The sequence below is a fragment of the Staphylococcus sp. HMSC057A08 genome (assembly GCF_001812925.1).
Lineage (GTDB): Bacteria > Bacillota > Bacilli > Staphylococcales > Staphylococcaceae > Staphylococcus > Staphylococcus hominis.
Genome location: NZ_KV810857.1, coordinates 1 through 57671, shown reverse-complemented (window position 1 = coordinate 57671; position 57671 = coordinate 1). Strand labels below are relative to the sequence as shown.

60 protein-coding genes and 2 pseudogenes (1 of these 62 running past the window's edge) are annotated in these 57671 nt (G+C 30.4%); 14 read left to right on the top strand and 48 right to left on the bottom strand.

What is annotated here, in order from left to right:
- The 5 genes from HMPREF2881_RS07510 to HMPREF2881_RS07490 form a co-directional block, all read right to left on the bottom strand.
- Positions 1 to 242, bottom strand: the beginning of a protein-coding gene (locus HMPREF2881_RS07510; protein WP_002488578.1) for an FtsX-like permease family protein. 1648 nt of this gene lie to the left of the window's left edge; the window shows 242 of its 1890 coding nt (coding positions 1-242); its start codon is at positions 240 to 242; its stop codon lies beyond the left edge, outside the window.
- On the bottom strand, positions 232 to 993 hold the full coding sequence (locus tag HMPREF2881_RS07505; RefSeq protein ID WP_037556016.1) for an ABC transporter ATP-binding protein: 762 nt from the start codon (positions 991 to 993) through the stop codon (positions 232 to 234). The genes HMPREF2881_RS07510 and HMPREF2881_RS07505 overlap by 11 nt, the downstream gene beginning before the upstream one ends.
- A gap of 253 nt (positions 994 to 1246) precedes the next feature.
- Positions 1247 to 2287 carry a sensor histidine kinase gene (locus HMPREF2881_RS07500; RefSeq protein ID WP_002449136.1) on the bottom strand — a complete coding sequence of 347 codons (1041 nt, stop codon included), beginning with the start codon at positions 2285 to 2287 and terminating at the stop codon, positions 1247 to 1249.
- On the bottom strand, positions 2280 to 2954 hold the full coding sequence (gene graR, locus HMPREF2881_RS07495; RefSeq protein WP_002455663.1) for a response regulator transcription factor GraR/ApsR: 675 nt from the start codon (positions 2952 to 2954) through the stop codon (positions 2280 to 2282). The genes HMPREF2881_RS07500 and graR overlap by 8 nt, the downstream gene beginning before the upstream one ends.
- A gap of 14 nt (positions 2955 to 2968) precedes the next feature.
- Positions 2969 to 3892, bottom strand: coding sequence for an NAD(P)H-binding protein (locus HMPREF2881_RS07490; protein WP_002449152.1), 924 nt, complete (start codon positions 3890 to 3892; stop codon positions 2969 to 2971).
- A 93-nt stretch (positions 3893 to 3985) separates the two neighbouring features.
- Between HMPREF2881_RS07490 and HMPREF2881_RS07485 the strand changes: the two genes are divergently transcribed.
- Positions 3986 to 4492: a GNAT family N-acetyltransferase gene (locus tag HMPREF2881_RS07485; RefSeq protein ID WP_002449127.1), complete on the top strand. Its 507-nt coding sequence runs from the start codon at positions 3986 to 3988 to the stop codon at positions 4490 to 4492.
- Positions 4493 to 4626: 134 nt separating this feature from the next.
- On the opposite strand, the gene HMPREF2881_RS07480 is transcribed toward HMPREF2881_RS07485, so the two are convergent.
- The 12 genes from HMPREF2881_RS07480 to HMPREF2881_RS07425 all read right to left on the bottom strand — a co-directional run bounded on the left by HMPREF2881_RS07480 (position 4627) and on the right by HMPREF2881_RS07425 (position 19067).
- On the bottom strand, positions 4627 to 5694 hold the full coding sequence (locus HMPREF2881_RS07480; protein WP_002449130.1) for a YkvI family membrane protein: 1068 nt from the start codon (positions 5692 to 5694) through the stop codon (positions 4627 to 4629).
- 271 nt (positions 5695 to 5965) lie between these two features.
- Positions 5966 to 6478, bottom strand: a complete 513-nt coding sequence (locus HMPREF2881_RS07475; protein ID WP_002449151.1) for a hypothetical protein — start codon at positions 6476 to 6478, stop codon at positions 5966 to 5968.
- A gap of 107 nt (positions 6479 to 6585) precedes the next feature.
- Positions 6586 to 6966, bottom strand: coding sequence for a dihydroxyacetone kinase phosphoryl donor subunit DhaM (gene dhaM, locus HMPREF2881_RS07470; RefSeq protein WP_037554496.1), 381 nt, complete (start codon positions 6964 to 6966; stop codon positions 6586 to 6588).
- A 219-nt stretch (positions 6967 to 7185) separates the two neighbouring features.
- On the bottom strand, positions 7186 to 7977 hold the full coding sequence (locus HMPREF2881_RS07465; protein ID WP_002449150.1) for an ABC transporter ATP-binding protein: 792 nt from the start codon (positions 7975 to 7977) through the stop codon (positions 7186 to 7188).
- 186 nt (positions 7978 to 8163) lie between these two features.
- Positions 8164 to 8997 carry a YitT family protein gene (locus tag HMPREF2881_RS07460; RefSeq protein ID WP_002449141.1) on the bottom strand — a complete coding sequence of 278 codons (834 nt, stop codon included), beginning with the start codon at positions 8995 to 8997 and terminating at the stop codon, positions 8164 to 8166.
- A gap of 513 nt (positions 8998 to 9510) precedes the next feature.
- Positions 9511 to 10743 carry a NupC/NupG family nucleoside CNT transporter gene (locus HMPREF2881_RS07455; RefSeq protein WP_002488576.1) on the bottom strand — a complete coding sequence of 411 codons (1233 nt, stop codon included), beginning with the start codon at positions 10741 to 10743 and terminating at the stop codon, positions 9511 to 9513.
- 282 nt (positions 10744 to 11025) lie between these two features.
- Positions 11026 to 13197, bottom strand: coding sequence for a bifunctional glycosyltransferase/CDP-glycerol:glycerophosphate glycerophosphotransferase (locus tag HMPREF2881_RS07450; RefSeq protein ID WP_002449137.1), 2172 nt, complete (start codon positions 13195 to 13197; stop codon positions 11026 to 11028).
- Between the two features lie 154 nt (positions 13198 to 13351).
- Positions 13352 to 15079, bottom strand: coding sequence for an ABC transporter ATP-binding protein (locus HMPREF2881_RS07445; RefSeq protein ID WP_002449126.1), 1728 nt, complete (start codon positions 15077 to 15079; stop codon positions 13352 to 13354).
- Between the two features lie 293 nt (positions 15080 to 15372).
- The gene (gene tagD, locus HMPREF2881_RS07440; RefSeq protein ID WP_002449131.1) at positions 15373 to 15771 is read right to left on the bottom strand and encodes a glycerol-3-phosphate cytidylyltransferase; all 399 of its coding nucleotides are present in this window, start codon (positions 15769 to 15771) and stop codon (positions 15373 to 15375) included.
- A 105-nt stretch (positions 15772 to 15876) separates the two neighbouring features.
- On the bottom strand, positions 15877 to 16941 hold the full coding sequence (locus HMPREF2881_RS07435; protein WP_002449133.1) for a glycosyltransferase family 2 protein: 1065 nt from the start codon (positions 16939 to 16941) through the stop codon (positions 15877 to 15879).
- Positions 16938 to 18032, bottom strand: a complete 1095-nt coding sequence (tarB, locus tag HMPREF2881_RS07430; RefSeq protein ID WP_002449153.1) for a teichoic acid glycerol-phosphate primase TarB — start codon at positions 18030 to 18032, stop codon at positions 16938 to 16940. The genes HMPREF2881_RS07435 and tarB overlap by 4 nt, the downstream gene beginning before the upstream one ends.
- A 222-nt stretch (positions 18033 to 18254) precedes the next feature.
- Positions 18255 to 19067 carry an ABC transporter permease gene (locus HMPREF2881_RS07425; RefSeq protein ID WP_002449143.1) on the bottom strand — a complete coding sequence of 271 codons (813 nt, stop codon included), beginning with the start codon at positions 19065 to 19067 and terminating at the stop codon, positions 18255 to 18257.
- Between the two features lie 314 nt (positions 19068 to 19381).
- Here HMPREF2881_RS07425 and tagH point away from each other — a divergent pair, with 314 nt between their 5' ends.
- The gene (tagH, locus tag HMPREF2881_RS07420; protein ID WP_002449138.1) at positions 19382 to 20176 is read left to right on the top strand and encodes a teichoic acids export ABC transporter ATP-binding subunit TagH; all 795 of its coding nucleotides are present in this window, start codon (positions 19382 to 19384) and stop codon (positions 20174 to 20176) included.
- A 47-nt stretch (positions 20177 to 20223) separates the two neighbouring features.
- On the opposite strand, the gene tarA is transcribed toward tagH, so the two are convergent.
- Positions 20224 to 20982 (bottom strand): N-acetylglucosaminyldiphosphoundecaprenol N-acetyl-beta-D-mannosaminyltransferase TarA, encoded by a 759-nt coding sequence (gene tarA / locus HMPREF2881_RS07415; protein WP_070653681.1) that lies wholly within the window; start codon positions 20980 to 20982, stop codon positions 20224 to 20226.
- Positions 20983 to 21160: 178 nt separating this feature from the next.
- Between tarA and HMPREF2881_RS07410 the strand changes: the two genes are divergently transcribed.
- Positions 21161 to 21904 (top strand): M50 family metallopeptidase, encoded by a 744-nt coding sequence (locus HMPREF2881_RS07410; RefSeq protein ID WP_002488574.1) that lies wholly within the window; start codon positions 21161 to 21163, stop codon positions 21902 to 21904.
- 41 nt (positions 21905 to 21945) lie between these two features.
- Here HMPREF2881_RS07410 and HMPREF2881_RS07405 read toward each other — a convergent pair whose 3' ends face one another.
- The 10 genes from HMPREF2881_RS07405 to HMPREF2881_RS07360 all read right to left on the bottom strand — a co-directional run bounded on the left by HMPREF2881_RS07405 (position 21946) and on the right by HMPREF2881_RS07360 (position 31488).
- Positions 21946 to 22593, bottom strand: a complete 648-nt coding sequence (locus HMPREF2881_RS07405; protein ID WP_002449140.1) for a metal-dependent transcriptional regulator — start codon at positions 22591 to 22593, stop codon at positions 21946 to 21948.
- A gap of 190 nt (positions 22594 to 22783) precedes the next feature.
- Positions 22784 to 24823 (bottom strand): cation:proton antiporter, encoded by a 2040-nt coding sequence (locus HMPREF2881_RS07400; RefSeq protein ID WP_002449154.1) that lies wholly within the window; start codon positions 24821 to 24823, stop codon positions 22784 to 22786.
- Positions 24824 to 25015: 192 nt separating this feature from the next.
- Positions 25016 to 25516 (bottom strand): Na+/H+ antiporter subunit G, encoded by a 501-nt coding sequence (locus HMPREF2881_RS07395; RefSeq protein ID WP_002488566.1) that lies wholly within the window; start codon positions 25514 to 25516, stop codon positions 25016 to 25018.
- Complete coding sequence (gene mnhF2, locus HMPREF2881_RS07390) at positions 25491 to 25793, bottom strand: Na+/H+ antiporter Mnh2 subunit F (RefSeq protein WP_002449139.1); 303 nt, start codon at positions 25791 to 25793, stop codon at positions 25491 to 25493. The genes HMPREF2881_RS07395 and mnhF2 overlap by 26 nt, the downstream gene beginning before the upstream one ends.
- Positions 25790 to 26272 (bottom strand): Na+/H+ antiporter Mnh2 subunit E, encoded by a 483-nt coding sequence (gene mnhE2 / locus HMPREF2881_RS07385; RefSeq protein WP_002449146.1) that lies wholly within the window; start codon positions 26270 to 26272, stop codon positions 25790 to 25792. The genes mnhF2 and mnhE2 overlap by 4 nt, the downstream gene beginning before the upstream one ends.
- On the bottom strand, positions 26269 to 27768 hold the full coding sequence (gene mnhD2, locus HMPREF2881_RS07380; protein WP_002488594.1) for a Na+/H+ antiporter Mnh2 subunit D: 1500 nt from the start codon (positions 27766 to 27768) through the stop codon (positions 26269 to 26271). Before mnhD2 ends, mnhE2 begins: the two co-directional genes overlap by 4 nt.
- Positions 27758 to 28105: a Na+/H+ antiporter Mnh2 subunit C gene (mnhC2, locus tag HMPREF2881_RS07375; protein ID WP_002448875.1), complete on the bottom strand. Its 348-nt coding sequence runs from the start codon at positions 28103 to 28105 to the stop codon at positions 27758 to 27760. Before mnhC2 ends, mnhD2 begins: the two co-directional genes overlap by 11 nt.
- Entirely contained in the window at positions 28102 to 28527 is a 426-nt protein-coding gene (mnhB2, locus tag HMPREF2881_RS07370) for a Na+/H+ antiporter Mnh2 subunit B (protein ID WP_002455676.1), read from the bottom strand. The genes mnhC2 and mnhB2 overlap by 4 nt, the downstream gene beginning before the upstream one ends.
- Positions 28514 to 30916: a DUF4040 family protein gene (locus HMPREF2881_RS07365; RefSeq protein WP_002488586.1), complete on the bottom strand. Its 2403-nt coding sequence runs from the start codon at positions 30914 to 30916 to the stop codon at positions 28514 to 28516. The genes mnhB2 and HMPREF2881_RS07365 overlap by 14 nt, the downstream gene beginning before the upstream one ends.
- A gap of 14 nt (positions 30917 to 30930) precedes the next feature.
- Positions 30931 to 31488, bottom strand: coding sequence for a tyrosine-type recombinase/integrase (locus HMPREF2881_RS07360; RefSeq protein WP_002488575.1), 558 nt, complete (start codon positions 31486 to 31488; stop codon positions 30931 to 30933).
- Positions 31489 to 31630: 142 nt separating this feature from the next.
- Between HMPREF2881_RS07360 and HMPREF2881_RS07355 the strand changes: the two genes are divergently transcribed.
- The 5 genes from HMPREF2881_RS07355 (at position 31631) to sarA (ending at position 34975) form a co-directional block, all read left to right on the top strand.
- Positions 31631 to 31837: a sigS mRNA-stabilizing protein SroA gene (locus tag HMPREF2881_RS07355; RefSeq protein ID WP_002448893.1), complete on the top strand. Its 207-nt coding sequence runs from the start codon at positions 31631 to 31633 to the stop codon at positions 31835 to 31837.
- A 32-nt stretch (positions 31838 to 31869) separates the two neighbouring features.
- Positions 31870 to 32091 carry a DUF2922 domain-containing protein gene (locus tag HMPREF2881_RS07350; protein ID WP_002448911.1) on the top strand — a complete coding sequence of 74 codons (222 nt, stop codon included), beginning with the start codon at positions 31870 to 31872 and terminating at the stop codon, positions 32089 to 32091.
- Positions 32092 to 32272: 181 nt separating this feature from the next.
- Positions 32273 to 33199 carry a DMT family transporter gene (locus HMPREF2881_RS07345; protein WP_002488568.1) on the top strand — a complete coding sequence of 309 codons (927 nt, stop codon included), beginning with the start codon at positions 32273 to 32275 and terminating at the stop codon, positions 33197 to 33199.
- A gap of 270 nt (positions 33200 to 33469) precedes the next feature.
- Positions 33470 to 34285, top strand: coding sequence for an efflux RND transporter periplasmic adaptor subunit (locus HMPREF2881_RS07340; protein WP_227944874.1), 816 nt, complete (start codon positions 33470 to 33472; stop codon positions 34283 to 34285).
- A gap of 315 nt (positions 34286 to 34600) precedes the next feature.
- Positions 34601 to 34975 carry a global transcriptional regulator SarA gene (sarA, locus tag HMPREF2881_RS07335; protein WP_002448898.1) on the top strand — a complete coding sequence of 125 codons (375 nt, stop codon included), beginning with the start codon at positions 34601 to 34603 and terminating at the stop codon, positions 34973 to 34975.
- 244 nt (positions 34976 to 35219) lie between these two features.
- On the opposite strand, the gene HMPREF2881_RS07330 is transcribed toward sarA, so the two are convergent.
- From HMPREF2881_RS07330 to adhP, 14 genes are all read right to left on the bottom strand, one after another.
- The gene (locus tag HMPREF2881_RS07330) at positions 35220 to 36035 is read right to left on the bottom strand and encodes an alpha/beta fold hydrolase (protein ID WP_002448923.1); all 816 of its coding nucleotides are present in this window, start codon (positions 36033 to 36035) and stop codon (positions 35220 to 35222) included.
- Between the two features lie 157 nt (positions 36036 to 36192).
- Entirely contained in the window at positions 36193 to 36909 is a 717-nt protein-coding gene (locus tag HMPREF2881_RS07325; RefSeq protein WP_002448876.1) for a hypothetical protein, read from the bottom strand.
- A 206-nt stretch (positions 36910 to 37115) separates the two neighbouring features.
- The gene (locus tag HMPREF2881_RS07320) at positions 37116 to 37622 is read right to left on the bottom strand and encodes an SA0570 family protein (RefSeq protein ID WP_002448912.1); all 507 of its coding nucleotides are present in this window, start codon (positions 37620 to 37622) and stop codon (positions 37116 to 37118) included.
- Between the two features lie 132 nt (positions 37623 to 37754).
- A complete protein-coding gene (locus HMPREF2881_RS07315) occupies positions 37755 to 38549 on the bottom strand; it encodes an alpha/beta fold hydrolase (protein ID WP_002488592.1) in 795 nt (264 codons plus the stop codon).
- Complete coding sequence (locus HMPREF2881_RS07310) at positions 38550 to 39254, bottom strand: HAD family hydrolase (RefSeq protein WP_049334986.1); 705 nt, start codon at positions 39252 to 39254, stop codon at positions 38550 to 38552.
- A 58-nt stretch (positions 39255 to 39312) separates the two neighbouring features.
- A complete protein-coding gene (locus tag HMPREF2881_RS07305; RefSeq protein ID WP_002488559.1) occupies positions 39313 to 40269 on the bottom strand; it encodes a FecCD family ABC transporter permease in 957 nt (318 codons plus the stop codon).
- A 190-nt stretch (positions 40270 to 40459) separates the two neighbouring features.
- Entirely contained in the window at positions 40460 to 41380 is a 921-nt protein-coding gene (locus HMPREF2881_RS07300; RefSeq protein WP_002455682.1) for an ABC transporter substrate-binding protein, read from the bottom strand.
- Positions 41381 to 41583: 203 nt separating this feature from the next.
- The gene (locus HMPREF2881_RS07295) at positions 41584 to 42087 is read right to left on the bottom strand and encodes a DUF805 domain-containing protein (RefSeq protein ID WP_002448905.1); all 504 of its coding nucleotides are present in this window, start codon (positions 42085 to 42087) and stop codon (positions 41584 to 41586) included.
- Positions 42088 to 42162: 75 nt separating this feature from the next.
- Positions 42163 to 42924, bottom strand: coding sequence for a MerR family transcriptional regulator (locus tag HMPREF2881_RS07290; RefSeq protein WP_002448891.1), 762 nt, complete (start codon positions 42922 to 42924; stop codon positions 42163 to 42165).
- Positions 42925 to 43014: 90 nt separating this feature from the next.
- Positions 43015 to 43662 carry an endonuclease III domain-containing protein gene (locus HMPREF2881_RS07285; protein WP_002448894.1) on the bottom strand — a complete coding sequence of 216 codons (648 nt, stop codon included), beginning with the start codon at positions 43660 to 43662 and terminating at the stop codon, positions 43015 to 43017.
- 79 nt (positions 43663 to 43741) lie between these two features.
- Complete coding sequence (argS, locus tag HMPREF2881_RS07280; protein ID WP_002448884.1) at positions 43742 to 45403, bottom strand: arginine--tRNA ligase; 1662 nt, start codon at positions 45401 to 45403, stop codon at positions 43742 to 43744.
- Positions 45400 to 45816 carry a YwiB family protein gene (locus HMPREF2881_RS07275; protein WP_002488582.1) on the bottom strand — a complete coding sequence of 139 codons (417 nt, stop codon included), beginning with the start codon at positions 45814 to 45816 and terminating at the stop codon, positions 45400 to 45402. Before HMPREF2881_RS07275 ends, argS begins: the two co-directional genes overlap by 4 nt.
- Before the next feature lie 369 nt (positions 45817 to 46185).
- On the bottom strand, positions 46186 to 46326 hold the full coding sequence (locus tag HMPREF2881_RS11835; RefSeq protein WP_002448878.1) for a hypothetical protein: 141 nt from the start codon (positions 46324 to 46326) through the stop codon (positions 46186 to 46188).
- 180 nt (positions 46327 to 46506) lie between these two features.
- Positions 46507 to 47517 carry an alcohol dehydrogenase AdhP gene (gene adhP / locus HMPREF2881_RS07270; RefSeq protein WP_002488591.1) on the bottom strand — a complete coding sequence of 337 codons (1011 nt, stop codon included), beginning with the start codon at positions 47515 to 47517 and terminating at the stop codon, positions 46507 to 46509.
- Positions 47518 to 47738: 221 nt separating this feature from the next.
- Between adhP and larA the strand changes: the two genes are divergently transcribed.
- From larA to larC, 4 genes are read left to right on the top strand one after another with little or no spacing between them, the layout of a single operon-like run.
- The gene (larA, locus tag HMPREF2881_RS07265) at positions 47739 to 49007 is read left to right on the top strand and encodes a nickel-dependent lactate racemase (RefSeq protein ID WP_002488564.1); all 1269 of its coding nucleotides are present in this window, start codon (positions 47739 to 47741) and stop codon (positions 49005 to 49007) included.
- A gap of 18 nt (positions 49008 to 49025) precedes the next feature.
- A complete protein-coding gene (gene larE, locus HMPREF2881_RS07260) occupies positions 49026 to 49853 on the top strand; it encodes an ATP-dependent sacrificial sulfur transferase LarE (RefSeq protein WP_002488593.1) in 828 nt (275 codons plus the stop codon).
- A gap of 12 nt (positions 49854 to 49865) precedes the next feature.
- Entirely contained in the window at positions 49866 to 50642 is a 777-nt protein-coding gene (gene larB, locus HMPREF2881_RS07255) for a nickel pincer cofactor biosynthesis protein LarB (RefSeq protein ID WP_002488579.1), read from the top strand.
- On the top strand, positions 50639 to 51829 hold the full coding sequence (gene larC / locus HMPREF2881_RS07250; protein ID WP_002488565.1) for a nickel pincer cofactor biosynthesis protein LarC: 1191 nt from the start codon (positions 50639 to 50641) through the stop codon (positions 51827 to 51829). Before larB ends, larC begins: the two co-directional genes overlap by 4 nt.
- A gap of 53 nt (positions 51830 to 51882) precedes the next feature.
- On the opposite strand, the gene HMPREF2881_RS07245 is transcribed toward larC, so the two are convergent.
- From HMPREF2881_RS07245 to HMPREF2881_RS07225, 5 genes are all read right to left on the bottom strand, one after another.
- Positions 51883 to 52389 carry a YwhD family protein gene (locus tag HMPREF2881_RS07245; protein ID WP_002488571.1) on the bottom strand — a complete coding sequence of 169 codons (507 nt, stop codon included), beginning with the start codon at positions 52387 to 52389 and terminating at the stop codon, positions 51883 to 51885.
- Between the two features lie 72 nt (positions 52390 to 52461).
- On the bottom strand, positions 52462 to 53766 hold the full coding sequence (locus HMPREF2881_RS07240; RefSeq protein ID WP_170999975.1) for an HD domain-containing protein: 1305 nt from the start codon (positions 53764 to 53766) through the stop codon (positions 52462 to 52464).
- 57 nt (positions 53767 to 53823) lie between these two features.
- Entirely contained in the window at positions 53824 to 54300 is a 477-nt protein-coding gene (locus HMPREF2881_RS07235) for a GNAT family N-acetyltransferase (protein WP_002488589.1), read from the bottom strand.
- A gap of 94 nt (positions 54301 to 54394) precedes the next feature.
- Entirely contained in the window at positions 54395 to 54931 is a 537-nt protein-coding gene (locus HMPREF2881_RS07230) for a flavodoxin family protein (RefSeq protein WP_002488563.1), read from the bottom strand.
- Positions 54932 to 55079: 148 nt separating this feature from the next.
- Positions 55080 to 56015, bottom strand: a complete 936-nt coding sequence (locus HMPREF2881_RS07225) for an aldo/keto reductase (RefSeq protein WP_002488560.1) — start codon at positions 56013 to 56015, stop codon at positions 55080 to 55082.
- 156 nt (positions 56016 to 56171) lie between these two features.
- Here HMPREF2881_RS07225 and hypR point away from each other — a divergent pair, with 156 nt between their 5' ends.
- Together hypR and HMPREF2881_RS11500 are read left to right on the top strand one after the other, a co-directional pair.
- The gene (gene hypR, locus HMPREF2881_RS07220; protein WP_002488600.1) at positions 56172 to 56612 is read left to right on the top strand and encodes a redox-sensitive transcriptional regulator HypR; all 441 of its coding nucleotides are present in this window, start codon (positions 56172 to 56174) and stop codon (positions 56610 to 56612) included.
- Positions 56599 to 56736, top strand: a pseudogene (locus tag HMPREF2881_RS11500) (dihydrolipoamide dehydrogenase); the annotation flags it as partial. The gene hypR and the pseudogene HMPREF2881_RS11500, both read left to right, overlap by 14 nt.
- A gap of 501 nt (positions 56737 to 57237) precedes the next feature.
- Here the strand turns inward: HMPREF2881_RS11500 and HMPREF2881_RS11830 are convergent.
- Positions 57238 to 57671: pseudogene (locus HMPREF2881_RS11830) on the bottom strand (N-acetylmuramoyl-L-alanine amidase); the annotation flags it as partial.

Here is a 57671-nt window from a genome sequence, read left to right as displayed (position 1 = left end):
TTAATAAAAAGAATATTGGTATACATAATAAAGACAACGATGATTATAAATAGAAAATAACTTCCTATTTTAGAACCCTCTCTAATAATAGATAAAGACTCATGTATATGGAGATGATGAACGTATTTAATCGTAATAAAACTAAAATATAAAACGGTACTAATGACTAATGAAAACATATAAATAGCATAGTGCTTAATATTTCTTAGGAAATTTCTCCAAATAATATAGCTAAAACTCATAAACCTTGCCACCTAATATACTTTGGGCTCTTAATATTTCTTCATAAAATAATTGTTTATTATCTTGTCCTTGATAAATTTCAGTAAATATTAAGCCATCTTTCAACATTACAACACGATTAGAAAAACTTGCTGCAAGTGGATCGTGTGTAACCATGATAATAGTTACATCATAGATTTTATTTATTTTTTCAAAACGTATGAGTAAATCTCTAGTGTTCTTAGAGTCTAAAGCCCCTGTTGGTTCATCCGCAAAAATAATTTTAGGATATGTAATAAATGCACGCGCTGCAGATGTTCGTTGACGTTGTCCCCCTGAGATTTCAGACGGATATTTATCACTAATATCATATATATTAAGCGCTTCAGTAATTTGTCTATAACGTTTATTCATTTCTTCCTTATTTAATTTAAGTACTGATAAAGGCAACATAATATTTTCTTTTACAGTAAGTGTGTGTAATAAATTATATTCTTGAAAAATAAATCCAATATCTTTTTTTCTAATTTCTGATAGTTCCCTATTTGATAACTTTTCCAATTGTTTTCCATTTAGTATGACAGATCCTTGTGATAAATAATCTATTGAACTTAAAACATTAAGTAATGTTGTTTTACCAGAGCCAGAAGGTCCCATAATTGAAACAAACTCTCCTGTTTCAATGTTTAAATCAATACCTCTTAACACTTCTTGTATCGTTTGTTTTGTCCCATATGTTTTAACAATTTGCTTTGCTTGTAATATTGTCAATTTAGAATGTCCCTCACTATCATATATTTTAACTATTGAATGATATAGATGAACCTGAGACGTCATTATAAAGTCTCAGGCTTCACCCAATGTTCTACTCACTTATGACACTAAAATGATATTTCCATACGCTTAATTTATGTATTTACTTTAAATATTATATAAGTTTTAGTTCAAACTTTTTATAGTAAAGTCCAATATCTTATTTCTATAAAGCGAACAATTATACTTATACTCTATTTTAACAACACTATTATGATAGACTTAATTTCTCTTGTGACATTCTTTCTATGACTTCGTTTTGAATAGGGAACGTTAAAATAAATGTTGTTCCTTCTCCCACCGTCGACTCGACCTCTACTTCAATACCTAATGGATGTCTTACACTTTCTACTAAGTATAAACCAATTCCAGAAGAAGTTGTTTCATTACGATTTGCGGTAGAAGTATAGCCTCTTTCAAAGATACGTGGTAAATCTTTAGCGCTAATCCCACGTCCATAATCAGTAATTTCTAAAGCGATATGGTCTTTTTTAGCTAACGATCGAATAACAATATCTTTTCCTTGAGAATATTTCAAAGAATTAGATAAAATCTGTCTAATCATCATGCGACACCATTTTACATCTGTAAATACTTCTGGATTCGTATCAAATTCTAATTCATAGCCAATACCTTTAACTTGACTGATATGACGAGTAAGTTGAATTTCTTCTATCACTAAACGTTTTAATGGTACTTTTTCGAAATACATATCTCTATTTTTAGATTCAAGACGTGTTAAATAAAGTTGCTTATCTAATAATTCATTCACTCTTGACCATTCATAAAGTAAGGCTTTCTTACGTTCCATATCTTCAGCTTGATCAATTAATAATTTCATTGCTGTAACAGGTGTTTTAATATCGTGAACAAATTCAGTTAACGATTGTTCCGACGCTTGTATATGAATTTGTTGTTCAGTAGCTCTTTCTTTGTGAAACAATAATTTACGATATAAATAGTCCACCATTTCCTGTTGAAATGGATTCTCAGCTAATTCTTTGTGTTTAATTTCTTCGATTTCCTTATTATTATAAAAATGTTGATATAATTTTACTTCTCTTAAAAAAGTAAAAACAAGAAATATACAAGTTAAACCTATATTTAATAGGACAATGTACGCTACACTTTCAATTGCCATATCATAGTCTATATATGCCATCCCTAAAAATACAAACTGTAAAAATATAATCCAAAATATCCAATTACTTCGTGTTTTAAGAAATAGCCAAAACCATTTCACATTACTCATGTGCCATATATCCTTTACCTACTTTTGTTTCAATTTCTGTTTCCATACCGATCTCAGATAATTTTTTTCGTAATCGATTTACATTGACTGTTAATGTGTTATCACTAACAAACGCTTCGTCATCCCATAACGCTGTAATTAATGTATCTCTAGTCACAATTTGATTTTGTTTTTGAATTAACATTTCTAAAATAATCATTTCAGTTTTAGATAAATAAATGATTTTATCGCCTTTTTGAATACTATCTTTTGAAAGATCGACTAGTGCATCTTGCCAATTTAATGTACGTCTTTCTTCTACGCCAAATTGATATACGCGTCGATAAATTGCTTGTAACTTCGCAATTAGTACGTTGGTATGAAAAGGCTTTTGCATATAATCATCTGCACCTAATTCCATACTCATCACTTGATCCATAGGATTATCACGTGACGATAAAAATAAAATAGGCACATTAGACACTTGTCTAATTTGACGACACCAATAGAATCCGTCATATTTAGGTAATTGCACATCCATTATAACGATTTCTGGCTGAACATTATGATATGTTTCCATTACGTTACTAAAATCATTGACACCATAAACAAAAAAATCCCAATTTTCTAATTCTTTCTTTAGTTGTTGAAAAAGTGTCTGATCATCTTCTACTAATAATATTTGCATATGTTTTCATCCTATCACTTTGTATATTTCATTTTTTCTCCTGATTGCACACGTCCATTGAAATGCCTAATACGACAATCAATTTCAAACCCTCTCATAATTAAACCTTGTACGGGAGCTTGAAAAAAATAATAGAGTGGCCATAACAATTTAGGAATATAATCATATAATTGAACAATTACTAAACGCGTTCCTTTAATTTGACGAAATTCCAATTTCCCTTGTTTTTTAGAACGTTTTTTTATAATTGAACCGCCTACTAAATTAAATGTAATTAAACGATTATCATTTACTTCTTTTTTCATTACTAATAGAGGCTTACACTCGTTACGAGCATATATTATATATCGATTTTCTATATATTTCGTGTGTAAAAATGTACCACGTGTATCATTCAGCCATTTAAAAAAATAAGCGACTAATTGTTCCAAAGACCATTTCCTAGGTAATATCATTCTTAATGCTGTCCGTATATCATTATATTTAGACATTTGTAACTCAACATTAATATGAGAGCGCTTGATATAGGTCTCAGTCGTTTCTACAGGAATACCATAGTTTTTTAAACACTGGATTGTCTCATTATCAAAGCGACTCCCCCTTACGTACAAAATTTTATTTATTCCTTGTTGTGCTGCTGCCCTTGCAAAATTATCGGCTGCAATGAGATTTAAATCACGTGCCGTTGCTTGAGTAAGCTTGGCAGAATTTTTATTAGGATCTAAATAAAATACTGCAATATTCATCCCTGACATTGCTGATTTAACATCTTCATAATTATAAATATCTTTTTTTAGCCATTTTATATTATGATTAAACTCTTTTTTTGTATTTGGATATTTAGATAAAGCAAACAAATTTGCATCATTTTCTATCGCACTACTAATATTCTTACCTATATATCCACTACCACCCGCTAATAATACATTAGGTTTCATTATTCTGTTACTCCTTTTTAAAATTCTAAATATGTATATTTTTTAAATAATTGGTATAATGTATGTTATATTACTATCTCAGGAGGAAGCCGAATGGCTCATATTATTCGTGAAATTAGTATAAAAGATACTGAAGCTTTGACAACATTATTAACTAAAATATATGATGAATCTGATTATACACTTTATAATCCTGGAGAATTTAACCCTAGTGTGTCTTCTATTAGTAACCTTCTAGAGCGCATCATCACTTCTCCGAGAAATACCATCTATGTAGCTGAAGAAGATGATCAACTCGTTGGATGTATATTCGTCACTACTGAAAAATATGAGCGTACACAACACGAAGCAGTTATTACATTTGGGGTTACTAAATTTTATCAAAAAAAAGGTATTGGACTTGCTTTAATTAATGCTGTTGAAGCTTGGGCTCTTAACCATAATATTAAACGTCTTCAAGCTTCAGTCGTTCCTGAAAATACACACGCAATCATGCTACTTAAAGGCGCTGGATTTAATATTGAAGGCGAACTTAAAAATAAATTACTGATCAACAATCAATATTTTAATAAATATATTATGGCTAAATTACTACTTTAATTACAATATGTATTATACGCTACGTTCAAAATGCAAAAAAGCAATTCGTGTTAATTACACGAATTGCCTTAGACTGTCTATGAGTTATTTAACTTTGTAGGCAGTTTTTTTATGGAATATTTATTTTATCAATTTTAAGCAATGTGATCTTTGTTATCACTTTTACGTAAATAGTATTTAATAAGCACTGCTACCACAATAAATAATCCAACTACGCCCATAATGTTATATAAGAAGTTGATTAAATCTGCAAAACCAACGAAACTTAAAATAAAGGCTGCAATCATCATAATAATAATAAATATATGATATTTTTTACTGTATGGCTCAGTGAAACGTGCAGCAAACGAATAAGTCAATCCTAAAATAGTATTATACATTACTGCTAACATAATCACTGTTAAAACTAATCCAAGCCATGGATGAATTTCATTCGCCAATTTTAAAGTTGGAATTTGTTCATTTTTAATTTGTGGATATTCTGATTGTAGTGCAAAGTTAATCAGTGCAAGTAAAACAGTATACACTACACCGCCAAATAAAGCACCGGCACCAGATACTTGACGTTTAGATGCATCTCCACCAATCGCTACAACCGTACTAAATCCTACAGCAAAAGCTAATCCACCGTACATTAATCCTCTAATAATACCTAAGAATAAACTTGGGTGATCTACTGTACTATTAACTTTACTGATAGAGATACTTCCAGCAAATAGATAATATATAGCAATAAGAACTACCATGACAATCAAGAATGGTGTAACGAAACCTAACGCTCTTACGATCTTATTAAAGTCTAATAATAGTGTTAAATAAATAACGACCGTCATAATTAACGCGCCAAGCCATGTAGGTATACCAAAACTTTCTTCGAACGTTGCGCCTGAACCTGCAATCATTGTTACAGCAATTCCAAATAAGAAAAAGACTAGAATATAATCAAAGATTTTACTAAATTTTTCACCAAATAAATATTGTAATGTTGATTCATGATTTGTTGCTTCAAAAGCCGTCCCAATTTTAGCGACTTGTCGCCCTATAAATCCTAAAATTAATCCTGATATTAACACGCCAATATATGACCATAGACCATAAGGCGTGAAGAATTGCATTACTTCTTGCCCTGTAGAGAATCCTGCACCTACTACAATCCCCACATAGGCAAAACCTATTTTTATAGATTCTTTATTCAACCCCATGTATTGATTAACCTCCTTATTTTTGACACATTCAAAATTATAACGTACTAATAATAATATGCAACAGTGCATAAACGTTGCGAGACAACGCTTATCCCTTCTAAGTACTAGTGTTAATACTCTTACAAACAATTTAAAAATTTTAATATTTATAATAATTTGTCACAAAAATTATATTTGAGTTACTAAGTAAAATATTATTAAAAAAAGTTAGATAAACTGAATAACCATGGCTATTCATTATCTAACTCTCTTATTTCACTATATTATTTTATTTTGAACTTCCAAATTTCTTTAATTCATCAAAATTGACTATAACATTATCCATGCGTTTAGCTGAATCTTTTAACACATTTCTTGCTACATGATTATTAGGATCTAATTTTAAAATTTGTTTAGCTACTTTAAACGCTTCAGAATCTGAAATAATTGGGTCGGGTATAGCATATAATAATAGCATTTGAAGCAAACTTTTTATTTCCTTACCATTTGTTAACTGAATAGAAGCATCTGCATGATAATATGCCGCTTCTAAAGCGCCTTCTACTTCACTCAAAGGATAGACTAATAATAAAAATGCTAAATCATGTAATTCTGCTGTTTCATTATCCTTCATCATATCTAATATACAAGTATAAAACATAATGTTTTCTTGTTCATGAGCACATGATATATACACTTCTTCGAATTCCATAAAATCAATATTGGACATTATATTTTTAATTTCTTCAAATTTGCCGTTCAGAACGTAAAATTTAATATCTTCTTGTAGCGTAATGTCCACCTACTTTCATCATCAATATCATGCTATTTATTTTATCATATTCATTTTGGATAATCATTTTATAACCTTTTTTTTTATATAAAAAAAACATCAAAATTCATCATTACTTATTTAAACGCTGTAGACTTAAATGAAGATCGATTCACTTCTTGAATCGCTTCATTAGCAGTTTTACCAACACTTAAAGACATTGCTGCTGTAAAGCTTCCTTCTACAATGGGTGCATTTACTTTGTAAATATGATACTTACCTTTATACATATCAATTGCTAAATCAATATTCATTTCTGATGATCCTAAATCATAAAAACATAATGCATCATCATCTAACTGATTAATCAATTGTTCAATATCATCATATGAAGTTCCAATTTCACCGTTTACTCCACCATAGGCAATCACATTTATGTCATTTGTCATTTTATTTAATAAATCTTTAGTTCCCTTAGCTATATCTTCACTATGACTAATAATAACTATAGTTGTCATCATTTCAACTCCAGTCAATCAATTAAATAACGAAATTAATTTTTTATTAAAGTGAATCTTAATCAGCGTATTTTCATTATAAAATAACTTATCTGAAAGCGCGAATATTTGTGTATCAGACAAAATATTAGTCATTGACTGCCTATATATTAAAAATGACTGAGATAGGTATCCAACATCATAATAATTGTAGCTATGTTGCTGAAGTTATAATGGATCTCACCTTTTTTCAAGTAAATTGTAAGTGACTAAAAGTGGTTTCCCTGTTCTAGGATCTTTTCCTAATACTGCATCTATATTAAACACACTTTCTAATATCTCTTTAGATATGACTTGGTCAGTAGGTCCATTATCTATAATTTGTCCTTCTTTCATGATTAACAAATAATCCGAAAATCGAATTGCCTGATTGATATCATGTAAGACCATAACGATCGTACACCCTAATTCTTTATTCAACTGTTGCACCAATTGTAAAATTTCTAACTGATGAGAAATGTCTAAGTACGTTGTAGGTTCATCAAGAAAAATAATATCTGTTTTTTGTGCTAAAGCCATTGCTATCCATACACGTTGTCTTTGTCCTCCACTTAAATCATTAATCGATTGATGACGAAATTCTGTAATGCCTGTTACGTTTAATGACCATTCAATTTCATCTTTATCTTTTTTAGATAATCGTCCAAATCCTTTTTGATGAGGAAAACGTCCATATGAAACAAGTTCTTCAACGGTTATACTATCAGTCACTGTTGGAGTTTGAGGTAAAATGGCAATTTTTTTGGCTACTTCTTTTGTAGATTGATGTTGAATGTTTTGATTATCAAGTAATACTTCTCCATTTTTCACTTCAATCAGTCTTGAGAGTGCTTTTAATAATGTAGATTTCCCACAACCGTTCGGTCCAATAATTGATGTGATTTTACCATCACGTATTTGAACATCTAATTCCTTTATAATTGTCGTATTTCTATATCCTATATCTACTTGAGAGGCATTTAAACGATTCATATATAGGCCCTACCTTTGTACAAAAAATATTTACGACATCTATTGATAATCGTTCTCAATTAATTATTACTAGTATACCATTTATACACAGTTTTGACTATTCTTTTTACTATGAGGCGATTATAAAAAATAACCCTAAAAATCTGAGATATACATAAAACACCTCAAATTTTTAGGGACCCTTTTTTATTCATCGATTAAAAAACCATTTCCATAAACATCACGCACGTCATGAATAACCAAGAAAGCATTCTTATCTATTTTTTTTATAATTCGTTTGGCACGAGTTACTTGAGTTTTAGCTACAACAACATACAAAACGTCTTTTTCTTCTCTACTATAATAACCATGTCCATTCAATATAGTAAGACCTCTACCAACTTGTTCATCAATGGCCTTAGCTACCTCTTCAGGTTTGCTAGAAATAATTGTCATTGCTTTTTTTGTATTAAGTCCTTCAATAACATAATCCATTACTTTCGTGCCTATATAAAGTGAAATCACAGTTACCAATGCTTTACTTAACGGTAGCACTGTTAAAGAAATGGCTACTACAATTAAATCAAAAAATAATAATGCGTATGCTGTACTAACATCTAAGTATTTATTAGCTATTCTTGCTAATATTGTTGTTCCAGCTGTAGTGCCACCTGCTAAAACGATTATTCCAATACCTAGTCCAACACTTGTGCCGCCAAATACTGCATTGATGATGACATTACCTGTTTCTACGTGCCATGATTCTGTAAGACTTAAAAAAACAGAAATAAGTACAGTAGCAATAATTGTTAATATCGTACTTTTTTTACTTAAAAATTTATACCCAATAACAATCAATATTGCATTAGCAACGAAATTAGTGAGCGCTGGTGAAATATGAAAAGCGTAATATAATACAATAGCAATACCTGTGACGCCACCTTCACCTAAATTACCTGATATAACAAATGCATTGACCCCTGCTGAAAAGATAAAAGAACCTAGTATAACTAAAAGTATATTTTTTATATTTTTGTTCAAAAACACCCACTCCTTTTACGACTATAACGATTAAAATGTTAGCACAGTCTCATCATTTCCTACAATATACTTTTAAAAATTAAATGTATTAATAAATTTTAAATATCTTAAAATATAAAGATTTAATTTAAATATGATACATAGTCATCTTTAAATCTAATGTACTAATAAAAAATACGTGGAAATTTTCTGAATTTTTCGTTTACTTATAAATATTAGTTTGCTATACTATGTATAACTTCTTAATTACAAGAAGTTATCTCCTTTGTGTTGTTTATAGTAACAAAACAAATTTTGCTCGAAGTACTGTGACAGTATCTAGTCCTTACCGTTACAAGTACATTAATATTCATTTCCCATAAAAACCAAGTATATAAAGTGTCTCCTCACTTTGCATGCTTGGTTTTTATCATGCAATAAAATGAATAATAAAAATAGGAGTGACATAGAATTCTTTTCGAATTCAATGTTCACTCCTAATGGTTACTATAAAATGATTTAATTTTTAATACTTTACCATGCAAATAAACCAACAAATGCTGCAGTAAGTAGTGAAACTAAAATACCTGATAATAACATCATCGGTACATATTTTGAAACAAAATCTGATGTTTTCTTATCAACTATACCCTTTAATGTACCAACAATCATCCCAATTGTAGAGAAGTTGGCAAATGAAACTAAGAATGTTGATATCACTGCGCGACGATGTGCACTATATGTATCAATTACTTTTGTAATTTCACCCATAACTACAAATTCGTTTGTGACGATTTTTTTGGACATCTGTTGTGCCACTATCCATGCCTCGCCCCATGGTAAGCCAAGCAATAAAGCAAATGGATACATAAAGACACCTAAGATTTGGTTTAAACCAAAGCTACCTTTCAGACCCATCCAACTGCCTACTAATCCAGTAATCAAATTAATAAAACGATCTAAAAAATCAGCCAACGCTACAAAACTAATAACAAAAGCGATAATAATTAATACTAATTTACCCGCATTTAATACTGAATCTCCTAAAAATGAGAAGAAAGGTTGACGTTCAATTTTTTCATCATTATTAATGCTATAGATAATATCTTCTTTTTCTTCAACAGTGACAGGATTTAAAATAGAAGCCACAATAATTGCATTAATAATATTTAAAGGAATCGCCGTTAACACTAATTCACCAGGAATCATTTGAACATAGGCACCTACAATAGCTCCAGAAATAGAACTCATTGACATCATTGCAACTGTTAATACACGCATTTCATTCATACGCTTAAGTTGTTCGTTAGAGACTGCAAGCGCCTCTGTATTTCCTAAAAACATCATTTCGATACCAAAGAATGATTCAAATTTAGGTTGACGTGTGATTTTCGCAAGTACAAAACCAATTCCTCCAATAATTTTAGGAAGAATATTAAAATACATAAGAATATCAAATAGTGGAACAACTAATAAAATTGGAAATAATGCACTCACTGCCATATCCATTTGTTTACCACTTGTAAAACTACTGAATGCAAAACCTGTTCCAGTATGAGCTGATTGAATAATCCAAGCAATGGCAGCTGCTAAACCTTCAACAATTGATCTTCCAATTTGGAAATATACAAAGAACCATGCTAAGAATACATTTAAAAGAGCTAAGATTAATATAGATTTCCATTGAATATGTTTGCGATTCCTAGAAAATAAAACTGCTATTCCTAAAAATACAAGTAATCCAATGATATTTATTAGTAAAAACATAAGACACCTACCCACATTTTAAAATTAATATGTATCACATTACCCTTAAATAGAACCGTACTATTTTCATAAAATGACAACTAACGTTCTGTAAAAAGTACATTTAACATTATACCATGAGAAAATGTTCGTTAAAATAACATATTTAATAAAATAGTTGTCTATTTCTTTTTTTTGTTGTTATTTATCATAAACACCATTTAAACTTAATACGGTTATATAGAAAAAGAATGGGAAAACGAATTTAAAGTAACTATTTCCCATTCTTTATATTATTTGATTTTATGATTCATTTTCATGAATATCATTATTAATATAGTCTGCTATAAATTGAGAAGATTGACCTTTTTCAATTGAACAAAAATCATTATAGAACGCTTCAATTTTATCTTTATATTTTTCTTTATGTGTATCTAAATATTTTAATTCTTCAGCAAGTTTAAATTCATCTGTAATAATTTCTCCTGGTAAATCTTCCATATAATTCATATAGAAGCCACGAAGACCTTTATCGTATTTTTCAATATCATAAGCAAAGAAAAATTGAGGACGTTTCAAAATACCATAATCAAACATCACTGACGAATAGTCAGTAATAAGCGCATCAGATATTAAATATAATTCTGAAATATCATTATAATTTGAAACATCAATAGCAAAATCATCGTATCCAGTTAGATCTAATGCATTTGCAATAAGATAATGCATTCTTAGTAAAATGACATATTCATCTCCAATTTGCTCTTTTAAATTAGCTAAATTTATTTTCAAATCAAATAAATATTGACCTTTTTTAACGAATTCATCATCTCTCCAAGTTGGCGCATACATAATAACTTTTTTATCTTTCGGTAAATTTAAATCTTTTTTAATTTGTTCTATATACTCAGTATCATTTTGTCTTGTAACTAATACATCATTTCTTGGATAGCCAATTTCCCAAATTCTTTCTTCATCCATCCAAAAAGCAGATTTAAAGATATCCGTAGAATAACGGTTTGGAGATACTAAATAATTCCAACGAGATGCTTCTGTATAAAAATTCTTTTTATAATTTGCTGTTGTTGTTCCTGGCATTCTTACCACTTTCATATCATTTGCTAAACGTTTTAACGGTGTACCATGCCAAGTTTGAATATACACTTGATTCTCTTTTTTATTTAAATACAATGGTAATCGAGCATTTGAAATCCAGTATTTCGCTTTAGCATAGGCTTCATAATATTCTTTGGATCCTTTTTTCACCTTAGTTGCATTTCCAGGAATAATATTGTTATTAGGCTTAGAAAAGACCCAAATATAATTATATTGTGGATAGTGTTGTTGCATATATTCATATATGTACTTTGGACTATCACTGTAATTTTTGCCACCAAATGACTCAAATACAATCGTATGTGGATCTACTATATTTTCATTATCTGTAAGTTGATATTTAGCACGTTCTTTCATCTTACTGTTTGTAAGAATACTTTTAAATAAACGTGTTTTTTTACGTAATTCATTCACATATCTTGCATTCTCAATGTCATTCATAGATAAAAACATGATTTCAAGATTATATAACAACTTACCATCTTTAATGATATTCCATTTTAGTGCTTTTACTACTTTAACTAGAGTGTCCTCTAAAGCAATATATCTTGCTTTAATATCTCTAAGCGAAGGATCAAACCCTTTTTTAATTTCATTTTTCATTCTTTGGACTAAAAATTTCTTAACTTCTTTATTTGTAGTTCTTTGCATAGCATCAAAGAAACTATTTGTATAGTCTTCAAATTTATCAATAAAATCTTGATCACTTAGTGTATTACCATTAAATGGATCATATACTTCACCACGATAATAAAACGGAAAATTAACAATTCTAACAAAATGTTCAGCATATTTCAGATACTCTAATACAAATGAATTATCAGTAAAAATGCTTAAATCTTCATTAAATTTAATGTCATGTGCTTTAATAATTGCATTTCTAAATAAAATATTACATACAGTTTCTTTTCTTAAAATTGAATTAGGATATGAATGGTGTGATCGATACTGCAAACGTATCTTATCCTTGTCTACATATTGAGGACGTTGCATTGTAAATTTGTGTATCGGCGCAATTAATGTATCTAAACCATTGATATGATTCAAATAATATTCAATAGCATATGAGGCTAATTGATCATCCGCATCTAAAAACATCACGTATTGACCTTCTGCTGAGTCCAAAGCAATATTTCTAGCATGTGCATGACCAGTATTTGTTTCAAGTTGAATAAACGTCACATCTTTATCATAAGATGCTAACGTTTTATTTAAGATTTGTGTTGAATGATCCGTAGAACCATCATCTACAATAATAATCTCAAAATCTTGATTCCTTTGATTTTTTAAGCTATTAATACAATCTTCAATATATTCTTCACTATTAAAATATGTAATAATTATTGATAGTTTATTCAATATCATTCTCTCCAATTTTATTTATGTTTATTCAATTAATTTTTAAGCAATGGGTTTGTGTACTAACTATATCTTATCAGCCTAAGATTTTTTCATCTACACTGTAAAATTATATATTACTTTATCATCGTGATATTTAGATGTTCAATATCCATTATTTATTTAAATTTTGTGTAGTCACAAATTGATGATATTTCTCATGATATTTCATTAATTCGTCATGTGTACCTTCTCCCGTCACACGTCCTTGATCAATAAAAATAATTTGACCTGCTTTTTTAATCGTAGAGAGACGGTGTGCAATCACTATCGTTGTTCTACCTTTCATCAATACTTCTAAAGCTTCTTGAATTTTTTGTTCACTTTCACTATCAAGATTTGCAGTAGCTTCATCAAGTAACAGTATATCTGGATTTTTCACAAAACTTCTAGCGATATCAATACGTTGTCGTTGACCCCCAGACAGTTTTAATCCACGTTCGCCCACTAATGTATCGTATCCTTCATCAAATTGCATAATAAAGTCATGACAATTCGCTAATTTTGCATATTTAATTAGTTCTTCATCAGAGACAGTACGGTTAATACCATATAAGATATTATCTCGAATTGTTCCTGTCATCATAGAGTTTGACTGCATGACATATCCAATTTTGCTACGCCAATTCGTAATTGGAATATCGTAAATACTTTTATTACCATATGTAATATCACCATTATCGATATCATACATACGTTCAATTAAATTAAAAATAGTGCTTTTCCCAGAACCTGAAGGACCAACAAACGCACTAATATCGCCCTGAGGTATACGAAATGATATATGATCAAGAATCGTTTTTACATCATATTTAAATTCTACGTTATTAAATTCAAGTGCTCCATTCTCAATGTTGATATTAGCAATGGGGTTTAACTGTTCCATCGGTTCCACGGGTTCTTGCATAATTTCATAAATACGTTGACTTGCGCCTACAGCTTTTTTGTAATCAGTAACTAGTGTAGATAAGTTCATAAGCGGCATAGATAACTGCATCACATAAAAAATCATAGCTATTAAAGCACCTGCTGTAATAGCACCAGTAGCAATTCTAATTGCACCAAATCCTAAAATAATGGCTATCATTAATAACATAATCACACTTGAAATAGGTTGAATAATCGCTACTATTTTTGCCTGTCTTAAACCTAATTTATATATTTCATTTAAGTTATAATGTGCATTATTTAATTCTTTTTGTTCAGTATTAGAAATTTTTACTAAACGCATTTCTGTCAATACACGACCTAATAATCCACTAAAATTGGCAATTTCTGCTTGGGTATGTTTTGAAATTTTTTGCATACGTCTTCCAAGTGGAATCATAATACCCATAAATATTGGAATAGCTATGAAAGTCAGTAAAGTCATTTGCCAGTCCATAATAAACAGCATAATAATGGAACCAATCAATGTGATAATAGCTGGTAGTAATTGTGGTAATTTTTGAGAGATAAAATCGTTAATGACCTTAGTATCATCAGTTAAACGACTCATCAACTGACCACTTTCATTTTTGTCAAAAAATGGCATTTTCAGTTTAATCATATGCTCCCACAGTAATGAACGAATGCCATAAATCATTTTTTCTCCAATTTTACTTAAGAGATAAATACCTAAACCGCTAAGTAATGCATTAATGATAAAGATACTTGCAAATAGAACGACAATATTCCAATTAATATTATTAGTAGAAAATTTATCTACTAAGCGACCTGTAAACAGTGGAATCAATAATCCGCTAAGACTTCCTAACGAAGAAATGATAACAGCAGTTATTATTAAAGCATAGGGCCAAGACAATCGTTTAAATAGAAAAAATAATGGATTGTGTTGTTTCATAAATAAACCTCTTTAGTCATCAATTTGTATTTGTATTTTTGATATTATATTTAGTATTTATCCTAATTTAAATGTATTTTAACTGGTAATTCGGTTGTTCTTAGTATAGCATTTTATTTAAAATGTTTTATCACATAAAAATAGGAGTGCCCTAGAATTCGTTTTGAATTCACTGTTCACTCCCAAAAGGATGGGTCAAATCAAAAAATTATTGTTATCTACTTGATTTAACCAATGATTGAGACATAGCTAAACTTCTAAGGTGTCTATATGTGTCTTTAATAAATTATTATTTATTTTGCATCTTTTCCGTATAGCTCTTGTTTAATTTTAGTTGTTGAAATACCCTCAGTGCGTTTTAGATATACAACTTCACATTTGTCTTTTAGGAAGTCAAATTTACCTTCCCAGTCATGGCCCATAACAAAAACATCAACATCATAACGATCAACGTCTGTTTCTTTTTGACCCCATCCATCTTCTGGAATCACTAAATCAACGTAACGAATAGATTCTAACATCATTTTACGTTGTTCAAAATCATAATAAGATTTTTTATTTTTAATTTGGTTAAATTCATCTGTTGATAAAGCTACAATTAAATAATCGCCCATTTCACGAGCTCTTCTTAGTAATTCTATATGACCATAATGTAATAAATCATATGTACCATATGTAATGACTCTTCTCATATTTCCTTTCTCCTTTACAAATTTTTAACATTAATTAATAATCTTAATTTAGCATAAATATATTTAACATACCATTAATTTTATATTGACATGACTTTTCATCATTTACTTATTCATCATACGTTTCAATGATTGCTTTCCACTAAATACTAATTTTTTAGGCATTATTTGGGCTTGAAAACGTAAAAAACCAGGTCGCCCAATTCCTACCTCAATAAGTGTATGTCTCCATAACTCATAGGTCTCACGTGTCCAATGAGTCGCACTTTGCTCTACGGCTTGTACTATTCTAAACAATGCTTCTCCAGAATAATTTGTATGTTGCATATCTCTGATATATTGAGTGATTTTGTCTATAATTTGAAGTGTCACTTTACTGTATTTTATTAAATAAGCTTGAATGAGATAGCTGACAATTAAGTCATCCATTCGATAACTATAATATGCTTTTTCTTTGACAAGTAATAACATATCCATGACTTCACGTCGAACTTTTCTAGCATCTTCTAAGTAAGATATAAATGTATCTGCACGTTGATCTGTAATAGAACCTTCTCGCTCATTGTATCCATATACGATAAAAGGAACTAGCTGGATATCCCTTGACATTAAATAGGCACGAGTGACAAATGTATGTTCTTCACAAAATACTACATCTTCATCAAATCTTAGTGTATTAAATTTAGCTTTGAATAACTTGCCACCTGGTCCAATAGATTGAAGTATTTCTGGCGCTTCTGCTAAAGAAACCATTGCTTCACGATGAATGTCTTCGTGTGTTGGAATGACTTTCCAGTCACCATGCATCCCTCTACCGATTTGCCCAATCACAATATCTAGATGATCATTTTTCTCATAATATTGAATCATTTGATCCATTTTTCCAGGTAAAAATTGATCATCTGCATCTAAGAACATAAAAGCATCGATATCATCTGACATTGCAGAAAGACCCATATTTCTACTTTTTGCCGCTCCTTGATTGTCTTGATGATAAACAATGAGATGTTTAACTTCTTTTTGCAATTCAGTTAACACTTGTTTTGTACGATCTGTTGATCCATCGTTAATACAAATAATTTCTACATCATGTGTTGTATCAATCGATTTAACTGCTTTTCGAATTGTATTTTCAGCATTATATACTGGAATAATAACCGCTAATTTCATTCTTTCACCAACTTTTCAATAAATTTTAATACGTTTTCTAAGCTTTTTTCACTATTATATTTATGCCAATGTTTAAATAATGGTTTTATTTCTTTTTCATTATATTTAATCTTAGTTACTAATTCATCTATATGTTTCACTTTATAAAATGTTGGAATATCGCGATAAAATTGATTCAATCCACGCACCTCTTCATACTCTTTTTCGTCAAACACATAAAATAATGTAGGTTTATTGAGTAAGCTAGCTTCTATTGGTAGGGAGCTATAATCACTAATAATAATATCAGCCATCATCATTAGTTCTGACGTTGTCGCAATATGCTCACTATTAGGAATTGATGGATGAAGTTGATTAATGAGAGTATAATTGGGTAATTGCTTTTCAAAATATACTTTATCTATTTGACGATTATCCATTTGATTTTCACGATAAGTAGGCACATATAATGCTAATTTATTGGGAACATTATAATATTTTTTTAAATTTTTTTGCTCCGTCTTAAGGTCTAATTTAAAATATTTGGTTAATCGAGGTAGACCCAATTTAAGCATTTGAGTGCTCTTAGCATCAAATGCACTTTCAAAACATCTACTCATCTCTTCTCCACCGACTAAATAATAATCAGTAGCATTATAAACGCTTTTATATTGTTGAATCATTTTTTTATTATTTAAATCTACTTGATGATCCGTTAAACCAAAATTTTTTAAAGCACCTGAGGCATGCCATGTTTGGATGATGGTCTGTCCTTTTTTCTTATGATACCCTCCGAGCATAAGATAATATGTATCAATCACAATCACTTTTGCTGTACTTATCGTCTTGATATGTCTCACTATATGACTATTTCCGGCAGGAACAAAAGATACATTTTTAAATTGCTTTAGCTTAGCCCATTCTTTTTCTTTAGCAATGACGGTTAGTTCATACCCTTTCTGATTTAATTGCTCAATTATTGGCATAACGTCTTCGGGAAATGTCATTAAAATCGCAATATGATTCGATTTTAGTCGTTTAAATCTAAAAATTTGGTTTACGATAGTAATAAGTGTCATATAAATATTTTTTATCACTACTCTTGTCATCATTTAATCCCCTTACTCGTTAATAAAATAATTTATAAAGAAAGAGTAGGACAGAAATACATTGATTTTGTCTCTACTCCTTATCATTTTCACATACATCTCTATCGACATCGTCTATATTTTATATTTATTTATGATATATATGCTAAAGAGCTTGAAATGCAATCTAATACATTTCAGGCTCTCTACTAATAAATGTAAGTATTGATTTATCTAGCACACGTTTTATAAAAAATCTGCAAAATGATCTCGATATCTACGATGTAATATAGACCCTAATACAAAGAATACTATAATAATCACAATATTATAAAGAAGTAATCTCCAATGTTCAATAAAGTACCATTGATGGAATAAAATTGCTGCGCGATAAGACTCAGCTAAAAAGTATACAGGGTTAAATTTCATAATGTCATTAATTACGCTACTAATTCCAGTATCTTTTGGTATCCATAAAATAGGAGACATATAGAATAAAATTCTTAGTAATGCTTGCATAATCATCTGTGTATCACGAACAATGATTCCAAGTGTTGATGTAAAAAGTGCTACAGAAGCCACAAAGAAAAATGTTAGTGGTACGTAAATTAACAATTGTACAATATGGATAGACGGCATAATGCCATTTCCCATACAAATTGCAATAATAAGTGCTAATAAGCCAATATGGCCATAAAATTTACTTGTTACGATATAAGTTGGAATAATTGATAAAGGGAAATTCATTTTCGCTACTTGGTTAAATTTCATAGATACTGATTTCGTACCTTCAAGAATACCTTGGTTAACAAAGAACCACATGCTAATTCCTACTAGTAACCATAAAATAAATGGAATGCCATGTATTGGTTGATTACTACGAATCCCCATACCAAAGACAAACCAATACACCATAATTTGAAGTGCTGGGTTAAGTAATTCCCAAGCCATACCTAAGTAATTATTTGTATTTGTTATTTTAATTTGAAATTGTGCAAGTCGTTGCACTAAATAAAAGTTTTTTATATGTTCTTTAAAAACAGTTCCTACTGCCGACATTGAATTAAACCACACTTTCAATTGTAAATTCATAATGGCTTTTAATTTCTTTAACTACTGATTAAAATCGTTTTATTATAAAATTTCTAAATCAACGTTTAAAATGATTCATATAAATCCATTATATATTTACGCAACACATTAGTCGAAAATTTTATTAGGATAGACTTAACTCAGAAAAGAAAGTAAAATTAATATATTGTTTACAAAAAAGATACAAAATCTCATATACACTTTACACTAGGTTAATAAATTTAACAACTATTGAGTGATGTATTATAATCTATATAATAAATCATAAGAAAGGAAAAATCATGAGCGTATCTGTTAACATAAATCATGTGACAAAAGAATATCGAATATATCGCAATAATAAAGAACGTATCAAAGATGCGTTAATTCCTAAAAATAAAAACAAAACCTTCTTTGCTTTAAATGATGTGTCTATTACTGCTTATGAAGGTGATGTGATTGGTTTAGTAGGTATAAATGGTTCAGGAAAATCCACGTTAAGCAATATGATTGGTGGTTCATTATCTCCAAGTTCTGGAAATATAGATCGTCATGGTGAAGTAAGTGTCATCGCCATTAATGCCGGTTTAAATGGGAAACTGACGGGCATTGAAAATATTGAATTTAAAATGCTTTGTATGGGGTTTAAAAAGAAAGAAATTAAAAGACTTATGCCTCAAGTTATTGAATTTAGTGAGCTTGGCGAATTCATTTATCAACCTGTTAAAAACTATTCAAGCGGTATGCGTGCGAAACTCGGTTTCTCTATCAATGTAACTATTAATCCTGACATTTTAGTTATCGATGAAGCACTATCTGTTGGCGATCAAACATTTACTCAAAAATGTTTAGATAAAATATATGAGTTTAAAGAAGCAAATAAAACGATTTTCTTTGTAAGTCATAATATCAGACAAGTGCGTGAATTCTGTACTAAAATCGCTTGGATTGAAGGTGGAAAGCTAAAAGAATTTGGTGAATTAGATACAGTGTTACCTAAATATGAGCAATTTTTAAAAGATTTTAAGAAAAAATCTAAAAAAGATCAAAAAGCATTTAGACAACAACTTGATGAAAAACGTTTTGTTGTAAAGTAAAAGAGGTAGAGACCTAAGTGATTCATAGGCTTAAGTCTCATCCTCTTTTATTTTTTCTTCTTATTCTGCAATTTCCAAACTTTAAACATAAATTTAGGAATACTTTTTATACGACCTATTCGCTTCCAATCAATAAGTAATCGGTAGACCCATTCCATATTTAAATTTCTAAAAAGACGAGGCGCTCTTTTTTTAGTACCACTAAACACTTCTAATGAGCCACCTACGCCCATCATTACTGTATGCTTAAAATTACTTTCATTTTTTTGAATCCATTCTTCTTGTTTTGGAACACCCATTCCAACAAACAAATAGTCAGGATTGAAACGTTGAATTCTTTTCACTACAGTTTCATCTGACAGGTCAATATACCCATGATGATACTCAAAAGTAACATTAGGATATTTCTGTTGTAATTTGTGTTGTGCTTGCGCAACAATTTCATTTTTTGATCCTAACAAATATACCTTTTGACTTTGCTCGTTTGCAATTTTAATACATTCTTCCATAAGTTCAATACCTGGTACACGTCGCTTTAATGGTTGTTTTAATCTATTAGAAGCTTTAACTACACCTGTACCATCCGCAATGATATAACTTGCACTATTTATAAGCTTTCGATAGGTTACATGTTCAGAAGCATACACTACGATTTCAGGATTAGCAGTTACAATAAACAAGTTATCATTTGTATTATTTTCAAAAAAATGTTTAATATTTTCAACCATATCCAACATTGTCACATTATCGAATTGTACGCCTAATATATCTACTTTATCGTTTTTTTTCTTTTTTGAACTATACATTTACGTTAACTCCTTGCTTTCTTACTCTCTTTATATGTTGTAATGAATTTATAATAACCTCAACTTATTCATCATATATTATTTTTGCCATTGTATTCAAAAATACGTCTAAAGTCTAAAGGACCAGTTTATCTTAATGATTTATAATAGAAGTCACACTATTAACGTGAGGTTGATTATGGATTATTTGCAACAATTTTTAACTACGACTGTTATCTTAAATATTTATTTAGTCATTATTATAGCAATATCTTATATCATTATTCATCAAAATCGACATTGTTCTTTTAGTCAATATTTAGATATTTATTTAAATTATATTCCAGTACTGACTCATGAAATGGGTCATATTCTATTTAATAAGTTAAGTGGGGGGCATGCTAAAGATCTTGTCATTGTTGTACACCCTAGTGAACGTAAAGAAACGTTACAACAAGGCTATGCAATAACACAATCTAAATCAGTTACTGGACAATGTATTACGACATTAGGTGGATATGTCATGCCACCAATCATGTTAATGATAGGTTTTTGGACCATTCATTTTAACTATCCAAGCTTATTTTTAATCTTATATAGTTTGATATTTATGTATTACCTTATTTTAACATCTCGAAAATTGTCTCCCATTATCGTTTTAATCATTTTAATTTCATTATTGTATTTTTTATTGCAAGGCAATAATCAATTTATGATTTTTTATATCGTAGTCCTCCTATGCCATCTTATCTTAGGTGTCCTATTAGGAGAAGTTTTGCAATCTAGTTGGACAATTATATTATTGACTTTCCAAAGAGTAAAAACACATTGGGATGGTAATACTTTAGCTGAATTGACACATTTACCAACATTATTTTATAGTCTATTTTGGATTATGATTAACGGTTTCTCTTTATATTTAATATACAAATTTATGATTTAAAAACGGCTCATCATATTCAAATTGAATAGACGACCGTTTGTTTAATTTTTCTCTACAAATATATTCATTGCATTATCATAACTTAGAATCGTCATAGTTGTATCATTATTTATAATCATGACTTTGTTGGTTTTATCTTTGGATACTATTTCAATGTTATCTCCAATTGAAATGTGCTTACTGGATAGATAAACAAGTAAATCCGTTCTATCGCGAACACGTTTAATGTTTACTATGTCTCCTTCATCATATTCAAGTAATGAGTCATTATACTTTTCTTTATAAATATAATTTCTTGGAATAACTCCTCCATGCGGACAAGTTTCAGGATAATTTAACAGTTTATCTATCCTTTCTAAAAATAAGTCAGAAATTTTATGCTCTAAAATTTCCGCTTCTTGATGTACTTCTTCCCAATTATAATTTAATACTTCAATTAAAAATTGTTCTAATAAACGATGTCTTTTTATAATATCGAGTGTATGAGAGAGACCTTCTTTAGAGAGTTTTACCCCTTTATAATGTTTAGTTTCAACAAATCCAGCTTTTTCTAAACGACTTACCATTTCACTTACAGAAGGTGGTTTTATATCTAAATATTGAGATAATATTTTATTTGAAACGAAAGCGCTATCACCACCATTAGTTAGAATTGCTTTGAGATAATCCTCTTTTTCTTCAGTTAACATGATTTCACCTCATAAACAGTTTCATCTTATTGTATCACGAATGGTTGCGTAATGTGATTGTCTTATATTATCTTACAATAAGAGGAATATATCTTAAATTTCAATGTTAAACCTTCCATTTATACTTAAAAAAACCTAAGACATAGCGAGTTGTCTTAGGTTTAGTATTAATCATTATTGAATTATTAAATTAGTCAGTTAAACTGTCTACAATAACCATTTCATCATAGTTAATTGCCTCACGTAATTTTAAAGCTGTCGCTTCTGTAATCTCTTCATCACTAATAAGTTCAGTTAAAATACGACGTTGCTCTCTTAAAGCATTCAACTTAATTTTAGTAATTGAATCTTCAGAACGTGTGTTAAAGAAGTTAGATGGTGATAAGTTGTCTATTCTCATTAAATATCCATCACATATCATACCCACTTCTAATTTATTGTCTTCATTTGCCTCCTCCACAAGTCGGCTTACAACATTATAATGGACTCTTTTATTGATTTTAGAAAGTTCCATTAAGTTTTCAGTAACACTTAATGATGAAGCTGCATTTGTACGTGTACGAATATGACGTTTCAAAAGTAATCCTCTAATTCCAACAATAATACGACGAATGAGTGAAGCTTGTCTATAAACTTGTGTACGTTCAGCAAAACGCATATAGTTTTCTAGCATGCTTTCCGTAATTTCGCCTTCATCTGCTAATTTTTCAAGTGTTTTTGTTTCTACGTTAAAAGCAATGCGTTGTAAACGTTCAAGCTCTTTTGAATTCTCGTCATCTTTTTCTACTGATTTTAGGAAAGTTAATTTATCATGATATTCTTTAATAACATTTCCATATCGATAGCTTGTTTCAAAGGAGGAATGTTTGTTTAAATAATCAATCACGTGTTCTAAAATATAAATTCTTGCTTCTTTAAAATTCATACTTCCTATTTTAGGTTGAGGTGCATTTTTCGTAACAAAAGGTAAAATGATTTGTGCAATGACCAAGCTTAAGATAACCATTCCTGAAGAAATAAAAAGTAAATCATTACGATACTTAAAGGCTTCATGATTTTGTAAATAGTAAGGTAACGTTAATGCGATGGCAAGTGAAATTGTTCCATGAACACCACAAAATGTCATAATTAACGCATACATACTTCGTTTAGGTGGTTTCTCTTTCGTATTTGTCCCCTCATCATTCATTAATTTTTGGAATGGACTGACTGATAGATAAAATAAAGGATATAGTACATAAACCCAAATAAATCTAAATACATATACAGCCAATGCTACTAATAAAGTAATTCCTATTAAGAAAAGTAAGTTATGTGGTTCACTTTTAATAATTTTTACAATGACTTCCGGCACTAAGAAACCAAGTATCGAGAATACAAAACCATTTAGTGCATAGCCTAAAATATTCCACGTATGGTTATAACTTAGTTGAAGGCGTGTACGTGTTTGAGCAATACGGTCACGTTCAAAACCATGAACAAGTCCGGCCACTACAGCAGCAATGATACCTGAAGCATGGAATAATTCTGCCACAAGATAGGTTACAAATGGTGTTAACAATTGAAGAAATACAAACATATTAATATTTTCAATACCACGTCGTGTTAACGTTAGACGGAATCGAACAAGTAATATACCGATGAACAATCCTACAATGGCCCCTCCTATTGAAGCAATTAAGAATTGTTGAATCGCTTCAAATAATGAGAAAGCGCCAGTAACAAGTATCCCTACTGCTATTTTAAATGAAATGATACCTGCAGCATCATTTAATAAAGACTCACCTTCTAAAATCGTCATTGCACCTTTTGGTAATACTTTACCTTGAGTAATAGCTTGCACTGCCGGAGCATCGGTAGGACAGAGAATTGCGGCAATCGCAAACGCTGCACCAATTGGTAAATCTGGCCATACTAAGTGAATAAATAACCCTACACCTATGACGGTAGTAATTACTAAACCTAATGCCATTAACATGACAGGCTTAATATATCTTCGTAAATGTACCCTAGATACATTAACACCTTCAACAAATAATAAAGGTGCAATGGTCGCTAGCATAAAGAGTTCAGAATCAAAATTGAATTCAACTGGTACAGGCAATATAAAGAGGATCATTCCTAATATGATTTGAATAAATGCAAGAGGTACTTTAGGAATAAAAGTATGAACAAAGGAGCTTACAATAACAACAGCTAGAAATATGAGAATCGTTTCAAATATTTCCAAACTTTCACCCCATTATTTCATATTTAATTTGAGATATAAGATACATTGTCATCTTATGTATTCTAAACGTATATAGTTATTATCTACCGTTTTTATGCTCTCAATCAATATCAATTTTATCATTAAACTATATTCAGATTAACTAACTTGCACTTTCAAAATAATTCATTTAAAAATTATTAAGATTTACAATTATTCTTCTAAATCTTCAATATTTTTATCACCTTGTTGTTTTCTTTCTTCAGCTCTATGGTTTTTAATATCATAATACAGTTTTTCTCGTTGTTCTTCTCTTTTTTTAGCACGATTTTTTAACTCCTCCCTTGTATTAAATTCTTTTGAACTTAATAAAATGGAAGATTGTCTTGGTGCATCATCTTTTCTATACATATATGCTCCAGTTCGATAAGCTGCTCTAGCAACAAGGTGCATACCAACAGCAGACGTTAAATTAATAAAGACAATGGATAATAATAAACGAACACTAAAGAAACCTTGCACCGTTGTAAAGTATATTAATACCCCGATTAAAGTAAGTAATACAGAAAGCGTTGAACTTTTCGTGGAAGCATGACTACGTAAAAAAACATCTTGAAATTTTACAATGCCTATTGCACTAATCACTGCAATAATACTTCCTAGAAAAATAAGGATAGACGCAATCAACTCAGTGACGCTTTTTATGAGTTCCATTGAATACCCGACCTCCTCCAATAAATCTAGAAATAGATACAGAGCTTACAAATGAAATAATCGCAATTAACATAATTGAATCTAAATACGCATCAGTACCATAAATCACGCTAACCACCCCAACAATGCACATAATTACAGCACTGGCTGCATCAAATGCTACGACTCTGTCTGCTGTTGTAGGACCTTTAATCAAACGAAACAATCCAATAATAAATGCAATACCAAATAATATTAAAGCTCCTGTACTAAAAAAGTTAGTCATCGCTTGGATCATCGTGACACCTCCATAATTAAACGTTCATATTGTTTAATACTTTTTAACAAATTAGCTTTTTCATTTTCAGAAATGTCTATACTATGAATAAAAAATTTATTGGTTAATTTTGAAATTCTAATCACTGTCGATCCAGGCGTAATAATAATTAAAATGGTTAAAAATGTAATGGCCCAATCACTTTTTAACTCTGTTTCATATGTGAGAAGACCAGGATTCATATCTTTTGTTTTAAATAAAATATATTTAATGATACTAAGACTTGAAGTAATTAACTGATACAAATATATGGCTAAAAACTTAATAGCTACCCATATTTTTACTAAATAAAATTCTTGACCAAAGAATCGATGAAGTATATAAATGATAATTAATCCTATAAGATAGCCAGATACAAAGGTAGAGAATAAAAAAGAACCTTGGTCTTGAAAGAGTACCCATAGAAAAGCAATTAAGATATTCAATACAATTTGTCTCATTTATTCTCCTCCTTTAAATGTGGATTAACTAAGTGATGGAAGTAAACATCATTTGTATTTAACTCTGTTGCATTTTTAGTAACATTCATAACAATTGGTGCCGCAAGACCCATAACTAGTACAACTACAGTTAGTATGCCAATCATACATTTTCGATGAACAGGCAATGGGTTGTAATCAACTTGCTCGCCATCTGCATCTCCAAAGTACATAATAAATAGTATTCTAAATAGACTATACATTGCTAAAAGACTTGTTAAAATCATGAGCGCTAATCCAATATAATTACCATTTTGAACCGCACCTTGAAAAATAAGCACTTTACCAGGGAACCCACTAAATGGAGGAACTCCGCCAATCGCGAAAATCATAACGATAAATGCTACGCCAAAGAAAGGCTCTCTCTTTGCCAAACCATATAAATACTTATATTCTCTATAACCAGACATATAAACTAAACTACCAATAATAAAGAATAATAATGTCTTTACTACAATATCATTTGTTAGATAAAAAATAGCACCATGAATTCCAGCAAATGTATTTGATCCTAAGCCTAAAATAATAAAACCAATTGATAAAATAACTTGATATGCTGCAATTTTCTTTATGTCTTTAAATGCAATGACTCCAAAAGCACCAATAATCATCGTAATACAAGACATAAATACAAGTATGGGGTGTGTAATATTTGGATGTTGATCAAATAATAAAGTAAAGAAACGAATTAAAGCATATGCTCCCACTTTCGTCATTAAAGCTGCAAATAAAGCTGCGAGCTCAGTATTTAATACTGCATAAGCTTTAGGTAACCACATAAATAAAACTAACGATGCTTTTGAGCCAAATGCAATCATAAATACAATTGCAATGACCACTACCATTTCATTATTGTGAATATCATCTAAGCGTAATGCAACTTGAGAAAAGTTTAATGTCCCTACTAATTTGTAAAGTAAGCCAATACCTAATAAAAATAACCAAGAACCAATAATATTTAAAACAACATAGACAATGGCTGCTCTTAATTGTTCTATTGATTGTCCTAATGTTACAAGCACAAATGATGCAAGCAACATAATTTCGAACATCACATAGAGGTTAAATAAATCAGAAGTTAAAAAAGCACCAATCACACCGGTAGTTAAAAATAAAATAAATGTTGGTAAATAATAGCGATTCACACGTTCTTCAGCAGGTCCAAATCCATACGCCATAATTAAAGTCACTACAAAAGAAGCGACTGTTACCATGAGTAAACTTAAAGTATCACCTAAAAATTGAATACCAAAAGGTGCTTTCCAACCACCAAAATCTAAAGTGATTGGTTTATGATTCATCACATAAATCAATAAAGCTAGCGAAATAAGCGTATTAACCGTCATTGTTCCAATATATAAAATCTTCGAAACTCTATTTTTATTCTTCGTAAATACAAGTAATAATGCACAAAGAAGTGGTAAGAGAATCGGAAGGATTAATAAGTTACTGTTCATCATCTTCATCCTCCCTAAGCACATCAATTTCTGATTCTTTTGTAACACGATATGTTCGATAAACTAATACAAGTAAGAAAGCTGTCATACCAAATCCAATAACAATTGCAGTTAAAACAAGTGCTTGCAATAATGGATCGACATAGTTGGTATTTGAACCACGAATAAGCGGTTCTGTTACGTGGTCACTATAATGACCCATACTCATAATAATCAAATTACCAGCATGCGTATAAATCGAAATCCCTACAATAATACGAATTAAATTTAAAGATAATATCATGTATGTCGCTAAGAATACGAGAAATCCTATGATAAGTAATAAAATAAGATTCATGATTTACCCCCACTCAATGCCAACATAATTGTGACAATCACACCCACTACTGAAAGTACTATGCCTAATTCGAAAATCGTCACTGTAGTAATATGCATTTCATTAAATATTGGTAAATGAAGTGTAAATTCACTTTGATATAAAAATGATTTGCCAAAAAAGGTAGGCGCAATTGCTGTGATTAAAGAAATAAGTGCTCCAATAATCATTAATTTTCTAAAGTCGATAGGTAAACTATCCAATACTTTTTTTACATCGAAAGCTAAAAACATCAAGATAAAAGCTGAGCTAAAGACGAGACCACCAATAAATCCTCCTCCTGGATTATTATGACCTGCTAAATAAATGTAAAAACCAAAAGTAAGTAAAATGAATACAACAATTTTAGTTACTGTTTTTAAGACTACGTCATTTTCTTTCATCTTGACCCCTCCGATCTTTGTAATTTAATAATGTATAAATACCTAAACCAGCAATAATTAATACTAAACCTTCAAACATAGTATCAAGTGCTCTAAAATCACCTAAAATGGCATTCACAATATTTTTACCACCTGTGAGTTCTTTTGCATTCATATAATATTTAGAAATTGTTTCTAAACCATCACCTTGTTGTGCCATAAACACAAGGGTTACCACTGCGCCTGCAAAAATGAATGCTACAACAATTTTCATCATTTCTTTTTTCTTATCTGCTTTCTTACGTGAAATATTGGGTAAGCGTGAAAAACTAACAATGAATAATATTGTAGTCATCGTCTCTACTACAAGTTGTGTTAAAGCTAAATCAGGTGCTCTCATGATCAAATAAAATAATGCAACTGAATAGCCAATAATTCCATTTAATATTACCATCGTTAAACGTTGTCTTATAAAGACAAGTGCTATACCAACAACACTGATTGAAATAGCAAGCAGTACTTCTAAAGATCCAAAGTCAGTAACATGCATTAGATGTAGTTTCGGAAACCCTACTCTTAAAAAGCCATACGCTACAAATAGTGAAAACACTAAAAGTGTAATCACATTATAGTAGTTTAATCGGTTCGTCATTACACCACGAATACTACAGCCAGCATAATGTTCAAATACACTATAAGCTTTACGATAGGAATTTGTAATAGACGCTGTTTTGATTAAGCGATGCGTTAACACTTTCCAATTTACTTTTGTTGCTAAAATAATTCCTAAAATAATAACAATGATACTAAAAATAAGTGGTAAATTAATGCCATGCCACTGGGATACATGTGGTGCCATCTTATCGACTTGGATACCTAAGTTTGTGACATTTCTTAATGCAGGTAAAACAATCGGATGCGTAAAGGTATTTGGGATAAAGAAGATAACAGGTAGCATCACAGCAAAGATCATTGCTGGTAAACTGAACAACCATGGCTCATGAATATGCTTTTTAGGAACTTCTTTTTCATTAAATTCTCCCCAATATGTTTCTTTTAGCATGTAAACTGCATAGACAAACGTGAATATACTTGCAATCACGCCTAATGCCACAATTATGATGGTTAAAGTTAAACTAAATTGCTCTAATTCAATAGATTTAACTAAAGAATCAAAAAACATTTCTTTACTTAAAAAACCATTTAAAAATGGTACTCCTGCCATTGATAATGCAGCAAGCGTCATACTCAAATGCATTTTAGGAAAGAATTTTCTCATGCCATTTAATTTTCTAATATCTCTTGTGCCCGCTTCATGATCAATAATACCTACGCCCATAAATAACGTACATTTAAATAATGCATGATTCATGACATGGAACAAGCCTGCAAATAAAATTAATGTGTAAATTTTAGCCATTGGTCCGCTTGGATGCTGCGCAATACCTCCACCTAAACCGACCATTGTCATAATCATCCCAAGTTGACTAACTGTAGAATAGGCAAGAATTCCTTTCAAATCGTATTGTCTTAAAGCTGTAAGAGATCCAAACATCATTGTGATTAATCCTACAAAAGTAACAATATAAATATAACTATTACTTAAGCCTAATACAGGTGTGAATCTAAAAAGTAAAAATATACCTGCTTTAACCATTGTTGCTGAATGTAGATAGGCACTTACAGGGGTTGGGGCAGCCATAGCTTTAGGTAACCAAATATGAAATGGAAATTGAGCTGATTTTGTGAAAGCTCCAATAAGCATCATAATGATCATTGGAATAAATAAAGGATGCTCGCTAATATGATGACCTTGCGATAAAATTTCAGTAATTGTATTCGTACCTGTCATTATGTACAACATAATAAAACCTGTTAATAATGTTAAGCCGCCAAATACCGTAATCATAAACGACTGTATTGCACCTAGCTGACTATTTGCATTACTATACCAATACGAAATAAGTAAGAAAGATGAAACACTTGTGAGTTCCCAGAAGATATACATAAGGATGGTATTATTAGATATTACTATACCTAACATACTAAACATAAATAAAAGTAAGTATATGAAGAATCTAGGTAAGTTATCACCATTAGGTGTTAAATATTGAGTAGCGTAAAAGAAAACAGCTATCCCTATAATAGAAATAATTAAAGCAAACATTAATCCAAGTCCATCTAGTCTTAAATCTAAATTCAAATCAATGGCTGGCATCCAAGCTATTTTAAAAGAAATCACTTTCTGATGAAGTACATTAGGAATTTGAGATAAGAAGTAAACAGAAGCAATCACTGGAGCGAATAGGGAAATATATCCTGCATAGCGTCTTAGAGGTCTAATAAATAAAGTGATTAGAACCATACCTATGATTAGTAAAAGTGCCCCTAGTAAATAAATTAAACTCATCAAAGCCCTCCTTTTTATAAATTTAAAGCAATAATTGTATGATGATCTTCTTTAGGTGACAAACCAATAAATTTCAAAGTTTCATGCGTAGTCTGGTGTCCTAAATATTTTTGAATAATCGCAATAGAAATACCCGATTTATAAGCATGATATGCAAAAGTTTTACGTAGAGTAGTTAAACCAATATGTAAAAGGCCTAATTCTTTAGCTGCGTGGTGAATAATTCGATAAGCTTGCTGACGTGAAAGTTCTTTATGTGTACGAAGAGACTGAAATAAAAGATGATGATCTTTCAACTGATTTTCATAGATATATGTATCAAATTCATTTCTTAAATCAGAAGGTATCATAATTTTGATAAATGGAGCGCCTTGTTGAATCCAAGCTGTCTTTATTTCTTTATTTTCCTTATTCTTTATATCTTCAACTTTAAGATGTAATAAGTCAGTAAGTCGCATACCTGTGTGTATCGCCAGTTTAAATAAAAGATAATCTCTGTCTGATTTCGTTTGTAACACGTGATACATCTTCTTAATATCATTCTTTTTCTTAATAGGTTCTACATAATTCATTTATCCACCTCAAAAAAGTTTCTTATTTAATGATATATCATATTTTAGTAACATTGAAATATTTCGCTCAACTTTTTTTGATTTCAAGTTACTTTTTTTAAAAATATTTTCGATATATAAAGTGTAAGGAGGTGAAAGTAAGATGAACGAAATTACTCAGTTATCTGTTATATGTACTCACGTTACACATGATACAAATGGAAAAGCTAAAGAAATTAAACGTCGATTTAATAATATTAATACACGTGCTTCTGAAGCAGACATCAAATCATTTGTAACAACAATTTCAAATTTGATTGAAGAATCTTTCGATAAAGTTGAAGTTGTAAAAACCCAAGGATTAGTTTAATGAATGATTTTATTAAAAAGGAGGTATGAACAATGTCAAAAACTTTAGAACTCATATTTAAGACAAATCTAAACAAAACAGCTAAGTTACAATTACCACAAATTTCAGCAACAATAACAGAGGCAAATGTACAATCAGCAATGGAAAATATCGTTAAATTAGATGTTTTAAGATTTACCAGTGGCGCTCCAAGCAAAGTCGCTTCAGCTCAGATTGTAGATAAAACAACAACAGTTTTATTTGAATTAAATTAATTGACATAGTAGACGTATGTTACAATATCAAATTTTACTTCACGTCTTCTAAACAGTAGATTGAGAATGGATAAAGCGTTCTAAAAGAGTTTTATCCGTTCTCTTTTTTTAGTATAGAATTTTTTTATAAATTTACGTATAATAATCGTATTTGATAGTAAAAATAATGGAGGAATTACGTTTGCTTTTTTTATTTATACTTGGAATTATTGCTGGTATGATGGTTCCTATTCAAACATCGATTAATTCTAGATTAGGTCGATTTACAGAGTCATCTTTTTATGCCTCTACGATTTCTTTTTTTGTAGGAACTCTATTTTTATTAATACTTAATATCATTTTTAATATCCAAATGTTCTCAAGCTCATTTTATGCTGGTCACTCTATTGATTATCATTGGTGGGTTGGTGGCTTGCTTGGTGTATGTTTCTTAACAGGTAACTTATTACTTCTTCCAAGATTAGGTGCAGCACTTACGGTTGTGATGACAGTGGCTGGTCAAATTATAATGGGTGTTATTATTGATACATTGGGGTTACTTGGGGCCAATCAAACATCTTTTACTTTTTTAAAAGGTATGGGGATTATCGTTTTATTGTTCGGAATTCTTCTTATGAACCATCTACCTAAAAATAAACTTAAAGATAAAAGAAATATCTCACTTTATATTTGGTTGTTAATTGGCTTTATTTTCGGATTTGCGCCTCCGCTACAAACTACAATCAATAGCGGGCTTTCAAAGCAAATGGATTCTTCTTTATTCGCTGCACTAGTTTCTTTTACTGTTGGAACTATTGCGTTATTTATTCTAACAATAATATTTAATAGAAGTCTAAAAATTAAACTATCACAACAGCATCTCGGTCGTATTAAACCACTCTATTTTATTGGTGGGATTTTAGGCGTCGTATTCGTTACATCTAATATTATATTAATGCCTTATTTAGGTGCTGCTCTTACAACTATTGTTGCAATGCTTGGCCAAATGATAATGGGCGTCATTATTGATCACTTTGGCATTGGTGTACCTAAAAATGAAATGACTTTCCGTAAATTTATAGGATTAATCGCTATAGCAATTGGTATTGTTTTATTACGTTTATTTTAATGGCTACTAAAATTAAACTTTTATCTAAATCTTCGTCTTCTTAATGCAATAATTGAGAAGACTTTTTTGATGTCATCATTTCGCTATGTTGTATTTAGCTCTAAACTTGTATAATAAATGCATATTAATGTTTAGAGGTGATTATATTTGAAAAAGTTTTTATCCCCCTTATCAATAATGTTAACCCTCCTCCTTCTCCTTATTATTTCGTTTGGATTTTATATTTATTCTAAAATTCCTAAAACGACTCATTTGAGCAAAATAGAAACGATGACTGTAAAACCTCATTACTCTCTTTCTTTTCAAGGCGTTCAGCAAGCTAAACAAAGTTATACACTTTATTATGAGCCCTCATTAGGCATTAGTTCAGATATTCTAGTAAAAAATAATGAGGTTATATCTAAAGATACACCCATATTTAAATATTATAATCCGCACATCGAAAAACATATTCTTGCAAAAAAGAAACTTTTATCTTCAATACAACACTCAAATAAAATATCCTCCGATAACTTCAACCAACAAGTTCAATTATCTAATGATATACTCAATTTACAACAACAACTTCAAACACGCATTTATGCTCCTATTAAAGGTCGAGTCACTGTACTTCAGCCTTTCCCTTCAAAATCTCATACTGAAATTATGCAAATTAATAGTGATGAACGAATCATTCATGCTAAAATCAAGGAATCTCAACTTAAACAACTTAAAAATAATCAACTTGTTCAAGTTTCTATTAAAAACACTAGGCAATTTGAAGGGAAAATTTTATCTATTTCTTCTATTCCTTATAAAACTGAGACCTCTTCCTCTTTTTATTATGTAGATATTTCTACAGATCCTTCCTACCCTATTGGATACCATTTTGATCTTCACTTAGGAACAACAGAATATGAATTACCCGATAAAGTCATTTACAATAAAAATTATGTTCTAGTTATACATAATAAAAAAATTATAAAAAGAAATATTAAATATATTAAAAGTAAAAAAAGTGGGTATATTATGGTATCCAATGGATTAAATATTGGAGATAAAATTATTACGCATCCTTCTGCATCTTTGTTAGAAAGCACCGAATAATCTTTTGTTTTAGTATATTAAACTTTAATTTTATAATATGGGGCATCATAATAATTGTTCTTAATTAAATCTTTTATAAAATTTGCTTATTTTTATAAACAAAGTATTAATTAATCAAAACATTGTTTTATTAAGTACATTTTCGTTTACTTTCTAATTTTATTTAGTTATAATTAACTAAATAACATAGAATTAAATTAATTTATTTAATCTAAATTATTAATAGCTTTTTTAAACTAATAGATGACGTTATATATAGATAAATTTAACGGATGCATAAAAAATAGAGAGAATATTAGTTGGGGAGGTCTTAAAATGGCTATTTCAAAAATCAATGACTGCTTTGAATTATTAGCAATGATTACTTATGCAGATAAATTAAAAAGCATTATTAAAAAAGAATTTTCGATCAGCTTTGAAGAATTTGCTGTTTTAACTTATATTAGTCAAAGTAAAGAAGAAGAATATTATTTAAAAGATATTATTAATCACTTAAACTACAAGCAACCTCAAGTAGTAAAAGCAGTGAAAAATTTATCTCAAGAAGATTACTTCGATAAAAAACGTAATGAGCATGATGAAAGAACAGTATTGATTCTTGTAAATGCAACGCAACGTACAAAAATTGATGAGCTACTTAATAGAGTTAACAAACGAATTGAAGAAGCTAACAAAGAAACAGAATTATAATAGTAAACCATAAAGAGACTAGAACTTAAAAAACCTAGAATAATAGCCCGTAGATAACATTTGTCTACGGGCCTCTTTTATATCCATAATTCATATTATATGATGTTGTTTTCTGTAAAATAACTTCATTCTAATATTTATAAACACTGTTTAATCATTCTTTATATCTAGAACACCGCTCTTTAGATTGTTCTGTTTTCTTAGATATTCGATTATAGATAATTTTGACTCTATGCTTACAATTTTATATCAATAGATTTGTAGTATTAGATACATCATTTTTTTCTACAAAATTTAAATATAATGTTAAAAATTTCTCTTCTTCTTCTATATGAGGTGCATGCCCTGATTCATTAAATAAAACATAATTTATATTTTTAAATTGATTTTCAAACTGTTGATTCTCTTTATTGATAATAATTGGGTCATAACGTCCATCTACTATCATAGTTGGAACATTGATCTCATGTGTGACTGTATTTGATTGATTCTCTGTATCTAATAAGGCTCTTGATGCTACTGCACTATCTTCATCGTCTTGTTTACTATATAAGCGTTGACGTTGAAACCACTTCATTGCAACATCATTTTTCTTATAAATATATGGAAATAATATAAGTAACGCTTCAGATTTATTAAACCCCGCTACTTTATCTTGGTGCTCAATCATTAACTTTGTAAAACCATGAACAATATCTTCAGATTTAGAAGATATAATTGTTAAAGATCGCACTTTATCTTTATATTTTTCGGTAAAAGCTTGTGCAATCATTCCACCCATATCATGCCCTAATAAATGTGCGCTTTTAATACCTAATTGCCGCATTAACATAGTTAAATCTTTAATGTGATCATTTAAGTTATAACTCATAGGATGTGTAGATTTTCCATGACCTCTCACATCGTAAACAATGACTCTATAGTGTTTTTTCAACTCTTTTTTTAATGAGTAAAACCCAGCTAAATTACCATCTAAACCATGAATTAAAATAACGGGAATGCCTGTACCTACATCTTGATAAGCTATCTTTATTTGATTAAACGTTTCAATTTTTTTCATATCGGCACCTCCCTTAGTATTTACTATACCCACTAAAACATATTTAACGCTATAAACATGTATACAATTAATTATTTTTTTATTTAAAAATTTTTATATAATTTAAATAAAAAACTCAACCCTATTCATCATGGTTGAGTTAAAATCATATATTTTATTAAATACTTCTTCTAGATGATAATCGTATAGTATATGTAACAATTAATACGACGATAATAATCCAAATGATAAGTGAAACAGTTTGAGCGACATTTGAATTTACAATAACAGCATCAATCGTCTTTTGAGAGAATAATAAACCTACTGCTGTATATTCTAATCTTTTAAAAATAACCCCGCATAAACTCATTATAAGTCCCATAAAAAAAATAAATTGATGACTATACATAGTAATAGGAACAATGCCTATAGTGAGATTAAATGCACGCATAATAATAAGAATTAAGGCAATAATTGCAATCATATAGCCTATGATTATCTCTGTGCGATTACTATATAAATATTTTTTCCGAGCAATTTGTATATGAATAAAAATAGTAATCGGGAAAATAACAATACAATAAAACAAAGATAATATGGTTGCAGCTTGGAATGGAACGTATTGCTTATCATATAAATATGAAATTAAAATAAAATTGATAATAAAAAATATAATAGGATTCAATTGTAAACCAAATAAATTCCGTTGAATAATTAAGATAATTTGAGCCGTTGCTTTTCCCCTAAAATCAAGATAATCTTGCTTTTTTTCTTCGGATTTTTTAAAGTCGTTACTTATATTTTCTTTAATGTCATCGATAAGTTTAGGGGGCATGCCTTTATGAGTAAAATAATCATTCACATTTTCAAGTAATAATTTATCGTTTGATCGCATATGTTGCTCCTTTATCGAATGCAAGTTTTAAAATACATTCAATTCATTCATTTCAACATTTTATCATAGATTTCAATTGATTTCTTTTCGTAAAAAAGAAGTAGGATAACGAATTCCAGATGGAATTCGTTATCCTACTTCTGTATATTTCATTATCTTTTAAATGAAATCGATGATACGTAACTTTAACTAACTACTTCATTACATTATTTATTAATGTCAATACGATATAGTTTTAATACTTTGTCTTTAGGTGAGCTTGAACCAAATTGATAGCTTGTTTTACCGTTTTGAATATAAGCAAAATTGCCGCTTACACTATTATATTGAACGCGTTTAATGGCTTTTTTACCTACACTTTGTGCTACTTTTTGATAAGTTGGACCATTGGCTTGATTATAAGTCATTGATACTCTAGTTACATAACCAGTATTTTTTTTACCGATTGCAGTAACAACTAATACACCTTTGTTTGTATGGAATTCATAGTATTTTTCTTGATTATTTGGATTATATGAATAAATAGGTGTGCCATAGTGATTAATAACATTTTTAATTGATTCACCTATAGTCACATTTTCTAATGTTTTTTGACCTTGAGTTAATTGTTGTACAGTCTGAATCGAATTACCACTAGCTGCTTCAGCATGATTATAGCCTACTCCTGTCATTACTAGTCCAGAAACTAATAGGGCTGTTGCTAACTTTTTCATAAGCACTCGCTCCTTTTTCTTTTATGCTTAATTACAGTATACCCTATTTATGACCAAAATAACAGAAACATTACAAAAACATTACAAAATATTTCATTTTTATAATGCATTAATATTGGTAAACAATACTATTTAGTGTTGAGGCATATGTTTTTTTATAAAAGGTGTCACATCATGGATAAACTTCTCTTGTTCTTCTTCAAAAGGATACATGCTTGACTTCGAATACACTTCGAAATATACATTTCCTATTAAATCTGCTACTTCTTTAGATTCAAGAGATGTTATTCTTTCTCCATAAGCACTTGCAACTATAAATGTGGGTTTAGTGATGTACTCAAATACTTTTGCAATTCCTCTTTGTTTAAATACTTCATCTACTGCTTCTGTCTCTTCTTTAGTAGAAATTGAATTAGTATCTTCGACATTTTTTAAGAACTTATTCACTTTACGATGTTTATAATAGCGATGTTTATCTAAAAACTTCTCTTGTTTATCTTCATTCCAGTTACGGATTTTATGTGCGTATTTTCTAAACAATCGTTCTTCTGGTAACTCTCCTTCAATAGATGTCGGATTGATCATTGTTAACGAAGATACATACTCTGGATATTGCTTTGATAAATGCGCAATAATTGTAGCACCCATTTCATGGCCAATAAAAGCCGCTTGATCTATGTAGAGATAATCTAATAATAAAATAATATCATCTGCAAATTCATTGAATTTAATATGTCGTGGTTTATCTGAATATCCATGACCACGTAAATCCAATAATACGACTTGAAATGTTTTTGAAAGTTCATGAGCTAAATTTTGAAAAATTGAAGCATTTTCAAACGCAGTATGTACAAGCACTACTGGGTATCCTTGTCCCATAGTATTGTAATTTAATGTAAATCCACCTTTTCTTGTAAATAATTCCATTTAATTATCTCCTTTTTTTTGTTTATTTACGGATAAAATCGTTAAGAGCTCTTCTATTGTTGTAATGATATAATCTACTTCTTCTTCTAAAGGTTCTAATTCAGCATTTTCTTGTTTATACCAAACACTTACCATTCCCATAGCACGTGCAGGAGCAACATCATTTAAGGCATCATCTCCAACATACATAATTTCTTCTGGTAAGACGCCAAGTTGATCAATCATATCTTCAAAAATACGTGGGTGAGGTTTGCGGTAACCTACTGTTTCAGAAGTTGATAAATAATTAATCACATGTTCTATTCCTAATGAATAAATCCGAAATTGTTTGATCTTTGATTTCCCGTTTGCAATTACACCTAGTAAATAATCATGCTCTGACAACTTTTCAAGTGTGTATAATGTGTCGTAGTATGGAAATACATATCGATAGAAATGCATTTCGAAATCATGAAATAAATCTTTCCATTTCAATCTATCGATGTGAAATTGTTTTATTATCTCTTTATATACATAAGGTTTATCGTTATCTTCATCATCATCTAATTCTATAAATTTATGTTTAAAGTCAGCAAGTTGTACATGTACAAAATAATCATGAAAACGTTCATATTGTTCTTCTATAAATTTATCTCGAGACTTAGTTCTATCCAATAATGTGCCTTCTAAATCGAACACAACTGCTTTGATTTGGCTTAAGTCCATTTTTATTTACCTCTTATCAATATAATTATTCTTATTTTAATAATTTTTGTTCACTTCACTAACGTGTTGTATTAGATTGAGTGACTAAAATATAAAATAATATGGGTATCCCAACAAGTGATAAAATAATACTTGCTGGAATTTGCACTGGATTGATAACCATCTTCCCTATAACATCAGCGAATAGCATCGTTAATGCACCTATCAATATGTTTAATGTCATTTGTATAGCAAGACTATATTGAAAATAATATCGTCTAATTAATTGAGGTACAATGATGCCAATAAAACCTATCACACCTATAAACGCTACTGCTATAGCTGTCATAATAGATGTTAACAAAAGTACAATAAATGTTATCCATTGCACATTTAACCCTAGAGACTTACTTTTAGCTTCTCCTAATTGCAAGAGCTTAATTGGTGTAACTAAACTATATATCACAATAATGATTGGCAAAGAAACCATTGTAATATAAACGAGCTCATTCATTTCGGCATTCGCAAATCCTCCAAAATAATAGGCTAACATACGATTCGTACGTTCTGGTTTAATGAGTGTAAGTATATATATTAATGCATTAAAAAAAGCGCCTACCATAAGTCCAGATATGATGAGTACTCTAATTGGAAAATTTCTAGACAATACGATTGTCATTATAACAACAAGTAAAAGTGTCGTGATACTAAAAATGATAGAAAAAATTGGAATAAATAGAAAAGATACGCCTAAAAATATAGCTAAACTTGATCCAAAAGTCGCTCCACTCGCTAAACCAAGTGTAAAGCTATCTGCTAAAGGATTATTTAATACCGTTTGAAATAATTGACCCGTCAACGTTAATATAGCTCCTACCATAAGCGCCTCAAATGTTCTAGGAACTCTAACTTTAAAAAAAATCATTTGATTAAATGCTTGATGTAATGACCCTAAATCCCAAAAAAGACTTATAGCTATGATGACACATAAGCAAAATGTCCAAACTGAAAATGTTAAATATAGATGTCGTTTCATTTCCACTCACATTTCAATTATTATTTATTTCCTATATTACAATGAATATATCCTTACTACTAATTAAAATAAGATTACAAAATGATTCTTTCTCTGTTTTACTCAATTTACAAGACTCTATGTTGTATAAAAAGCCTACAACATTATCAATATCGTTGTAGGCTTTTGAAAAGTCTCTCATCTTAGCGTTTTAACGTTTATAAATTGCATCACGTAATTCTTTCATCCCCTCATCTATACGAGGTCCTGGTCGTGAAATTTCGTCACCATTGACTGTTTCCACACGTTCATTTTTTACTGCGTTGACTTCAGAGAAACCATCACGTTCTTTAATCACTTCATAATATTCTTCTTTTGAAATACCTTCAGTTGAAATTAAAATATCAGGATTTTTTCTAATAATACTTTCTTTATCTACTGCTTTCCATCCACTAACATTTGAAAATACATTTTTTGTATCTAGTTTTTCTATCATATCATTGAAAAAGGTTTCTTTTCCTGCTGTATATATTTCAGGTTTTGAAGACACTTCTATAAAAACGCTCTGTTTTTTATGATGTGCTGGAATGGATTCAATTACTTTTTGAACATTATCTTTTGTTTCTTTGACTAACTGTTTCGCCTCTTTTTCATGATGCGTCACTTTACCTACTTGCTCAAATGAATCGTAGACTTGATTTAAAGACTGAGCGTCTTTAACATATACTACCTTCACACCACTATCAGCTAAACTATCAAGTGTTTTTTTAGCAGATGATTTTTGAGATTCATGAGCTAAAATCAAATCAGGTTTAGCTTTTAAAAGTGCTTCTTTATTTAAGTTCATTGCATCAAATTGTTGCTTGCCTTTTTTCACGTTTTTTGGATAATCATCAACTGTTGATACACCTATAATATTTTTTCCAAGACCAAGTCTATATAATATTTCAGTATTACTTGGAATCAAAGATATAATACGATGATATGTATGAGTATTATCATTGTGATCCATTGTTTCTTGCTCAGTTGAGTGCGTAGAATGATGTCCTTTTTCACTCGATTGGTTTTGTCCACACGCTGCTAAAACTAATACTAATGTAAATAAAATAATCCACAGCTTCTTATTGTTCATTTATAAACCATACCTTCCTTTCACAATTTTGTTTATTTCATATATTTATCATACCAAATTATTTATATCATTAATTTAATTCTATAAATTTTTATTGTGTAATTTTATATTATTGGTTAAACTTAATGATTTAATTCTATTTCAAAATAAAAAAAGAAGGAAACAGATTTCAAAATACATTCTGTATCCTTCCTTTTTTCATATTATACAGCAGCTATTTTAGGATTTGGACCATACTTATTTGTCCCCTCATCACTATCTTTTATTGTAAATGCAAAAGTGATCACAAGAATAATAAGTAAGACTAAAGACATCGCTGCCACCATAATTCCTGATTCAAGCGCAATCATTCCGTTGAAAAAACCATCAATTGAAATACCGTATGTTCTATCTACAATACTTGAAATTTTTCTAATTAATGTAAATATTAAAATAATAAGAGGCAGAACCAATGTGTGCCCTGTATCATGTAAACGACGCACCGTCATCGTAAACGTTCCTATAAAAATAATGATATCAATGATTTCATACACAATATCAAAAAATGTATGCCCTCCATTTAACCCCAAAGTAATGATATTAAAAAGTAAACTAATGATCACTAAAATAATACAATTAGCTAAAATAGCAAACCAATAATGACGTCTTCTAGTTCGACTTTTTACATTAAAATAATTTTGCCAAAATAATTTGAATGCTTCTATCATGTTTAAGCTCCTTCTATTCATCAGATATATTATACATATATCATTACATATTATAGAACTTAAAAACATCTTTTATTAAATATCATTTCGAATCGCATCAGCAATATACTGATTTAAATTATCATGTCGTTTGTTATTAATTGTTTTAGCAAATCGCTCATCATTTTCATAAATCGAGGCAATATATTCTAAAAATTGTTCATCTACGTTAGGTACTTGTGTTTGAAGAATATCTTTTAGTTCAGAAATAGCTTGTTTAACCTGTATATGATTTGTTTTATAGTTTGCAATGAATAATTCATTCATTTTATCAAAGAATGAATGTAACCTCTCCATTGTTCTCTTATTATTTTGTTGTTTTTCTGTAGAATTCAATTGTTTTTGATTCTCTTTAAAAGCTTGATAATAAGGAGTATGACTATATTTCATTTCAGCTTCTTTCTCATATTGATTTTGTATATTATCATTATTCCATTTACTCATATTAATCTCCTCTTTTCTATGATTAACGAGATGATGATTAAGAAAATGAATCATTTTGTTTAATTGATCTCTTTGTGCAACAATACACTGATAATTATTTTCTAATATTATATTTTTCTCTTCTATACTGTTACTAAAATAAAGTTGAATATCTGCTAATGATACATTAAGCTCCCTTAGAAATTGAATGGTCTGTAATTTAGAGATATCCTTAGAAGAATAATAGCGATAACCATTAGATGCAATATAAGTTGGCACAAGCAACTCAATTTCATGGTAATAATGAAGTGTGCGTTTAGTTACTTCGGTAATATGACTTACGTCACTGGGTGTAAAATATACCTGATTTTCCATTCTGACATCCTACCTTTTTCTTAATCTATTTGATTCACTTCTCTTTTCATCTCTCTATAAAAGAGACTAAGCTATGACGTCACGTTAAGGTCAATCCATATTTGTAAAATATGGATCTAAGAAATGATATCTTTGTTCAATGGAGCCATTAAAATAATTTTTCCCAAAATTATCTAGTAAAGCATGAAATTCATTTGCATCTTGATTTGTAAAGTTTGAAGGTAATTCAACATGTCTTTTTAATTTATCGTAATTCTCAGTATTAGCATAACCGAGTTTTCTATATAACCGACGTGTATAATGATCAGGAATAAATTCAACCCTCTCAAAAATGTAGACTAGCAATACATCTGCTGTTTCACTTCCAATACCATGTAGTTTAAGTAATTCATTTCTTAAATGTTCTCCATATACTTCATTAATTTTGCAATAATCAAACTGATATTGATTTAACCAGTTGAATAATGTAGAAATTGCTTTTGCTTTATTGTTATAGAAACCACTAGAGCGGATTAATATTTTTAGTTCTTCTATCGGCAGATCTAATATGTTTTGAGGTTCAAAATGGGTTGCTTCTTTCAGCCGTCTAAGAGAAAGTGCAGCATTATTCCAGTTTGTATTTTGAACTAATATAGCACCTAATATAATCTCTTCACGTGTATCTGCTGGCCACCATCCTTGAGGACCCATATGTTTTAATAATGCTTTGTAAAGTTGTTCTGTAGTCATCATTGACATCTTTTTACCTTTCTATAAAAAATAAACACCTTCACAAATAAATATTCGTAAAGGTGCTTTTAATTTAAAAGTATTTATATTACATTGATTCTGGTGCTGATACACCCACTAATGCTAATGCATTATGTAATGTAATTTTAACAGCTTCAATAAGAGCAACATGTGCTTTTGTTTTTTCAATATCATCAGATAATACCTTTTCAGCATTATAGAATTTATGGAATGCTGAAGCTAGGTCTTGAATATAATTAGTTAATCGATGTGGTGCACGACTTTCAGCAGCACTCTCAATTGTAGGCTCAAACTCTGCTACTTTCTTCAATAAATCAATCGCTTTTTCATTTGTAATGGTACTAAAATCAGCGTTTTTGTCTATTTCAATCCCTTTTTCTTTAGCTTGTTTTAAAATTGAACAAATACGTGCATGTGCATATTGTGCATAATAAATTGGATTATCTTGAGATTGCTCTTTTGCAAGTTCCAAATCAAAATCAAAGTGCGAATCAGGACTACGCATTGTTAAGAAATAGCGCGCCGCATCAATGCCTACTTCATCCATAATTTCACGTAACGTAATTGCATTACCTGTACGTTTACTCATTTTAACTTCTTCGCCATTTTGCATTAAACGAACCATTTGCATAATTTGAATTTCTAAACGATCGCTATCTACACCAAATGTTTCTAAACTTGCTTTTAAACGATTAATATAACCATGATGATCTGCACCCATTAAATCAATTAAAATATCATTGCCACGATTAATTTTATTGTAGTGATACGCTGTATCAGGTGTAAAGTACGTATAGTTACCATCTTTTTTGATTAGTACTCTATCTTTATCATCCTTAAAGTCTGACGTACGTAACCAAGTGGCACCATCTGCTTCATACGTATAGCCTAACTCATGCATTTTTTCTAATGTATTATCAATCGCACCATTTTCGTATAGTGATGTTTCACTAAACCAATTATCAAAATGAACATTGAAATCTGATAAATCTTTTTTCAATTTATCCATTTCATAATCAACACCCAGTTGTCTAAATGTTTTTAAGCGTTCTTCATCAGAGTAATCTTTCATTTCCGGATGTTTTTTGGCTAAGTCTTTACCAATTTCGACAATGTCTTTACCATTATAGCCATCTGCTGGCATTTCATGGCTTGTATCCCCTAATGCCTCAAAGAAACGTGTTTCAATTGAACGTGCTAAATTTGTAATTTGATTACCAGCATCATTAATATAATATTCACGTGTTACATCGTAACCAGCTGCAATTAAAATATTTGCTAGTGAATCACCTACAGCAGCATTTCGAGCATGTCCAATATGTAAGTCACCAGTTGGATTTGCTGATACATATTCTAATAATATTTTTTTGTTTTTTGGTTCTTCCGCATAACCAAATTTATCACCTTTTTGAATTGCTTCTGAGATGACAGCTGTTAAATATTGATTATCTAAATAAAAATTGATAAATCCCGGGCCAGCGATATCTACTTGTTTTACATTTGCTTTACTTGTATCTAAATTGTCTACAATAGCTTGAGCAATATCGCGTGGATTACGTTTAGCAATTTTAGTTAAGACCATTGCAATATTAGTAGAATAGTCTCCATTTTTAGTATCTTTAGGGATTTCAACTTTAATTTCAGGAATATCTTCTGCTAGATTTGCTTTTTTAATACTTGCTTCAATTTCTTGTATTAAAGTTTTCTTTACTTTTTCAATAATATTCATTCGCCTATCTCCTTATACTTAAGTTCATATTGATATGAGCCCATTTTTTCGTCATTTTGATGTAATTCGTATTGTATTTTTAATTTCCCACCATTTTCATTTACAAAATGTAAAATACTCTTAGTTCTTACTATTAATGGAATGCGTCCTGCTGGTATAGTATAAAGTGTTGTAGTGTCCTTACCTTCAACGAAGTGTAAGTTCATATTGATATCACCTCTACGTATCAACTTCACGCTATTGTCTTCAATTTTAATTGTTACATTAACAACTGCACTTTCAATTTGTTCTTGATATCGAATATAATCGGCATGTTTTTGTTGCCATGATCCTTGAGAAGAAAATTCAAATGTTTGTTTTTCTCCATTTTGTTTTAAGACTTGTTTCGTTTGAATGTGTATATTCTTATCCAACGTCTGACTCACCTTAATCTTTAAAATATTACACCACATTATAGCATAAATCCTATAGTGCTTGAAGTTAACAAAATTCTATCAACATTAGTTAAATAGTTATCATAACAACGTCAGTAAAACAAAAGCCATTTTGCGTTTATTGTCTCATTTAAGTCCTTTCCCCAACTTACGTTACCCGTTGACTTTCTCTTTGAAAGTCTTTGTGTTGGGGCCCTGCTACAATTAAAAAATCTTGATATCCTGTGTTTTTAATTTAATTATCTACTTCTATGTAATGAAAAAGAGTCTAAGACGCTTATGTTTTAAGTCTCAGACTCTATTTTTCCAAGCTATTATGTTTTGAATGTCACCATTAGTATCATGGTATTACTTTTTTCTTTCTAATATGTCTGCTTTTGATTCAAGTTCAACAATATCATAATGATACTTTTCTAAAAGTGTTCTATATTTATAGAAGAAAATGATGCCGAAACCGATTGATGATACAAATAATAAGATATTTTTCATTTGTTGTCCTCTTTACTCCATAAATTAGATATAATCTTTTAAATAATTATATCATTAAATAACATTTCTTAATAACTAAATTAGATTAACTGTACCTTATTTCCCAGAAATAAATACTTTTGCTTCACTATCTTCTCCGCATCTATGAAATAAAACCTTTATATATTTTTTATTAATATATTAGAATTTAATTACCATTCGACCTGTAATAGTTCCTTTTTCCATTTCTTCAAAAATATCATTTATTTCTTCTAATTCACGTGTTTGAACTTTAGGTATAACCTTACCTTCAGCAGCAAATTGAAATGCTTCTTTTAAGTCTTGTCGTGTTCCCACTAAAGAACCTACCACTTCGATACCATCGAGAACTAAACGAGGAATTTCTAAATCCATTTTTTCAACAGGTAAACCAACCGCTACAACACGCGCGCCAGCTTTAACAACATCTACTGCTTGATTAAATGGCGTTTTAGCTACAGCTGTAATTACTGTTGCATCAAGTCCTTTTTCATCAGTTAATTTATTAACTTCTTCAACAGCATCTTGATTTTTTGTGTTAACAACTGCATCTGCACCTAGTTCTTTCGCAAAATTTAATTTATCGTCACTAATATCAAAAGCAACCACTTTAGCGTTGAATACATTTTTCGCATATTGTAATGCTAAGTTACCTAAACCACCAATACCGAATATCCCAATCCATTGACCTGGTTGAATTTGACTTACTTTAACTGCTTTATATGTGGTTACGCCTGCACATGTAATTGAAGACGCTGCTGCTGGATCTAAAGTTTCAGGTACTTTAACTGCATAGTCTGCTGTAACAATTACTTGTTCCGCCATCGCACCATCAACTGTATAACCTGCATTTTTCACATTACGACATAAAGTTTCACGGCCTGTTGTGCAATATTCACAATGACCACAGCTTTCAAATAACCAAGCAATAGAAACGCGATCACCTACTTTTAAAGATGTCACATCATCTGCTATTTTGATTACACGTCCAATACCCTCATGTCCTAAAGTTCGACCTGTTACATCTCCGAAATCTGCATTTTTAATGTGTAAATCTGTGTGACATACACCACAATACTCTGTTTGAACTAAAGCCTCACCTGGTTCTAAGTTACGTAATTCTTTGTTTTCCACATTTACTTTATGATTATGCGTTACTACTGCTGCTTTCATGGCAAATCACTCCTTATTCAATATAATTACAACCTAACTTCATTATATGTAAATGCTTACAAAAATGGAAATATTTTACTTTTTTATGATTAATTATTTAATTACTTATATTTCTATTAATTTCCTTTAATTAAAAAACGAGCATTAAATATGCTATACTTTTAATTGTAATAAACATATAATTTACTATTTATCATCATGACTTATTGGAGGGGAAAACTGTGAAAACACATGTTTTATATGGGAAATCCGAAGTTGAAGTCGAAGTGCCGGATGATAGTACAGTCATAGAACCACAAAATATCGAGGCCCTTGAAGATTATACTTCAGCAATTCAAAATGTCTTAAGACATCCTACTGGCTCAAAGCCATTAAAAGAATTAGTAAATAAGGATGATATTGTTTCAATAGTCATAAGCGATATTACACGTCCAACACCTAACCATATACTGGTCCCCCTACTCATTGAAGAATTAAATCACGTTCCTCGTGAAAATTTCGTCATTATTAATGGCACAGGAACACATCGTGATCAAACACGTGATGAATTAATTCAAATGTTAGGAGAAGATATCGTTGATTCTGTTAAAATCGTTCAGAATCACTGCAATGAAAAAGAAAATCTTACTAAAGTTGGACACAGTAAATATGGTTGCGATGCTTACTTAAATAAAGACTATGTAGCATCTGATTTTAAAATTGTTACTGGCTTTATCGAACCTCACTTCTTTGCAGGTTTTTCTGGTGGACCTAAAGGAATCATGCCTGGCATCGCTGGTCTTGAAACCATTCAAACATTTCATAATGCAAAAATGATTGGTGATCCAAGATCGACTTGGGGAAACCTAGAAGATAATCCTGTTCAAGATATGGCACGTGAAGTTAATAAAATGTGTAAACCAAACTTTATGTTAAATGTCGCTTTAAATAAAGATAAACAAATCACTGCAGCTTTTGGTGGTGATGTATTTGAAGCTCATAAAGAAGGGTGTGCATATGTTAAAGAACATGCCATGTTTAAATGTGATGATCGCTTTGATGTTGTCATTGCTTCAAATTCTGGTTATCCACTCGATCAAAATTTATATCAAACCGTTAAAGGTATGAGTGCGGCAAGTAAAGTTGTTAAAAAAGATGGGAATATTATTATGGTTTCAGAATGTGCAGATGGTTTTCCAGACCATGGTAAATTTGCTGAAATTTTCAAAATGGCTGATACACCGCAAGGTATCTTAGATTTAATTCATGATCCAAACTTTTCAGAGGTTGACCAATGGCAAGTACAAAAACAGGCAAGCATTCAAACCTTCGCAAATGTGTATGTTTACTCAGAACTTACTGACCAACAATTAAAAGATTCAATGTTAAATCCTACTTCAAATATTGAAAAAACAATTGCTGATTTAGAAGAACAGTATGGTCGTAAATTGAGTATTGGTGTAATGCCACAAGGACCCTTGACAATTCCTTATGTAGAAGATGAAGACTAATTGAAAGGATTGATAAATATGACTGAATTATTAAATAAAGAAAATACTTTAGATACATTATTAAAAGAAATGGAAAGTGTTGTTATTGCATTTTCTGGTGGCGTAGATAGTAGTTTAGTATTAAAAAAAGCCATCAATGTATTAGGTAAAGAAAATGTTAAACCCGTCGTTGTAAAATCAGAACTTTTCAGAAATGAAGAATTTAATAAAGCTATTGAATTGGGGCATGAACTAGGTATTGACGTTGTAGAAACTGAAATGGCGGAATTACAAGATGAAAATATTGTTAGAAATACACCTGAAAGTTGGTACTATAGTAAACGATTAATGTATAGCAAATTAACAGACATTAAAGAGACACTTGGTTTCAACTATGTATTAGATGGTATGATTATGGATGATTTAGAAGATTTCCGTCCTGGTTTAAAAGCAAGAGATGAATTCAAGGTACGTAGTGTACTTCAAGAAGCTAAATTATATAAAACTGAAGTTCGTGAACTTAGTAAAAAATATGATTTACCTGTTTGGAATAAACCAGCATTGTGTAGCTTAGCTTCTCGAATCCCTTATGGCGAAGCATTAAGTTTCACTAAAGTAAATAAAGTAAACGAAGCTGAAAAACATATCTTAAACTTAGGTGTCAACAATGTTCGTGTACGTTATCACCAAAATATTGCACGTATTGAAGTTTCAGAAGAAGATTTAGCTACAGTAATTAAAAATAAAGATAATATTACGTTACGTTTAAAAGAATTAGGTTTTGATTATGTAACTGTAGACTTAGAAGGTTACCGCACAGGTAGTATGAACGAAGTCATTGATACAAAAAATACTAAATTAGTATAAGGACGTACACTTATGAGTAATAATCAACATTTTATTGAAAATCTGCTCGAAGGTGTAAAATCAAACCAAATATCAATTGATGAAGCTAAAGCCCAACTTAGTCATTACGACGAATTGGGCTTTGCTAAAATTGATTTACATAGAGCAAAGCGTCAAGGTTTTCCAGAAGTTATCTTTGGACAAGGTAAAACAAAAGAACAAATTGATACTATTATAACTAGTTTATCTCGTCATCACCATGTAATTCTTGTTACACGAATTAATGAAGAAAAAGCAAATTATGTATTAGAAAAACATCCGCATTTAGAATATCATCCTGAAGCTCGCATTGTTTGTACTCCGATTGCATCGGTTCAAAAATCAAAACATTATATTTCTGTGCTCTGTGCCGGAACTTCAGACTTACCGGTTTCTGAAGAAGCAGCTATTACTGCGGAACTTATGGGCATTAATGTGAAACGTTACTATGATGTTGGTGTTTCGGGGATACATCGTTTGTTTGAACATATTCATGAAATTCGACAAGGTAAAGTAAGTATAGTCATTGCTGGAATGGAAGGTGCACTTGCAAGCGTGGTAGGCGGACTCGTAGACCATCCCGTTTACGCTGTTCCTACCAGTGTAGGTTATGGCGCTAACTTTAATGGTGTCACTACTCTTTTATCTATGGTAAATAGCTGTGCACCAGGTACCAGTGTCTTAAATATTGATAATGGATTTGGCGCAGGGTACAATGCCGCAATGATTATGAATATGTTAGAAAAAAATGAGGATGAGAGAAATATATGAGTAATGCATTATACTTAGATTGTCATGCAGGTATTGCTGGAGACATGCTCCTATCTGCGTTGGTAGACTTAGGTGCTTCACCAAACGACATAGAACATGAACTTAAAAAATTACCTATTGATAATTTTAAGTTAAATTTTAAAAAAGAAATGAAACAAGGTATTCATGCAATGACTTTATCCATTGATTTTCATGAGTCACATCACCATCGAACAGCATCTGATATATTTAAAATGATTGATGAAAGTGATTTAGATGACAGAGTAAAAATGAGAAGTAAGTCTATTTTTGAAATGATTGGTCATGCAGAGGCAAAAATTCATGGCATGTCTATTAAAGACGTTCATTTTCATGAAGTCGGTGCCATGGATTCTATCATTGACATCGTTGGAGGGTGTATCGCTTTAGAATTACTTAATATCGATCATTTGTACTGTTCACCCATTCCTACTGGAAATGGGAAAATTAAAATAGCTCATGGTATATATCCAGTACCGGCACCTGCCACAGCAGAAATTTTAAAAGGTATACCATTAACAAACTTTGACGTTCACAGCGAACTGACTACACCGACAGGTGCAGCAATTGCTAAAAGTTTAGTGACAGAATTCGGCCCTTTTCCAGCTGCTACAATACATCATATCGGATACGGCGCAGGGACTAAAAATTTTGATTTTCCAAATGTAATTAGAGCGATTCAATTTACAAATAATGAGACAAGTTATGATCAAGTACAAGTGTTAGAATGTCAAATGGATGATATGACACCAGAAACGTTAGGCCATTTTATGGATACTGCATTACAAAACGATGTATTAGACATATACTATTCTCCTATTATTATGAAAAAGAATCGACCAGCTACTCAGTTAACTATTATTTGTAAAGTTGAAGATAAATTACGTATTGAAGAGTTGATATTAAAACATACCTCATCACTTGGCGTACGTAGTTATAAAGTGAATCGTCGAATTTTAGATAGAACATTTCGTGATATTCAAACGCCATATGGAAATGTTTCAATTAAACTTTCTTTAAAAAATGGAAAAATTTTTAAAATAAAACCTGAATATGAAGATTTAAGAGTTATTAGTAAACAAACTGAACAATCTTTTCAACAGATTTATCATAATGTAATGAAATCAGTTTATCATTTTTATAATGTTGGAGATACATTAGAAAAATAAAACTCGAGATACTCAGTCATTTAATATGCACTACTGAGTGTCTCGAGTTTTTTCTAATCAAATGCCTTGAATAACGCTTCGTTTGAGTTATTCCACATCGTTTCATTATGGGATATTAAAAAATCTTTTAATATCTTTTTATTTTCTTCACCAATTTGATCAATAATAACTTGATGTTTCATAGACTTATCCATCATATTGACATGTTCTGGCATACTCTTATAACCTCGACGAATACTTTTATTTACAAGTAAATAACATGCAGTGACGCCCGCGTAATAAGGACCATTTTCACCACGTTCAGTAGTCACCCAACATAACCAATATTCCTTAGCTTCTGGACCTTCCACTGATTCTTTATCAGTAATCCACTTTACGCCTTTTTCTACTTCCGCACGTGCATGCATACCGCCGATATCAAGAAATGCTTCTTTATTTGCAACATCGATAAATACAGGTGCAATATTATCTAAACTAATTGCTCCTATATTTGTACCTTTATGACCATCTAGAGGATCATTTTTTATAATATTAAATTTAAACCCTTTATTTTCTGCCACGATGATTCCTCCAATACTTCTTTACCTTTTCACACTTGCTATTAAATCATAGCGTATATTATCAACAAATATTTAATTTAATTCATTCAATAAATTAATAATTGAACCTTTCACTTCTGGATCTTTAATATTAAGAATCATTTCTTTAGGATAGTATAGTTTATAGTCTTCTCGATTAATCCCAGTAATACTTGAAATGACTAACGATTGGCTACTAATTTCTTTAATACTACCATTTCGTCTTAACAAATGGATAGGTTGTCGATTAGAACCAGGTCGATCATAATCATATGGTAAATCCGAAAAAGCTTCACTAACAAAATAATATTCCGGATCAATGCCACCTTCAATAAATAAATCCTGTAATTCAGTAATTGTAATAATCGAACCATCAAATGGAATATACTTAAAGAGATCACGATTAATAAATCGACGCGCTAAATCACTTAAGATCTCATCTTCTTCATGTATCCATTTCTTCAAATAAAATAATACAGTTACTTCATCTAATTCTACATACTGATCAATTGTAATTGTGCCTTCAAAAAATGGAATAAATTCTTTTGGATACATTTTAAATTGATAATCTTCTTTATAAAGCTGTTTGACTCGCTTAAGACAATTATTTAATAGTACTTCTCCACCACGACTTACGGGATGAAAATAGATTTGCCAATACATTTGGTAACGACTCATAATAAAATTTTCTACAGCATGCATACCACTTTCTTTAATAAGTACTTCATCTTTTGATGGTCTCATTAATCGAAGTATACGCTCCATATCAAATGTACCATATGATACACCTGTGAAATAAGCATCACGTTGCAAATAGTCCATACGATCAGCATCAATTTGAGATGAAATCATGGAAATGACTAATTTATTTTTATGCGTTTTATTAATAACATCGGCTACTTCCTGAGGAAAGGTCTCAGACACTCTACTTAATACTTCGTTAACCTCAGTGTTTCCAGTAATAATTTCTTGGGTAAACGCTTCGTGATCCGTATTAAATATCTTCTCAAAACTATGTGAAAACGGCCCATGACCCAAATCATGTAATAAAGCTGCACATAAAGCAAGGGGGCGATCTTTATTATTCCATGCTTCACGCCCAACAAATGATTCATCAATCATACGTCTTACAATTTCATAGACTCCTAAAGAGTGTCCAAAACGACTGTGTTCTGCAGTATGAAAGGCAAGGTATAATGTACCTAATTGCTTAATACGACGCAAGCGCTGAAATTCTTTAGTTTTAATTAAATCCCATATTAGTTGATCTTTAACATGAACATACTTATGAATTGGATCTTTAAATACTTTTTCTTCAGCTAATTTTTTAGTTACATAAGATGATTGTGTCAAGTTCATCCTCCTCTTTCATACTTGCTTTCATCAGTAGTAATATGAATTTAAGTTGATTAATTCTTATAATACTTTCTTCATTAATGCTAAATCTAATTGTTCACCATACATTTCTGGTTGATATGAACGAACTATTTCAAAACCATGATGTTGATAATAATGAATAGCTTCTTTGTTCTTATTATCAACTTCTAAAAAGACCGTATCATATTCATTTTCAAATTCATGTAATCCTTCTTCAAGTAAACTTGTTCCATAACCTTTATGTTGTACACCTGGGTGAACATAATGTGCGGCTAAGTATAATTCTTTACCATAGATAAAGTTAGCAAATCCTACAATTTCATTATTTTCTTCAACAACTAAAAAAAGTTGATCTTCTAATCGCTTTTTTAAATGGTGTTCATTATACGAAGCTGCTAATAATTCATTAATTGTTGATACTGCATAAATATTTAAATACGTATTATACCAAGCTTTTGTAGCTACATCTCTTATTGCTATAACGTCATTAGTTGTCGCTTTTCTAACTGTATACATGCTTCATTCTCCTGACATTTTATTGTAATTTAATAACAAAATTATATCATAGTATATTAATAAACGCTTTCACTCAACTTTAAGATGCATCTTATTAAGACAGTACTGCATTCCATTCCTGTGCTCTTTCTAGAGCATATACATCTTTCATAACATCTCCAGGTCTTTCTGCTGTACCAATAATATAACCATTTAGGTTTGCTCCGAGAAAATCTAAACTATATTCTAACTGTTTAATGCAAGGTTTCGCTTTTACTTTCGGACAATCTCCCCCAACTAAGATTAATCTAAAATCAATGTTAGACATTTTAGTTTTAAAATCCTGATATTTAGGATCGATTAATGATTCTGACCAATGATCGATAAATGCTTTTACAGATGCTGACACACTATACCAATACACAGGTGATGCAAAAATAACTGTATCACTTTCAAGCACTTGGTCAATAATCAATTGATAATCATCTATGTATGACTCAATTTGCTTTGATTCATGTCTATAATCTCTTACAGGTTTAAAATGATATTGTGTTAAATCAATCCAATTATATTGTTTTCCTTCTAGAGCATATTGTGTTAATTGAGCAGTATTTCCTTGTGGACGACTTCCACCAAATAATACAGTAATCATGTATCTTACCTCTTTTTTAATTTATATTATTAATGTGTTTTTTCTATTTACTTATTATGTACCCCATCTTTTTACTTTTATTTATAATAAAAACTCCTACACCTATATAAACGGTGTAGGAGCCATTATTACTTTTATTTAACGTACTTTATTCAACTGGGAATAAATCATCTATTTTCTTAATTTCTTCTTCAGTCAGTTCAATATTTGCTGCTTCAATGTTTTCTACAACTTGATCAGCACGTTTCGCACCAGGAATAACAACATCAAGTGATGGACGTGTTAAGTAGAATGCTAATACAATATTAGCAATACTTGTATTATGAGTTTCAGCAATACTTGATAATTCTTTTACTCGACGTACGTTATCATTGAACACTTCTGGTTGGAAATCACGACGAGTTGCACGATGATCATCGAAAGTTTGATTTTCTTCATACTTACCAGCTAAAATGCCAGAAGCTAATGGGAAATATGGTACAAAAGTAATATCATTTTCAGCTGCGTATTTCATTACTTCTTCATTTTCACGATGTAGTAAATTATATTCTAATTGAACAACATCCACATATCCGTCTTTATTCGCCTCTTTAAGTTGATCTAACGTAAAGTTTGAAACACCTATTGCTTTAATTTTTCCTTCTTTTTTAAGTTCTTGTAATGCTGCCACAGCTTCATCTTTTGGTGTATACTCATCAGGAAAATGAATGTAATACAAGTCAATATAATCCACTTGCAAGCGTTCTAAGCTCTCTTCAACTTGTTGTTTTAAATAATCAGGTTGGTTATTTTGAACAACATCGCCATTATCTTTAATAACATGTGATCCTTTAGTTGCAATTTGAACTTTTTCACGAGGATATTCCTTTACAACTTCTCCTACAAGTTCTTCTGAGCGTTTAGGTCCATAAATAAACGCAGTATCAATTAAAGTAATACCATTATCAATAGCTTTTCTAACGACATCTTTTCCTTGCTCTTCATCTAAATTGGGATATAAATTATGTCCTCCGACTGCATTTGCACCTAATGCAACTGGAAATACATGAACATCAGATTTTCCTAATTGTACAAATTCTGCCATGATATTCACCACTCCTTAAAAATGTAGTTTCTATTTATAGTTTACCCGATTAGTAATGATAAATTCATTCAGTAGTGTTTAAAACATTAAATTTGACATATGTTTTATTTTATATTTAAATGTAACTAATAAAGTTACATTTAGGAGGTGCATCATTTGAATTTAGAATTTAACATTGCCGTTCACGTACTTAGTTTTTTAGTAAAGCACGACAACCAACAATTCAGTAGTCAATCTTTAGCAAAATTAACTTGCCTCAATCCAGTTCAATTACGTAGAGTGACTACTGTTTTAAATCAATACCAGTTTATTAATACTTCCCGTGGTAAAAATGGTGGATATAGTGCAAATCATTCAACTGCTAGCATTAAACTATCAGTACTATATCGTATATTTGTGCTTGAAAAAGATAGCCAACAGCGTATTTTCACAGGTCATGAGCAGAGCGATTGTGAAATATCAAGAAACATAGCAAAGACCATGTCACACTATAATCAAAAGGAACATCGTGTTATTTTAAATTTTTATGATACCCTCACAATTAATGATGTAATTAATGATACACTTCAGGAGGATACAACATATGACACATTATAATTTAATCGTTATTGGTTTTGGTAAAGCCGGAAAAACACTTGCCAAATATGCATCATCACAAGGACAACAGGTTGCTTTAATTGAACAGTTTACAGAAAGCTATGGCGGTACATGCATAAATGTATAGTGTGTGTACTTCCATATATTTATGTATAAAAAAAGACCGCACCTGTTAAGGTACGGTTTGAACGATTTACTCATTTAAAACACAAATAATAAAACTAAAATTATCATAAACTGGGTATCTTTATTATAACATAAAAAGCTACCCAGTGACATGTTAGGTAGCTTAAAAAGATACGGTCAGCTTCTCACTGCTAAACGCAAGTAAGTCCTCCGTATAAACCGGGATGGTTACCGGGAATTAAGATGAGCTTTTGGCTCTTTGTGAATACATCACAATAACCTACCCCATTTTGGGACACAGTGCTTGTCACTCGTCAGCGACGACATATGAATGCTCAGTTAATGTGATGTAGGCACTTTATGCAGTCTGTGCCAGTAATGACTGAGTCGTTTCAAGAACAACCATTTCATGTACTTATTATAACATAAAAAAATAGGGACAAGCACGAAACTTGTCCCCGGTGAATAAAATAAAAATCGGTTTTTTTACTATAACATATTAATACACTTCTGTAATTCTTAGACGTTCATGCCATATCCAACCATTGTTATTTCTAGAATAAACACGACACCAACCATTTTTAATTTCAAAGATATAGAATTGATCATATCCTGCTCTATAAGTGTTGTTTGTCACGTACCACTCTTTACCTTTGAATTTGACTAATGACGCACCATAATAATCGACACGCGCTCTAAATTTAGCTTTAGATGATTTCTTCATATTTAAAGGTGGAATACTATTTACTTTTAAACCAGTTGTATCTTCAATGATGTTACGTTGTGCTACTGATTGTTTATCAGCTTTCTTCGCTAATGTTTTGCCACCTGCTGTTTTATAGATATCTTTAACAATAAGGCGTTCATACCATACATAACCGTTATTGCTTGGACTGTATACTCTAGCCCAACCATCACGAATTTCATATACAT

Excerpts from the sequence above, each read along its gene's own strand:
- HMPREF2881_RS07315 (WP_002488592.1), bottom strand. The coding sequence starts at position 38,549 with ATGGAATTATTTACAAGAAAAGGTGGATTTACATTAAATTACAATACT.
- HMPREF2881_RS07225 (WP_002488560.1), bottom strand. The coding sequence starts at position 56,015 with ATGGCAGAATTTGTACAATTAGGAAAATCTGATGTTCATGTATTTCCA.
- HMPREF2881_RS11835 (WP_002448878.1), bottom strand. The coding sequence starts at position 46,326 with ATGAAAAATATCTTATTATTTGTATCATCAATCGGTTTCGGCATCATT.
- HMPREF2881_RS07240 (WP_170999975.1), bottom strand. The coding sequence starts at position 53,766 with ATGAACTTGACACAATCATCTTATGTAACTAAAAAATTAGCTGAAGAA.
- tarA (WP_070653681.1), bottom strand. The coding sequence starts at position 20,982 with ATGTATAGTTCAAAAAAGAAAAAAAACGATAAAGTAGATATATTAGGC.
- HMPREF2881_RS07455 (WP_002488576.1), bottom strand. The coding sequence starts at position 10,743 with ATGTTTTTACTAATAAATATCATTGGATTACTTGTATTTTTAGGAATA.
- tagH (WP_002449138.1), top strand. The coding sequence starts at position 19,382 with ATGAGCGTATCTGTTAACATAAATCATGTGACAAAAGAATATCGAATA.
- HMPREF2881_RS07405 (WP_002449140.1), bottom strand. The coding sequence starts at position 22,593 with ATGTTAACTGAAGAAAAAGAGGATTATCTCAAAGCAATTCTAACTAAT.
- HMPREF2881_RS07355 (WP_002448893.1), top strand. The coding sequence starts at position 31,631 with ATGAACGAAATTACTCAGTTATCTGTTATATGTACTCACGTTACACAT.
- HMPREF2881_RS07410 (WP_002488574.1), top strand. The coding sequence starts at position 21,161 with ATGGATTATTTGCAACAATTTTTAACTACGACTGTTATCTTAAATATT.
- mnhB2 (WP_002455676.1), bottom strand. The coding sequence starts at position 28,527 with ATGAAAGAAAATGACGTAGTCTTAAAAACAGTAACTAAAATTGTTGTA.
- sarA (WP_002448898.1), top strand. The coding sequence starts at position 34,601 with ATGGCTATTTCAAAAATCAATGACTGCTTTGAATTATTAGCAATGATT.
- HMPREF2881_RS07360 (WP_002488575.1), bottom strand. The coding sequence starts at position 31,488 with ATGAATTATGTAGAACCTATTAAGAAAAAGAATGATATTAAGAAGATG.
- HMPREF2881_RS07490 (WP_002449152.1), bottom strand. The coding sequence starts at position 3,892 with ATGAAACCTAATGTATTATTAGCGGGTGGTAGTGGATATATAGGTAAG.
- larE (WP_002488593.1), top strand. The coding sequence starts at position 49,026 with ATGACTGAATTATTAAATAAAGAAAATACTTTAGATACATTATTAAAA.
- larB (WP_002488579.1), top strand. The coding sequence starts at position 49,866 with ATGAGTAATAATCAACATTTTATTGAAAATCTGCTCGAAGGTGTAAAA.
- tagD (WP_002449131.1), bottom strand. The coding sequence starts at position 15,771 with ATGAGAAGAGTCATTACATATGGTACATATGATTTATTACATTATGGT.
- HMPREF2881_RS07230 (WP_002488563.1), bottom strand. The coding sequence starts at position 54,931 with ATGATTACTGTATTATTTGGTGGAAGTCGTCCACAAGGAAATACTGCT.
- mnhF2 (WP_002449139.1), bottom strand. The coding sequence starts at position 25,793 with ATGATCCAAGCGATGACTAACTTTTTTAGTACAGGAGCTTTAATATTA.
- HMPREF2881_RS07340 (WP_227944874.1), top strand. The coding sequence starts at position 33,470 with ATGACTGTAAAACCTCATTACTCTCTTTCTTTTCAAGGCGTTCAGCAA.
- argS (WP_002448884.1), bottom strand. The coding sequence starts at position 45,403 with ATGAATATTATTGAAAAAGTAAAGAAAACTTTAATACAAGAAATTGAA.
- HMPREF2881_RS07295 (WP_002448905.1), bottom strand. The coding sequence starts at position 42,087 with ATGATAGAAGCATTCAAATTATTTTGGCAAAATTATTTTAATGTAAAA.
- HMPREF2881_RS07480 (WP_002449130.1), bottom strand. The coding sequence starts at position 5,694 with ATGGGGTTGAATAAAGAATCTATAAAAATAGGTTTTGCCTATGTGGGG.
- dhaM (WP_037554496.1), bottom strand. The coding sequence starts at position 6,966 with ATGACAACTATAGTTATTATTAGTCATAGTGAAGATATAGCTAAGGGA.
- HMPREF2881_RS07395 (WP_002488566.1), bottom strand. The coding sequence starts at position 25,516 with ATGGAACTCATAAAAAGCGTCACTGAGTTGATTGCGTCTATCCTTATT.
- HMPREF2881_RS07500 (WP_002449136.1), bottom strand. The coding sequence starts at position 2,287 with ATGAGTAATGTGAAATGGTTTTGGCTATTTCTTAAAACACGAAGTAAT.
- HMPREF2881_RS07290 (WP_002448891.1), bottom strand. The coding sequence starts at position 42,924 with ATGGAAAATCAGGTATATTTTACACCCAGTGACGTAAGTCATATTACC.
- HMPREF2881_RS07445 (WP_002449126.1), bottom strand. The coding sequence starts at position 15,079 with ATGAAACAACACAATCCATTATTTTTTCTATTTAAACGATTGTCTTGG.
- HMPREF2881_RS07465 (WP_002449150.1), bottom strand. The coding sequence starts at position 7,977 with ATGAATCGTTTAAATGCCTCTCAAGTAGATATAGGATATAGAAATACG.
- HMPREF2881_RS07485 (WP_002449127.1), top strand. The coding sequence starts at position 3,986 with ATGGCTCATATTATTCGTGAAATTAGTATAAAAGATACTGAAGCTTTG.
- HMPREF2881_RS07435 (WP_002449133.1), bottom strand. The coding sequence starts at position 16,941 with ATGAAATTAGCGGTTATTATTCCAGTATATAATGCTGAAAATACAATT.
- HMPREF2881_RS07365 (WP_002488586.1), bottom strand. The coding sequence starts at position 30,916 with ATGAGTTTAATTTATTTACTAGGGGCACTTTTACTAATCATAGGTATG.
- HMPREF2881_RS07325 (WP_002448876.1), bottom strand. The coding sequence starts at position 36,909 with ATGCGATCAAACGATAAATTATTACTTGAAAATGTGAATGATTATTTT.
- HMPREF2881_RS07285 (WP_002448894.1), bottom strand. The coding sequence starts at position 43,662 with ATGTCAATGATGACTACAGAACAACTTTACAAAGCATTATTAAAACAT.
- graR (WP_002455663.1), bottom strand. The coding sequence starts at position 2,954 with ATGCAAATATTATTAGTAGAAGATGATCAGACACTTTTTCAACAACTA.
- tarB (WP_002449153.1), bottom strand. The coding sequence starts at position 18,032 with ATGATGACAAGAGTAGTGATAAAAAATATTTATATGACACTTATTACT.
- adhP (WP_002488591.1), bottom strand. The coding sequence starts at position 47,517 with ATGAAAGCAGCAGTAGTAACGCATAATCATAAAGTAAATGTGGAAAAC.
- HMPREF2881_RS07330 (WP_002448923.1), bottom strand. The coding sequence starts at position 36,035 with ATGAAAAAAATTGAAACGTTTAATCAAATAAAGATAGCTTATCAAGAT.
- HMPREF2881_RS07300 (WP_002455682.1), bottom strand. The coding sequence starts at position 41,380 with ATGAACAATAAGAAGCTGTGGATTATTTTATTTACATTAGTATTAGTT.
- HMPREF2881_RS07310 (WP_049334986.1), bottom strand. The coding sequence starts at position 39,254 with ATGGACTTAAGCCAAATCAAAGCAGTTGTGTTCGATTTAGAAGGCACA.
- HMPREF2881_RS07305 (WP_002488559.1), bottom strand. The coding sequence starts at position 40,269 with ATGAAACGACATCTATATTTAACATTTTCAGTTTGGACATTTTGCTTA.
- HMPREF2881_RS07320 (WP_002448912.1), bottom strand. The coding sequence starts at position 37,622 with ATGAAAAAGTTAGCAACAGCCCTATTAGTTTCTGGACTAGTAATGACA.
- mnhD2 (WP_002488594.1), bottom strand. The coding sequence starts at position 27,768 with ATGAACAGTAACTTATTAATCCTTCCGATTCTCTTACCACTTCTTTGT.
- larC (WP_002488565.1), top strand. The coding sequence starts at position 50,639 with ATGAGTAATGCATTATACTTAGATTGTCATGCAGGTATTGCTGGAGAC.
- mnhC2 (WP_002448875.1), bottom strand. The coding sequence starts at position 28,105 with ATGAATCTTATTTTATTACTTATCATAGGATTTCTCGTATTCTTAGCG.
- HMPREF2881_RS07350 (WP_002448911.1), top strand. The coding sequence starts at position 31,870 with ATGTCAAAAACTTTAGAACTCATATTTAAGACAAATCTAAACAAAACA.
- HMPREF2881_RS07235 (WP_002488589.1), bottom strand. The coding sequence starts at position 54,300 with ATGTATACAGTTAGAAAAGCGACAACTAATGACGTTATAGCAATAAGA.
- HMPREF2881_RS07425 (WP_002449143.1), bottom strand. The coding sequence starts at position 19,067 with ATGTCGGCAGTAGGAACTGTTTTTAAAGAACATATAAAAAACTTTTAT.
- mnhE2 (WP_002449146.1), bottom strand. The coding sequence starts at position 26,272 with ATGAGACAAATTGTATTGAATATCTTAATTGCTTTTCTATGGGTACTC.